50 protein-coding genes and 1 pseudogene are annotated in these 41,527 nt (G+C 56.5%); 41 read left to right on the top strand and 10 right to left on the bottom strand.

Going from position 1 to position 41,527, the window contains the following annotated elements; genetic code table 11:
* Window positions 1-289 precede the first annotated feature (289 nt).
* Window positions 290-478, bottom strand: a complete 189-nt coding sequence (locus tag A4E19_19360) for a hypothetical protein (GenBank protein ID OQW33922.1) — start codon at window positions 476-478, stop codon at window positions 290-292.
* A gap of 139 nt (window positions 479-617) precedes the next feature.
* On the bottom strand, window positions 618-818 hold the full coding sequence (locus tag A4E19_19355; GenBank protein OQW33921.1) for a hypothetical protein: 201 nt from the start codon (window positions 816-818) through the stop codon (window positions 618-620).
* Window positions 819-855: 37 nt separating this feature from the next.
* Between A4E19_19355 and A4E19_19350 the strand changes: the two genes are divergently transcribed.
* From A4E19_19350 to A4E19_19250, 21 genes and pseudogenes are all read left to right on the top strand, one after another.
* Window positions 856-1,308, top strand: a complete 453-nt coding sequence (locus tag A4E19_19350) for a hypothetical protein (protein OQW33931.1) — start codon at window positions 856-858, stop codon at window positions 1,306-1,308.
* Window positions 1,309-1,318: 10 nt separating this feature from the next.
* The gene (locus A4E19_19345) at window positions 1,319-2,500 is read left to right on the top strand and encodes a hypothetical protein (GenBank protein OQW33920.1); all 1,182 of its coding nucleotides are present in this window, start codon (window positions 1,319-1,321) and stop codon (window positions 2,498-2,500) included.
* An 8-nt stretch (window positions 2,501-2,508) separates the two neighbouring features.
* Entirely contained in the window at window positions 2,509-2,691 is a 183-nt protein-coding gene (locus tag A4E19_19340) for a hypothetical protein (protein ID OQW33919.1), read from the top strand.
* Between the two features lie 173 nt (window positions 2,692-2,864).
* Entirely contained in the window at window positions 2,865-3,365 is a 501-nt protein-coding gene (locus tag A4E19_19335; protein ID OQW33930.1) for a hypothetical protein, read from the top strand.
* Between the two features lie 53 nt (window positions 3,366-3,418).
* Window positions 3,419-3,694, top strand: coding sequence for a hypothetical protein (locus tag A4E19_19330; GenBank protein OQW33918.1), 276 nt, complete (start codon window positions 3,419-3,421; stop codon window positions 3,692-3,694).
* Window positions 3,695-3,696: 2 nt separating this feature from the next.
* The gene (locus A4E19_19325; protein OQW33917.1) at window positions 3,697-4,329 is read left to right on the top strand and encodes a hypothetical protein; all 633 of its coding nucleotides are present in this window, start codon (window positions 3,697-3,699) and stop codon (window positions 4,327-4,329) included.
* 28 nt (window positions 4,330-4,357) lie between these two features.
* Window positions 4,358-4,675: a hypothetical protein gene (locus tag A4E19_19320; GenBank protein ID OQW33916.1), complete on the top strand. Its 318-nt coding sequence runs from the start codon at window positions 4,358-4,360 to the stop codon at window positions 4,673-4,675.
* A gap of 50 nt (window positions 4,676-4,725) precedes the next feature.
* Window positions 4,726-5,598, top strand: coding sequence for a hydrolase (locus tag A4E19_19315; GenBank protein ID OQW33915.1), 873 nt, complete (start codon window positions 4,726-4,728; stop codon window positions 5,596-5,598).
* Between the two features lie 107 nt (window positions 5,599-5,705).
* Window positions 5,706-6,071 (top strand): bleomycin resistance protein, encoded by a 366-nt coding sequence (locus tag A4E19_19310; GenBank protein OQW33929.1) that lies wholly within the window; start codon window positions 5,706-5,708, stop codon window positions 6,069-6,071.
* A 35-nt stretch (window positions 6,072-6,106) separates the two neighbouring features.
* Entirely contained in the window at window positions 6,107-6,487 is a 381-nt protein-coding gene (locus A4E19_19305) for a glyoxalase (GenBank protein ID OQW33928.1), read from the top strand.
* Window positions 6,488-6,518: 31 nt separating this feature from the next.
* The gene (locus A4E19_19300) at window positions 6,519-6,974 is read left to right on the top strand and encodes a glyoxalase (protein ID OQW33914.1); all 456 of its coding nucleotides are present in this window, start codon (window positions 6,519-6,521) and stop codon (window positions 6,972-6,974) included.
* Window positions 6,975-7,014: 40 nt separating this feature from the next.
* Window positions 7,015-8,061, top strand: a pseudogene (locus tag A4E19_19295) (alpha/beta hydrolase).
* A gap of 95 nt (window positions 8,062-8,156) precedes the next feature.
* A complete protein-coding gene (locus A4E19_19290) occupies window positions 8,157-9,071 on the top strand; it encodes a short-chain dehydrogenase (GenBank protein OQW33913.1) in 915 nt (304 codons plus the stop codon).
* Window positions 9,072-9,420: 349 nt separating this feature from the next.
* Window positions 9,421-10,050: a hypothetical protein gene (locus A4E19_19285; protein OQW33912.1), complete on the top strand. Its 630-nt coding sequence runs from the start codon at window positions 9,421-9,423 to the stop codon at window positions 10,048-10,050.
* A 17-nt stretch (window positions 10,051-10,067) separates the two neighbouring features.
* On the top strand, window positions 10,068-11,036 hold the full coding sequence (locus A4E19_19280; protein OQW33927.1) for a secretion protein HlyD: 969 nt from the start codon (window positions 10,068-10,070) through the stop codon (window positions 11,034-11,036).
* The gene (locus tag A4E19_19275; GenBank protein OQW33911.1) at window positions 11,033-11,974 is read left to right on the top strand and encodes a multidrug ABC transporter ATP-binding protein; all 942 of its coding nucleotides are present in this window, start codon (window positions 11,033-11,035) and stop codon (window positions 11,972-11,974) included. Before A4E19_19280 ends, A4E19_19275 begins: the two co-directional genes overlap by 4 nt.
* A complete protein-coding gene (locus A4E19_19270; protein ID OQW33910.1) occupies window positions 11,971-13,113 on the top strand; it encodes a mannose-1-phosphate guanyltransferase in 1,143 nt (380 codons plus the stop codon). Before A4E19_19275 ends, A4E19_19270 begins: the two co-directional genes overlap by 4 nt.
* Window positions 13,114-13,389: 276 nt before the next feature.
* A complete protein-coding gene (locus tag A4E19_19265) occupies window positions 13,390-13,899 on the top strand; it encodes a hypothetical protein (protein ID OQW33926.1) in 510 nt (169 codons plus the stop codon).
* Window positions 13,900-14,089: 190 nt separating this feature from the next.
* Window positions 14,090-15,277, top strand: a complete 1,188-nt coding sequence (locus tag A4E19_19260) for a hypothetical protein (protein OQW33909.1) — start codon at window positions 14,090-14,092, stop codon at window positions 15,275-15,277.
* An 88-nt stretch (window positions 15,278-15,365) separates the two neighbouring features.
* Window positions 15,366-15,662, top strand: a complete 297-nt coding sequence (locus A4E19_19255; GenBank protein OQW33908.1) for a hypothetical protein — start codon at window positions 15,366-15,368, stop codon at window positions 15,660-15,662.
* 326 nt (window positions 15,663-15,988) lie between these two features.
* The gene (locus A4E19_19250) at window positions 15,989-16,426 is read left to right on the top strand and encodes a hypothetical protein (GenBank protein OQW33907.1); all 438 of its coding nucleotides are present in this window, start codon (window positions 15,989-15,991) and stop codon (window positions 16,424-16,426) included.
* Between the two features lie 169 nt (window positions 16,427-16,595).
* Here the strand turns inward: A4E19_19250 and A4E19_19245 are convergent, their stop codons facing one another.
* Both A4E19_19245 and A4E19_19240 read right to left on the bottom strand, forming a co-directional pair.
* Window positions 16,596-17,138: a hypothetical protein gene (locus A4E19_19245; GenBank protein ID OQW33906.1), complete on the bottom strand. Its 543-nt coding sequence runs from the start codon at window positions 17,136-17,138 to the stop codon at window positions 16,596-16,598.
* Window positions 17,139-17,598: 460 nt separating this feature from the next.
* Complete coding sequence (locus tag A4E19_19240) at window positions 17,599-18,243, bottom strand: methyltransferase (GenBank protein ID OQW33905.1); 645 nt, start codon at window positions 18,241-18,243, stop codon at window positions 17,599-17,601.
* A 108-nt stretch (window positions 18,244-18,351) separates the two neighbouring features.
* On the opposite strand from A4E19_19240, the gene A4E19_19235 reads away from it, so the two are divergent.
* A complete protein-coding gene (locus tag A4E19_19235) occupies window positions 18,352-19,884 on the top strand; it encodes a carboxypeptidase (protein OQW33904.1) in 1,533 nt (510 codons plus the stop codon).
* On the opposite strand, the gene A4E19_19230 is transcribed toward A4E19_19235, so the two are convergent.
* Entirely contained in the window at window positions 19,872-20,468 is a 597-nt protein-coding gene (locus A4E19_19230; GenBank protein ID OQW33903.1) for a hypothetical protein, read from the bottom strand. The two genes, A4E19_19235 and A4E19_19230, sit on opposite strands and share 13 nt — an antisense overlap.
* A 146-nt stretch (window positions 20,469-20,614) precedes the next feature.
* Between A4E19_19230 and A4E19_19225 the strand changes: the two genes are divergently transcribed.
* The 7 genes from A4E19_19225 (at window position 20,615) to A4E19_19195 (ending at window position 26,734) form a co-directional block, all read left to right on the top strand.
* Window positions 20,615-21,046, top strand: a complete 432-nt coding sequence (locus A4E19_19225; protein OQW33902.1) for a transcriptional repressor — start codon at window positions 20,615-20,617, stop codon at window positions 21,044-21,046.
* 172 nt (window positions 21,047-21,218) lie between these two features.
* Entirely contained in the window at window positions 21,219-22,199 is a 981-nt protein-coding gene (locus A4E19_19220; GenBank protein ID OQW33925.1) for an iron ABC transporter substrate-binding protein, read from the top strand.
* Window positions 22,200-22,214: 15 nt separating this feature from the next.
* Window positions 22,215-23,798 carry an iron ABC transporter permease gene (locus A4E19_19215; protein OQW33901.1) on the top strand — a complete coding sequence of 528 codons (1,584 nt, stop codon included), beginning with the start codon at window positions 22,215-22,217 and terminating at the stop codon, window positions 23,796-23,798.
* Window positions 23,799-23,830: 32 nt separating this feature from the next.
* Complete coding sequence (locus tag A4E19_19210) at window positions 23,831-24,964, top strand: ABC transporter (protein OQW33924.1); 1,134 nt, start codon at window positions 23,831-23,833, stop codon at window positions 24,962-24,964.
* 90 nt (window positions 24,965-25,054) lie between these two features.
* Complete coding sequence (locus tag A4E19_19205; protein ID OQW33900.1) at window positions 25,055-25,486, top strand: TonB-system energizer ExbB; 432 nt, start codon at window positions 25,055-25,057, stop codon at window positions 25,484-25,486.
* On the top strand, window positions 25,470-25,844 hold the full coding sequence (locus A4E19_19200; protein ID OQW33899.1) for a hypothetical protein: 375 nt from the start codon (window positions 25,470-25,472) through the stop codon (window positions 25,842-25,844). The genes A4E19_19205 and A4E19_19200 overlap by 17 nt, the downstream gene beginning before the upstream one ends.
* Complete coding sequence (locus A4E19_19195) at window positions 25,841-26,734, top strand: hypothetical protein (GenBank protein ID OQW33898.1); 894 nt, start codon at window positions 25,841-25,843, stop codon at window positions 26,732-26,734. The genes A4E19_19200 and A4E19_19195 overlap by 4 nt, the downstream gene beginning before the upstream one ends.
* Here the strand turns inward: A4E19_19195 and A4E19_19190 are convergent.
* From A4E19_19190 to A4E19_19180, 3 genes are all read right to left on the bottom strand, one after another.
* Window positions 26,706-27,062 carry a hypothetical protein gene (locus A4E19_19190; protein OQW33897.1) on the bottom strand — a complete coding sequence of 119 codons (357 nt, stop codon included), beginning with the start codon at window positions 27,060-27,062 and terminating at the stop codon, window positions 26,706-26,708. The two genes, A4E19_19195 and A4E19_19190, sit on opposite strands and share 29 nt — an antisense overlap.
* Before the next feature lie 52 nt (window positions 27,063-27,114).
* A complete protein-coding gene (locus A4E19_19185; protein OQW33896.1) occupies window positions 27,115-28,014 on the bottom strand; it encodes a hypothetical protein in 900 nt (299 codons plus the stop codon).
* A gap of 139 nt (window positions 28,015-28,153) precedes the next feature.
* Window positions 28,154-28,771, bottom strand: coding sequence for a hypothetical protein (locus A4E19_19180; GenBank protein ID OQW33895.1), 618 nt, complete (start codon window positions 28,769-28,771; stop codon window positions 28,154-28,156).
* Window positions 28,772-29,202: 431 nt separating this feature from the next.
* On the opposite strand from A4E19_19180, the gene A4E19_19175 reads away from it, so the two are divergent.
* From A4E19_19175 to A4E19_19145, 7 genes are all read left to right on the top strand, one after another.
* A complete protein-coding gene (locus A4E19_19175) occupies window positions 29,203-29,430 on the top strand; it encodes a hypothetical protein (GenBank protein ID OQW33894.1) in 228 nt (75 codons plus the stop codon).
* A 19-nt stretch (window positions 29,431-29,449) separates the two neighbouring features.
* Window positions 29,450-30,613, top strand: a complete 1,164-nt coding sequence (locus tag A4E19_19170; protein ID OQW33893.1) for a hypothetical protein — start codon at window positions 29,450-29,452, stop codon at window positions 30,611-30,613.
* Window positions 30,614-30,664: 51 nt separating this feature from the next.
* Window positions 30,665-31,138, top strand: a complete 474-nt coding sequence (locus tag A4E19_19165) for a hypothetical protein (protein OQW33892.1) — start codon at window positions 30,665-30,667, stop codon at window positions 31,136-31,138.
* The gene (locus tag A4E19_19160; GenBank protein OQW33891.1) at window positions 31,123-31,809 is read left to right on the top strand and encodes a hypothetical protein; all 687 of its coding nucleotides are present in this window, start codon (window positions 31,123-31,125) and stop codon (window positions 31,807-31,809) included. Before A4E19_19165 ends, A4E19_19160 begins: the two co-directional genes overlap by 16 nt.
* Before the next feature lie 25 nt (window positions 31,810-31,834).
* A complete protein-coding gene (locus A4E19_19155) occupies window positions 31,835-32,353 on the top strand; it encodes a hypothetical protein (protein ID OQW33890.1) in 519 nt (172 codons plus the stop codon).
* A gap of 105 nt (window positions 32,354-32,458) precedes the next feature.
* Window positions 32,459-33,151, top strand: a complete 693-nt coding sequence (locus tag A4E19_19150) for a hypothetical protein (protein OQW33889.1) — start codon at window positions 32,459-32,461, stop codon at window positions 33,149-33,151.
* Window positions 33,152-33,323: 172 nt separating this feature from the next.
* The gene (locus A4E19_19145) at window positions 33,324-35,057 is read left to right on the top strand and encodes a hypothetical protein (protein OQW33888.1); all 1,734 of its coding nucleotides are present in this window, start codon (window positions 33,324-33,326) and stop codon (window positions 35,055-35,057) included.
* 460 nt (window positions 35,058-35,517) lie between these two features.
* Here A4E19_19145 and A4E19_19140 read toward each other — a convergent pair whose 3' ends face one another.
* The gene (locus tag A4E19_19140; protein OQW33887.1) at window positions 35,518-35,988 is read right to left on the bottom strand and encodes a bacterioferritin; all 471 of its coding nucleotides are present in this window, start codon (window positions 35,986-35,988) and stop codon (window positions 35,518-35,520) included.
* 8 nt (window positions 35,989-35,996) lie between these two features.
* The gene (locus A4E19_19135) at window positions 35,997-36,473 is read right to left on the bottom strand and encodes a bacterioferritin (protein ID OQW33886.1); all 477 of its coding nucleotides are present in this window, start codon (window positions 36,471-36,473) and stop codon (window positions 35,997-35,999) included.
* A gap of 274 nt (window positions 36,474-36,747) precedes the next feature.
* Between A4E19_19135 and A4E19_19130 the strand changes: the two genes are divergently transcribed.
* The 5 genes from A4E19_19130 to A4E19_19110 all read left to right on the top strand — a co-directional run bounded on the left by A4E19_19130 (window position 36,748) and on the right by A4E19_19110 (window position 41,144).
* Entirely contained in the window at window positions 36,748-37,335 is a 588-nt protein-coding gene (locus A4E19_19130) for a hypothetical protein (protein OQW33923.1), read from the top strand.
* A gap of 62 nt (window positions 37,336-37,397) precedes the next feature.
* The gene (locus tag A4E19_19125; GenBank protein OQW33885.1) at window positions 37,398-37,994 is read left to right on the top strand and encodes a hypothetical protein; all 597 of its coding nucleotides are present in this window, start codon (window positions 37,398-37,400) and stop codon (window positions 37,992-37,994) included.
* Between the two features lie 59 nt (window positions 37,995-38,053).
* Complete coding sequence (locus A4E19_19120; GenBank protein ID OQW33884.1) at window positions 38,054-38,644, top strand: hypothetical protein; 591 nt, start codon at window positions 38,054-38,056, stop codon at window positions 38,642-38,644.
* An 86-nt stretch (window positions 38,645-38,730) separates the two neighbouring features.
* Window positions 38,731-39,132 (top strand): copper-binding protein, encoded by a 402-nt coding sequence (locus tag A4E19_19115; GenBank protein ID OQW33883.1) that lies wholly within the window; start codon window positions 38,731-38,733, stop codon window positions 39,130-39,132.
* Entirely contained in the window at window positions 39,129-41,144 is a 2,016-nt protein-coding gene (locus A4E19_19110; GenBank protein OQW33882.1) for a cytochrome C, read from the top strand. The genes A4E19_19115 and A4E19_19110 overlap by 4 nt, the downstream gene beginning before the upstream one ends.
* Window positions 41,145-41,527 lie beyond the last annotated feature (383 nt).

Raw genomic sequence — 41,527 nt, 5'->3', positions numbered from 1 at the left:
GAGCACTTCCTAGACCCGCCGTAAGAGAGGCGGCCGGGTTGTCCTCACTGATGCCCTCACGAGGGCTGCGCACGAGGCAGGAGGTTTGTTGCCTCGGAGGCAAGGAGGATTCATGAGCAGGTGTTGATCCTCCGCCACGTGAACAGCCCTCCCGCAGCCATGCTTGAAGCGAGTTCATGAAACGTATGCCCTGGGTCTGAGCTGGTCCAGATTCATCAGTGTCAGAAACGGAATGATGAGATGATTCGCCGAGCGATAAGGACCATGTGCGTGATCATCCTTCTGGGGGTTACGTCATCGGTTTCGGTTGCGGCTGTTTCCGAACCGTACGGGGTGGTCGACCCATTACCGCCACAACCGATCCCTCCGGCCCCTTCGCCGCAGCCCCAGCCGCTCCCCCCGTCTCCGATTCCTGCTCCGCAACCTGAACCATTGCCTCCTTCTCCCGTTCCACCTCCAAAACCCGAACCCATTCCACCCGCTGGCCCTCCGATTGAGCGATCGCCGTCGATTCCTAAATGAGATACGCGAGTAAGAGAAACCTGTCTTCCTCATTTCGCCACGCGACAGGTTGTCCCGCCTAGTCGTTACTGCGGTCGGATGCCGATATCGATGTGTCAAGGTTTGATCGACTCGTGCGTGGAGTTGGTTGCCATCAAGGAGCCGGTCACTATGAACCATGCGAGGTATCGATAAGTCGCCATCAGGACAAGCTCCGATACGCTCAAGTTATCCAGCAGCCCTAGGGATTCTGCGCGTTGGATCGACAAAGGATCGCTGATTGATTGTGCGTATCGGAGTACTGCGGTGTTCCACATATTACAGGTTGTCACGGTCGTTCTCGTCGGCGTCGCGATGGCGTTGTCACTCGCCCACGCGCTCGAGTTTCCCGGCAAGAGACGGCTGACGAAGGAGACGTATGAAGCTGTTCAGCCTGTCTATTATCCCGGGTTTACTATCGGCTCAGCCGTGGGCGAAGTCCCCGGGGGCCTGATGGCGATCGTCGTTCTTCTGTTGTTTACCCCGAAGGGCACATTGGAGTTTTGGCTCACCCTTGTGGCCTTGATGGGCTTGATCGGCATGCATACGGTGTACTGGATATTCACACATCCCATCAACAAGGTCTGGATCAAAAATGAACGTCTCGGGAAAGTGGGTTTCGGATTTTTCTCCTTCGGCAAACAAGGCTCTGAACTTCGGGAGATGGATTGGACCGAATTGCGCGATCGCTGGGAGTATTCGCATGTGGCGCGGGCCGTCTTGGCGATGGTCAGCTTCATTGCGCTCGTGACAGCGGTCGCACTGTAGATGACAGAACATGCACAGCTTCTTCTTTCTCGTCCGCAATACGCTGTGGATGATGACTGCATTGGTCATCCTCGCCATTGCGGTCCTGCTGATTTCTCTCGCCATACCCGTCACAGCATGGCGCACGGGCGAACTGCCGACGGAGCCGATTCCACTGTATCCGGCCAACTCCTTTGCCGCTCCGCCTATCCGCGTTTGGATCGATACCGATGCAGCCTGCGGACAAGGCCGACGCACCGATCCCGACGATTGTCTTGCGATTCTGCTGCTGGCCCAACAAGACACCGTTGACATCGTCGGCGTGTCCACCGTCTTCGGCAATGCATCCCTTCGTGAAACAGACCGCACGACTCGCAATCTGATACGTCTGCTTGAGAAAGGCAGACCACGTACGATCCCGGTATACCGGGGAGCGTCCGAACCTCTGCGGCAGGGAGGATCGATTTCAACAATTCCTCACCGGGAGGCGCATGACGCATTGCGCAAGGCTTTTGAGGAAGAATCCCTCGTCATAGTCGCCCTCGGCCCCCTGACGAACGTCGCAATCGCCTTGAAGGACCGGCCTCAGCTGCAAGCCAACGTGACGCGGCTCATCGCCGTCATGGGCCGCCGCGAAGGCCATGTCTTTCATCCGGTCGAAGGAGGCACCGCGCATTCATTCCTCGGTCATGGTCCCGTGTTCCGGGATTTCAACTTTACGGGAGATGAAGCGGCCGCCACGCTTGTGGTTAGCATGGGATTGCCGATGACGTTGATCCCCTACGAGGCCGCTCGGAACGTGACGGTGGATCCTGCTATTCTCGACCACCTGGCGGATCGCGGAGGAGCAGCGGAATGGGTGGCCCGGCAAGCTCGACCGTGGCTTACCTACTGGCGAGGAGACATTGGGCGTAACGGATTCTATCCTTTTGATCTTATCGCCGCAGCCTATGTGGTGGACCCTTCATTATTGCGTTGTACCGATGCCCCTATCGTCGTCGAGGATGATGAATGGGTCTTTGGATGGCTTGGATACCAGGGTCTCTTCATCATACCTGACCAACAAATTCGAACACACACCTATGCCACAGGCGCGGCGCTGTACTGCCCGGAGGTGTCGGAACAATTCGAAGAACGAGTCCTTGCACAAGGGTCGCTGTTGTCGCCCCATGAAAAGTCCATGCACTCGGGACAACCGGTGGCAGTTCGATGAGCGAACAAATGCGGTTGACCATGCTGTGTGCTCGGGACGGTGAAGCGGCCGCTAAAGTATGGGCACGATCGACCGTCCAACTCTATCGGCAGTCGATGGAGAACCCTGCACATTTTGCTTCACAGCTGGACTGGAAAGCACGCTTTGAACACAGCATGCGTGAGCTGGCAACGTTCGCAGAGCATGGATAAGAACATCTCCCAGAGTTCGATCAAGAAGAGCGAGTTCAAAACCGTGCCGGCGGATGACTATAGAAAAATAAGTGGCGTCTCGAAACCCCATGGACGCGTAGGGCACGAAGCGGGAACGAGAGCAGGTATCCACATTCTCTGAATCCAAAGGACAATCTATGACCAAGAATACAATTGCCAAGAACACGATCTGCTTGTGGTACGACAAGGATGCGGAGGCTGCTGCGCGTTTCTACGCCTCGACCTTTCCCGACAGCGCCGTGGGCAAAATCTACCGCGCTCCGAGCGATAACCCCTCCACCAAGGCGGGCGAGGTAATAATGGTGGAGTTCACCGTCGCCGGCATTCCCTGTATCGGTCTCAATGGCGGTCCCGCCTTCCAGCATAATGAAGCCTTCTCATTTCAGATCGCGACCGACGATCAGGCGGAGACCGACCGCTACTGGAACGCCATTGTGAGTAATGGCGGTGAAGAAAGTGAGTGCGGATGGTGCAAGGACAAGTGGGGCATATCCTGGCAGATCACCCCACGCGTGCTGATGGAGGCGATGGCGGCAGGTGGCGATGAGGCCAAACGTGCGTTCGATGCGATGATGACCATGCAAAAGATCAACGTTGCCGCCATTGAAGCGGCGCGGCGCGGGAGGGGCGCAAAGAGCACAGGGTCGAGCTGACCGGATATCAATTGCGGTGAAGAAATGAAATGAAAAAAGTTATTACCGGTGCAATGGTGTCGCTGGAAGGTGTGATGCAGGCGCCGTGCGGCCGGGATGGAGACACGATCGACGGCTTTGTGGAAATGGAGTGCTATGTCGCGCACGCGAATTTCCTGATCGCGCGCAAGGCGGATCGGCGGCTGTCGAAGCGCTTGACCCGTCGAAGGTTTCCTCCTTCAACCTCAAGTTCCTGGCTTACTGATTGGATCGCTACTGATCGGAAGGCCGGAGAAAGAGTGGGTGCAAGATGGATCGTTTATGGGCTGTTACTCGATGGAGTCCTGTGATCATGGGAGTGCTCGCCCTGCTGTTCTTCAGCCGTCCCGTACAGGCAGAACTGTATATTGCAGGTCAAATTGGAGCGCACATGCCTCATGACGCCAGCAACGTGACGTGGGGTGGAGTCGGCGATCAAGTCGGCGGGAGTGACCTCGCGCTGCAAAACTCCCTGATGTATGGAGCGAAACTCGGATATTATTTTGATCAGGTGAAGTTTGGGAGGTTCAATCTGGGCCTAGAAACCGAGGTATTCAATGCCACGCCTCATCTTAAGCAGCAAGGAACAACTATAGGAGGCACCACCACTACGCTGTCAGGGCTGACCAATCGTGTCTTGACATGGGCACCGGTGGTCGTCTTAGTCCGTTATCAAGCAGGGGCGTTCGAACCCTATGCCGGAGTGGGGCTCGGTTTGTTCTTTTCCCACCTTGCAACCGGCGGCTATTCCGATACCCGCACACATGTAGGACTGAACACCCAAGCCGGGATTCGGTATCGCGTGAATCAAAACCTCTCACTGTTCACGGAGTGGAAATACAATTACGCGAATATCGAACACCTCACTATCGCGGGAAGTCCACTTTCCATGTCCTATGACTATAACGTGCACATCGTTGCCGGTGGCATCGGCTATCATTTTTGATCGATCAGCAACGGCTCTCGATTCCCATGTGGATCGGGAGCTGTCCGATGCAGTCTCTCTGTCTACTGTCGTGACGGAGGTCGGTGGCGGGCGGTTTCTGAGACTGCCCCTGTGGGAAACCGCCGAAGACATGCACGAAGCTCGTGAGGCGCTCGATCCCCTCGTCGACCGTCTCTTAAATCCGTTGATGACAGCTCCGTCCAAATTGCTCGGAACCGGACGTGTCGTTGTTAACGATCTGGTTTCAAGCCTCGGGAATCCTGAACGAAAGACAGATCATGTCTTTCCACGCGATCACATTCACCTCTCTAGGCACTTCCCGAGCTGTATTGGCGACTCTTCGTGAAGAAGATCATGCGATGAAGCAATAATATTATTCATGCGAGTAGCCATCGAATGGGGGAAACAACCCGAAACATGAAGCATCGTACGATGTTGCTTGACGGAATGAGTATCTTTTACAGGGAAGCCGGATCAGAAAATGCACCCGCGGTGTTGCTTCCGCACGGGTATCCTTGCTCCTCGTTTCAGTTCCGTAATTTCATACCCGCGCTCGCCGACCATTGGCACTTGGTAGCGCCCGACTTTCCGGGTTGCGGCTACAGTGACACGCCCAATGACTTCGCTTATGACTTCAACGGATATGCCGACTTCCTCAATCGGTTCACAACCCAATTGGGTATGCGACGCTACGTGCTCTATCTGCACGACTTCGGGTCGCAAATCGGTCTTCGTCTCTCGATCAAGGCACCAGAGCGCACGGTCGCACTGATCATTCAGAATGGTGATATCTACGAAGATGAACTCGGGCCGAAGTACAAGACGCTGAAGGAGTATTGGGCGAACCCCACATCAGAGGGCCGAGCTGAGCTCGCAGAAGCAGTCTGCGAAGCGGGATTCAGAGAAGAGTTTCTGAACGATGTCCGTGGCGAGCTGGCCGAACGCATCTCCCCGGATCTTTGGAAGCTCCATTGGTCGTTGATGACGCCGAAGCGGTGTGCGATCGCCGTCGACTTGATCGCTGGGCTGAAGGAGAACCTTGCTTGGTTTCCCAGGTATCAAGCCTATCTGCGCGAGCGTCGGCCGCCGACGCTCATCGTGTGGGGTCCACAGGACGGTTATATGCCCGAAGGCGCGGCGCGGGCGTATCTCCGGGACCTTCCGAATGCGGAACTGCATCTGCTCGACGGCGGACACTGGGCCTTGGAGACAAACTGCCACGAGATCGTGTCGCTTGTGCGAGAATTTCTTGTGCGCGTACCTGAATGAATCAGGACGATGAGTGCTTCACGATCCGCTGATGAACGGGTAGGAAGTTGCCGGTCTTCAAACCGTGGCTTGAACTTCGTGCAAAGATTTCATCGGATGAGGTAACCATGACCATCGAACTCAATCACACAATCGTGCCCGCACATGACAAGGACAAGTCGGCGCGCTTCTTTGCCGACATCTTCGGACTCAGGTACGAGGGTTCATCGGGGCACTTCGCTCCCGTGCAGGTGAACGACAGACTGATCCTCGATTTCGATGAAGACGATTCGTTTGAGCCTCATCACTACGCGTTCCACGTCAGTGATGACGAATTCGACGTCATTTTTCAACGAGTGCAGCAGGCGGGTTTGTCGTATGGCAGCCATCCATGGGATGCAGAGAACCAAAAGCTCAATGATTGGAACGGTGGCCGGGGTGTTTATTTCCGAGATCCGAATGGGCACCTCTTCGAATTGCTGACACGACGTTAGGTTCTGGCAGGCACAATTTTATTCGGAGGTCTAACCTGTCACGTCAATTCGATCATGTCGATCTGCGGGTACGCGACCTCGCGGAGGCGCGTCCGTTTTATGACCGGCAGCTGCCTGCGCTCGGTTTCACGCGCAATGTTTCGATTCCAGGCTGGCATACCTATGAAACGGAAGACTCCGACGGCGCGGCAGAATTCTTCGGAGTGACCGAATCGCCCTCCCGTGCGGCCAATGAATCCCGCGTCGCGTTTTGGGTGGACCGTAGAGAACAAGTCGATCGGTTGGCGGCGATCGTCAGACAGGCTGGAGCCAGAAATATCGAAGGGCCGCTCCATGAGGAGCCGCAGTACTATGCCGTCTTCTTTGAAGATCCGAGCGGCAATCGCCTGGAAATCTGTTATCGCAAGAGACCATGAAGCGCATGACTACACCGAAAGGAGAAACATGATGGCGACCAAAGTCAATCCAATTCCCGACGGCTATCACACTGTGACCCCCGTCCTCACTGTTCAAGGAGCGGCGAAGTTGATCGACTTTGTAAAGCAAGCGTTCGATGCGAAGGAAACATATCGCCTCGATGGGCCGAACGGCACGGTGATGCACGCCGAAGTGAAAATAGGCGACTCAATGGTGATGGTCGGCGAGGCCACAGACCAATGGAAACCGATGCCGGCGACGGTGGCGCTGTATGTTGAAGATACAGACGGGTGGTACCGGCGGGCGCTGCAAGCCGGAGCCTCTTCCGTCCGAGAACCGAGCGATCAATTCTATGGAGATCGCAGCGCGGGCGTCAAAGATTTTGCCGGCAACCATTGGTGGATTCACACGCATATCGAAGATGTGCCGCCGGAAGAGATCAAAAAACGCGCTGACGTGTGGATGAAGCAGCAGAAGGGGCGCTGAAAGAGATACGGTAATAACGTGGCCCGCATGTAACAAAACGATGGACCATCCATATTCGGCACGAACGCTCATTGCACTCGTGACTGTTCTTTCACTCTCCGGCTGCATCCATACCGCTCCCTTTCGGGACGACCGAGGACGCATCATTCCAGGAAGCATTGCTATCATGGAGACGGTTGCCATCGGCGGCATCCCGCAACAGGTCTGGTTTCGCGGCATCGATACGCATAATCCGGCATTACTGATCTTGCACGGAGGGCCAGGCGCCAGCGAGGCGGCGCTCTTTCGCGCCTTCAACTCGGAACTGGAGCGGCACTTTTTGGTGGTGAACTGGGAGCAGCGCGGCACGGGACGCTCCTTCCATCGTGATATTCCTCCGGATTCCATGACCCTCGCCCAGTTCCTCCGCGACCTGGACGAGGTGGTCGAGTTGATCAAAACACGATTCAATAAACGATGCGTCGTCCTTCTTGGCCACTCCTGGGGCAGCGCTGTCGGGACGATCTATGCGTTTCACCATCCGGAGAAGGTTGCGGCCTATGTCGGGATCGGGCAGGCCGCCAATATGCCGGAAGGTGAACGATTGTCTTATGATTATGCGTGGACACAGGCGGTGGCTCACGGCAATAGAGAAGCACTGGACGCGCTGCGAAAGATTGGGCCGCCTCCGCACAGGGTTGACGACATGTTGATTTCACGTCACTGGGTAGAACACTTCGGCGGCTCATTCCATGCCGATCTTTCCATGGGCAAGCTGATTTGGGCGGCGCTGACCACCGACGAAGCCAGTCTCGTCGATCTGATTCTGTTCGGGCGGGGTAATCGCTTCTCGCTGGAGCACCTCTGGCGGGAGTTCTCTCGGCTTGACCTCAGGATCTATAAGACCTTCAAGATGCCCTTGTTCTTTCTGCTCGGACGCTATGACCGGCAGGTGCCTGCGACGCTCGCCGCTTCCTACTTTCAGACCATCGAGGCTCCGTACAAACGATTGATCTGGTTCGAACAGTCTGCGCACAATCCGCCGTTCGAGGAAGCCGAGACATTCAACAGAGTCATGATCGACAATGTCCTTCCAATGGCATTGGGATCCAAGGCCTGCATGACCAGCTCAGAGGAGCCAGAAGCAACTATGGATGGAACAAGAGTTACAGGTATGAGAAGGATCGAGCTGGAGGTCGGTTGATGAGCCACGCCCTGAAAGGCAAAGTCGCGTTGGTGGCAGGTGCCACACGAGGAGCGGGACGCGGCATCGCCATCGAACTGGGCGCGGCCGGCGCCACGGTGTACTGCACGGGCCGAACGACTCGCACCCAATCATCCGAGATGAAACGCCCTGAAACCATCGAAGAAACTGCCGAGCTCGTGCGGCAGGTCGGTGGAACGGGCATCGCCGTCCAGGTCGATCATCTTGTCCCGGAACAGGTAAAGGGACTCATGACTCGTGTGGAGCGCGAGCAGGGCCGTCTGGATATCCTCATCAATGACGTGTGGGGATCGGATCTCTTGATCGAATGGGACAAACCGGTGTGGGAACATTCGCTGGACAAGGGCCTCCGCATGCTGCGGCTCGCCGTCGATACGCATCTCATCACCAGCCACTTCGCGCTATCACTTTTGATTAAACGTCCGGGCGGACTGGTTGTCGAAATGACGGACGGCACGGCTGACTACAACCGACCTAATTATCGTGTCTCGATGTTCTACGACCTCGCCAAGGCTTCGCTCATTCGCATGGCCTGGGCGCAGGCGCATGAGCTGAAGCCTTATCACTGTACCGCTGTGGCCATGACTCCAGGCTGGTTGCGCTCCGAGTTGATGCTGGATATCTACGGCGTGACGGAAGCCAACTGGCGCGACGCCTGCATCAACCAACCGCACTTCGTGATCAGCGAATCGCCTCGGTACGTTGGGCGGGCCGTTGCGCATCTGGCCGGCGATCCCGACATGGCGCGCTGGAGCGGCCAATCACTCTCCAGCGGCCAACTTGCCAAGCTGTATGGCTTTACCGATCTGGACGGCTCGCAACCAGACTGTTGGCGCTACTTTCATGAAGTGCATGATGTCGGCAAACCGGCCGATGCGACAGGATACCGGTAACATTATTGATGGAGGTCTTACTCTCAGTATGAAGAGAAGGACCATTCGAGCATGCCGGTCATATCGCTGCACACGCTCCAGAAAGAACTTCCCCCTCCACTTGTGCCGGTGAACGACCAAGAACTTTTCCTTGGATAGTCAATCCTCCAGTCTGAACGTCCCTCCCCGGCAACCTCGTGTGAAAATCCCTCAACCAGCATTCTGTATCCATGAGCGGTTAGGACATCACAGCGATGTGACGGACACCGACCGGTGCGCTTCACCGACGGTATGACGCGCCACTGCTTGACGGAGCATACAGGAAACTGGTAGTACGTAACTAGTTTCCTAAGTATCACCGGAGTGTCCCATGCCTTCCAAGAAGTCCGAGTCGAAGCGCGCACTCCCTGATCGCTCCCCCGCTCAGCGGGTCATTCAGGCCGCACGCCGGCAATTCTTCGCGCATGGATTTCGAACCGTCAGCATGGATGACCTCGCGGCCGAACTTGGGATGAGCAAGAAGACCTTATATGCGCACTTCCCCGGTAAACAGAAGCTCGTACAGGCGGTCCTCTTCGCGAAGGCGGAGGAAATCGAAACGGACCTATCTCAACTGAGCCGCGCCGATGTATCGACCGTCGAGTCGTCGCTGCATCGCTTGCTCGAATGCCTGCAGCGACATACGGCTGAGATTCAGCCGGCATTCGTGCGAGACATCGCCCGCGAGACACCGGAGCTGTTTCAACTGATCGAACACCGTCGCCGAGAGCTGATCAGCCGGCACTTCGGCGCCCTTTTCGAGAAGGGCCGAAAGGCCGGGATGATCCGGAGCGATATTCCCACCCATCTCATCATCGAAATCTTATTGGGCGCTGTCCAGGCGATCATGAATCCACCGAAGTTGACGGCACTGGGTCTCACCGTTGAAACCGGCTATTCGTCCATTATTCGCGTGATTTTGGAAGGGGTATTGAAGCACGGAGCGAGGGTATCGGCATGACGGTCGGCAGTCACTCCATGAGACGTCCGATGACGGGCCTTGCCGTTGCGTTCACGGCGGCACTCTTCATGGGCTGTGAACCGTCTGCCTCCGATCAGGTCCAAGGATATGTGGAAGGGGAATATGTTTACGTCGCATCCCCCTATGCCGGAGCCCTGCGCTCCTTGTCGGTACGGCGCGGCACCCAGGTGGACACCGGCGATCCGTTGTTTGCACTGGAGCAAGTCTCGGAGAAAGCCCTCAGAGATGAAGCGGAGCGGAAATTGAGCCAAGCACGGGCCAATCTTGACGATGCGAAGAAGGGCAAGCGTCCCTCTGAAATCGAATCGCTCAAGGCGCAACTGAAACAGGCGCAGACGGCGTTGCGGCTCTCGCTCCGAGAGGTGGGCCGCCAGGAGGGCCTCAGGGCGGTCCCTGGCGCAGCCGTGGAGTTGGAAGTGGATCGAGCGCGCTCCGCCCGTGACCAGAATCAGCAACGAGTCGCGCAACTGCAAGCGGAGCTCACCACGGCATTGCTCGGTTCTCGTGCCGATCAGGTGGCGGCCGCTGAAGCCGAAGTTCGAGCCAGGGAAGCGGCGTTGGCAAAAGCCGAATGGGAACTGGCGCAGAAACGGCAGGTCGCGCCGAAATCCGGATTCGTGTTCGACACGCTTTACCGAGAGGGAGAATGGGTGCCGGCGGGACGTCCCGTCGTCGTACTGCTGCCGCCGGACCATATCAAAGTCCGTACATTCGTGTCCGAGAGGAAACTCGGCACGGTGAAACTCGGAGATCCCGTGCAGGTGGAGGTGGACGGAGTCCACGGCTCTTTCCACGGAACGGTGAGTTACATCTCGCCGCGGGCGGAATATACGCCGCCGGTCATCTACAGTCGGGACAACCGAGAGAAGCTGGTCTTCATGATTGAAATCCTGTTCGAGCCGGGCATTGCATCGAATCTGCATCCGGGCCAACCGGTGGATGTGCGGTTCAACGGAGCCCCATGACACAGACGATCAAGGAGGACGATCTCGCCATCGACGTGCGCGACATGACCAAGCGTTTCGGGACACGGACCGTCGTCGATCGCATCGGACTGCAAGTGCGGCGCGGGGAGATCTACGGATTTCTCGGGCCGAACGGCAGCGGGAAGACCACCTTCATCCGCATGCTCTGCGGTCTTTTGCGGGCGGATGGAGGCAGCGGCACCTGTTTGGGGTACGACGTCATCACCGAAAGCGACGCGATCAAGGCTTCGGTCGGCTACATGACGCAACGGTTCAGTTACTACGAAGACCTGAGTATCGCCGAAAATTTGGACTTCGTCGCCCGCATGTTCAGGATCGACCATCGGCGCGAGGCCGTCGGGCAGAGTCTCGAGCGGCTCGGCTTAGCGGGTCGAAGGACCCAGCTTGCAGGGCAGCTTTCCGGAGGCTGGAAGCAACGGCTGGCACTGGCCGCCTGCCTGATCCACCAGCCGCAATTGCTGCTGCTCGACGAGCCGACGGCTGGAGTCGATCCGAAAGCCCGGCGGGAGTTTTGGGAACAGATCCATGCACTCGCGGCTGAGGGCCTGACGTTTCTGATCACCACCCATTACATGGACGAAGCGGAGCGCTGCCATCGGCTGGCCTATATCGCCTATGGCAAGCTGTTGGCAAACGGCACCGTCCCGGAAGTGATCGACCAAGCCCGGCTCACCACCTGGTCGGTCAGCGGACCGAACCTCCATCAGCTGGCGATGGAATTGCGTCGACAGCCGGGCGTGCAACAGGCGGTAGCCTTCGGCGATCGTTTGCATGTCAGTGGGGACGATCCCACGACCCTTGAGGCGACCATTGCCCCGTTTCGTCGAGCTCCCTACGAATGGCATCGCGTCGGCACCGGTCTGGAAGACGTGTTCATCCATCTGATGCATCGCTCATCGGATAATTTTGCGTCATGACTCACCGGCGAATCTTTTCACTCTCCCGCTTCTGGGCAATCGTCGTCAAAGAGTTCATCCAAATGGGGCGCGACCGCGTCACGTTCGGCATGATGATCGGGATCCCCCTGATTCAGCTCATCCTGTTCGGGCTCGCCATCAATGCCGATCCCAAACATCTCCCCACGGCGGTGCTCCTGGCCGATCATGGCCCCCAGGGACGAACCCTGCTCCAAGCCATCAAGAACAGCGCCTATTTCGAGTTCGTCCGACAGGTCACGAGCGAGCGGGAAGCCGAAGAGGTCCTGGCGCGCGGAGACGTGCAGTTCGTCCTCACCATTCCCCAAAACTTCTCACGCGATGTCCTGCGAGGCGACAGACCGGCCATCGTAGTCGAAGCCGATGCGACCGACCCGGCGTCCACCAGCAACGCCATCGGCTCGCTGCGGGTGTTGATGACCAGTGTGCTGCAACAGGATCTCAAAGGACCGCTGGCGTTTCTCGCCGGTGAGCCGCCCCCCATCGATCTGCGGATTCATGCGCGGTACAACCCTGAGGCGATCACCCAGTACAACATCGTGCCGGGTCTGATGGGCGTGGTCCTCACGATGACGATGGTCATGATCACGGGTTTGGCGATTACGCGGGAGCGTGAGCGGGGCACGATGGAAAACCTCCTCTCGATGCCGACGCGTCCGTTCGAGGTCATGATCGGCAAGGTCTTGCCCTACATCCTCGTCGGCTACATTCAAGTCTTATTGATCCTGCTGGCGGCACACTTCCTTTTCCATGTTCCGATCTACGGCAATATTCCCATGCTGATGGTGGCCGCGCTCGTCTTCATTATCGCGAATTTGGCCATGGGTATCACCTTCTCCACCCTGGCGCAGAACCAACTGCAGGCCGTGCAGCTGTCCTTCTTTTTCTTTTTGCCGTCCCTCCTGCTCTCCGGATTCATGTTCCCCTTTCGCGGCATGCCTTACTGGGCTCAAACGATCGGTGAAGTCCTGCCCTTGACGCACTTTTTACGCATCGTGCGGGGCATCATGCTGAAAGGCAACGGCCTCCACGAGGTCCTGCTGCAACTTTGGCAGATTATTCTGTTCGCCGTGGTCGCACTTGCCGTCGGCGTGAAGCGGTATCGGCAGACACTGGATTAAGGCCGACCGCTTGTGGCGACGCAGCGGCTTCATGAAATATTTCGCGGACATCGGCTGACGGAATCGGCAAGACATTGTTTCCCCAGTGACTCGTACGGATAGCTGTCGATTTTCATAATGTCGAACGACTATCCTACGACAAACAGCAACATCAACCCGAATCCCATCACTCACAAGGAGGTCACCATGCGTATCACATCGTTAGCCATCACCGTCTTAGGCATCGCGCTCACTGTCTCTCCGGGCTTCGCAAAAGAGAAGAAGCATCAAAAGGCGATGGATCCTCAAGAGATGATGGAAGTCTGGAAGAAACTGGCCCAACCAGGCGAGCCGCACAAGCTGTTCGAGAGCTTGGCCGGTAGTTGGACAACCCAAACGAAGGAATGGATGGAGCCGGGCAAACCTCCGACGGAATCGACCGGCACGGCGGAGATGAAGATGTTACTCGACGGACGGTTCCTCTATCAGGAATACAACGGGCAAATGATGGGGCAGCCGTTCAACGGCATCGGCATCGATGGCTACGATAATCTGACCAAGAAATATGTCACGGCCTGGATGGATACGATGGGGACCGGCATCTTCTTCATGGAAGGCACGGCAAGCGCGGACGGCAAAACCATCACCTTGCGAGGCTCCCATCCGGAGCCGGGCGGCGGCAAGATGACGCACCGCGCGGTCTGGAAGATCACCGACGCCGACAATCATACGTTCGAGATGTATGGATCCCACGGAAAGGAAAAAGAAGCGAAGTTCCTGGAGATCGTCTATACCAGAAAACAATAATCGGACCCCAATAACATAGCCGGCTGCGAGGAATCTAATACAAGGGTGCCGTGGTGTACCTGTCGCTTGTGGGCTGAATCCTGCGCGCCCTTCGAGCCCTTGTCGATTTCCTTCCCGTTGCACGACTAACTTACGAACCGGTTGACGGTTGACCACGAAAGTCGGCCATCACATGAAAGGAGTCATGCCGATGAGCAGCGTTCGAATATTGGTTGGAACGAGGAAGGGCGCCTTCATTCTCACATCGGACGGCAAGCGCAAACAGTGGACGGTACAAGGTCCCCACTTCGGTGGATGGGAGCTGTACCACCTCAAGGGCTCGCCGGTGGATCCGAATCGATTGTACGCCTCGCAAACCAGCAGTTGGTTTGGCCAAGTGATTCAACGATCGGATGACGGCGGGAAGACATGGAATCCGCCAGGGACGAAACCCGAGGACCTCATGGGTGAAGACGGTATGCCGAAGGGCGAGAGCAACATGTTCCTCTACGACAGCACCGCCGAAACCGGCCGGCCGCTCACCACACACCAGCATTACGACGGGTCGCAACGGCCGTGGGAATTCAAGCGGGTGTGGCACCTCGAACCGTCATTGAACGACCCGAACACGGTATACGCGGGCGTCGAAGATGCGGCAATCTTCAAATCGATCGACGGCGGCAAGACGTGGAAAGAGCTGGCAGGACTGCGGGGTGCCAAAGGCCAACTTTGGCAACCGGGCGCCGGCGGCATGTGTCTCCACACGATCGTGCTAAACAAGGAGAATCCGGATCGGATCTTCGTGGCCATCTCAGCCGCCGGCACGTTTCGCAGCGACGATGCAGGCCGGACATGGCGCCCTGTGAACAAAGGCTTGAAATCCCAGTATGAGCTCCCCGATCCGGATGCCGAAGTCGGACACTGTGTCCACTGCATCACGATGCATCCGTCGCGTCCGAACGTGCTGTTCATGCAGAAACACTGGGACGTGTTGCGAAGCGACGATGGCGGTGAGTCCTGGCACGAGATCAGCGGAAACTTGCCGAGCGATTTCGGATTTCCGGTTGCCGTCCATGCCCACGACCCGAACACGGTCTACGTGGTGCCGATCAAGAGCGACTCCGAACATTACCCCCCCGAGGGCAAATTACGCGTGTACCGCAGCAAAGTCGGCGGACACGAATGGGAGGCGCTGACGAAAGGACTCCCGCAAGAGAATTGCTATGTGAACATCTTGCGTGACGCGATGGCCGTCGATCAGCTGGATCCTTGCGGCATCTATTTTGGCACGACTGGCGGGCAAATCTATGGTTCGGCCAACGGGGGTGACAGCTGGGAGCCGATCGTGCGGGATCTACCGGCGGTGCTTTCCGTCGAAGCCCAAACACTGTCCGCTTGAAGCTCATCTTGTTGGCGTAAGAGTCCCGAGTTGCGGGTCTCGAGTTACGACGTCGAAACTCGAACCATCAAGTATCCGAAAGCGCCTTATGATACGTGTCATCCTGCCCCAACACTTGCGGACTCTGGCTCGCGTCGATGGTGAAGTGACGCTGGATATCGCTGGCCCCATAACCCAACAGTCGGTGCTCGACGCGCTCGAGATTCGCTATCCCATGCTGCGTGGAACCATCCGTGATCATACGACCCACAAACGGCGCCCCTTCATCCGGTTCTTTGCATGTGAGCAGGATCTCTCCCATGAACCAGTGGATCAGCCGTTGCCTGACGCGGTCGCCGATGGGTCGGAGCCGTTGCTGATCGTGGGCGCCATGGCTGGCGGATAGTCGGACGAAAGCTTGTGGCTGATAGCTTATAGCCAATAGCCGGCCCGCGTCACTCTGTACCACAATAGAACGCTCGGGAAATTGCGGGTAGCATCACGTGAGTTGATGTGGTAGCGTGAAAATATCCAAACAAACTTAGTCTGGAACGATCGCCTGCCTGCGCACATCTGTTCGCGACCCTTTCCAGTCTATTCACGAACCACTTCTCACAGGAGGTACCTATGAGACGACCATATGTATTTCAGTCCCTCTGCGGTTGGTGCGCAGTTCTCTTCCTTTTCGCTGCCTGTGCCTCAGCGGGAGACGCCAAGAAAGGAGCATCAGCTATGACGGTTTCGAACGGGAAACAGGTCACGTTGGAATACACCATGAAGTTGGACGATCAATCGGTCGTGGATACCAATGTAGGAGGAGAGCCGTTAAAAGTCATGCAAGGACGCCATGAGATCATCCCTGGGCTGGAGAAGGCGCTGGAGGGCATGACGGCAGGAGAGAAAAAGAATGTCACCGTGGCTCCGGCGGAAGCCTACGGCTCCGTTGATCCGAAGGCGTTTCAAGAAGTGGACAAGAACATGGTTCCGTCCAATGCTCGAAAGGTCGGAACGCAATTAGAGGGGAAAACCTCCGATGGCCGTACGGTATTTCCGCGGATTTCAGAAGTGAAGAATGAGACGGTCGTGCTCGACTTCAACCATCCGCTGGCCGGGAAAACACTTCACTTCGACGTCAAGGTCTTGGACGTCGCGCAAGCTTCGTCCAAGTGATCCTCTCTTCCCGTGCGGGGCGGGGAAACCGTCCCGCACGAGTCGCGCAATGCTCACACCGTTCGATACCTCTAAGCTCATATGTCCGTTCTTCTTCGACTACACGATCAAATCCACGGTTGACTGCAACGTTCAGCATTCGACTTGTTCAAGACGGCATAACCGTGCTTCATGACACGGCGGGAGCCTTGCCATCTGCTCCCTTCTTTTCCTTGAACACTTGAGTGATGTAAGACTCCACCTCTTCACGGCTGAGTTCCTCTACCCGAGTGGCAAAGGACGGATAGGCCTGAATATGGGTTTGATCGGCGTAGCTTCCGCTCAACTGCAGGAAATGCCAGCCTTCGCTTTTGAGCAATTCGGTCATCCGCCGGTAGTGCCGCCATCGTTCGCCGTAGCGAAAAAATTCCTCCACCGCAGCGCTCAAGGCGACTACGAGACTGACCACGAATGTAAGGAGCTTGATTACAGGCTCCGTGTCATCACTGACATTTAGGCTGACCAGCGCCGGCACGATGACGCCGCCGATGATCGTCGCCAAACGTAGTCTGCGATACCACCACACCGACTCCTTCGCCTTCCCATCCATCCACATGACCAGCTCCAACCACCGCGCCCGCATGAATTCTTTGTTCAGTTCCGGCAAGTCCAGGGACGCGATGAGTTTGTCCATCTCGGCCCGCATGTGTTTTTCATCAGTCGTCTTATCCATCGTATTCATGGGCTCCTCCGCTGAATTGTTCATGACGAGAATGAGACCTCATGGTTCTCCCAATCTTGGTTGCGACGGGCAAAGACCACATGGCATGCTGATGCAACCTGCTCGTCTGCATGAGCGAATCGCAGATTGCAGCCGGCTCCATCAACGCCTCCTTCACGCCGAGAGAAGAGGCTTGTCTCGCTCCTGGTCTTCGGCGTTACGCCAACACCTGGCTGACCCATCTCCTTATACCTCTGCGTTTCCGCAATCCCAGTTGCCCATGCGAACACGATTGCATCTCGTGTCTACAGATGGCACAAACCCATGAACGAGCGGAGGAACAGCTGCATTGCATACGCAGGGAGCGCGGCGATGAGGGTGTGTCGCCATGATGGAATATCAAACGAGATACAACTGTATCCGTACAGATACCATAAGTAGGGAGGGTCGCGGTACCGGAAGTTATAGGACCTTACTTGGCTTTCCTCACCACCAAGATCCCATCGCGGATGGTAACGAGCACGGACGTCACACGCGGATCGGCTGCGACCGTACGATTCAGTTCCTGAATCGCGGCAGTGGAGACATCGGGCGGCGGCTGTTTCAAGACGTCGCCGCTCCACAACACGTTGTCGATCAAGATCACGCCATTCGGCGACAGCAGGTCCAGTGCACACCGGTAATAGTTCAGATAATTTGTCTTGTCGGCATCGATGAAGATGAGATCGAACGGGCCGAGGAGTGTCCTTATCGTGTCGAGCGCCGGTCCCATTCGAATGCTGATTTTCTTTCCGAATCCGCCTTGCGAGATGTAGCGCCGAGCCAATACCGCGGGCTTTTCGTCGATCTCACACGTGACCACCGTTCCGTCTTCCGGTAGGGCTTCCGCGAAACAAAGAGCACTGTAGCCGGTGAACATTCCGATTTCGAGCACCCGCTTCGCCCCCACGAGCTGCGTCATCATCTTCAAGAACGCCCCTTCCAGGGGACCCACCAACATTTGCGAGTGCTCCATGGTCCGCTGGGTCTCTTCGCGCAGCGCGCGACGGACCGACGACTCCGGCATGGAGTGAATCTCCGCGTACGCTTCGATCTCGGCAGGAACCAACGGTTTCATCGGACCGCTTTCGGTGGTTTGAAAAAACCTCCGCCTCTGCGTACACTGCAGGCATGCGACTTTCGCCACGGCCGATCTTAGCACAATGCGAATGACAAGGAGGCCTGCTTGAAGACACTTGCCACGTTGGAACCTCTCACGACCAGACTGCTGGAAATTCAACGGATCAATAGCGCCGCCTCAGTCCTCTCGTGGGATCAAGAGACCTATATGCCGGCCGGAGGAGGAGAAGCGAGGGCGGAACAAATCGCGGTGCTTCAGGGCATCGCCCATCAAAAGCTGGTTTCACCGGAAGTACAGTCGCTCCTGTCTCAATGGGTCGATCCCTCGACCGGCCAGGCGGCCGATCAACCCGGCGAGACGTGGGACGAGTCGTCACGCTCCCTGTTGCGCGAGGTGTGGCGGGATTTCAGCCGCGCGAAGAAGCTGCCTTCGGAGTTCGTCGTGAAGCTCAGTCGCGAATGTTCGCTGGCCCAACAGGTGTGGGCTGAAGCGAAAGAACACGATACATTCAAGAAGTTTCTGCCGAACCTCCGGACCGTGCTGCAGCTCAAGCGAGAAGAAGCTCAGTATCTCGGGTATCAGGATTCGCCGTACAACGCACTGTTGGACGTCTATGAACCGGGCTCGACCATTGCGAATCTTCAACCGGTGTTTGCCGCGCTCAAGACACGTCTCGTGCCGGTGCTGAAACGTATCACTGAAAGCCGCGTTCAAATCGACGACGGCATTCTGCACCACTCGTACGAGCAGGCTCGGCAACTCGAGTTCGGCCGAATGGTCTTGGTCGCAATGGGGTATGATTTCGAGCGCGGTCGGCTGGATCTCTCAGCCCATCCCTTCACCACGTCGTTTCACCCGACCGATGTGCGTGTGACGACCCGCGTCCATGAACACGAATTACAATCCTGTCTCTTCAGCTGCATTCACGAAGGCGGGCATGGCCTGTATGACCAGGGGTTGGATCAACGGTATTTCGGTACCCCATTGGGCGACTCGGTCTCGTTGGGCATCCAGGAAAGCCAATCACGGCTCTGGGAAAATTGTGTCGGCCGCTCGCGATCGTTTTGGCGGTTTTTCTACCCGATCTTACAACAGACCTTTCACCACCAGCTGCGCGGCGTGACGGTCGATCAATTCTATGCCGCGATCAACCGCGTGAAACCGTCGTTGATCCGAGTGGAAGCCGACGAACTGACCTACAACCTCCATATCATGCTCCGGTTCGAGATCGAGCAAGCGCTCATGGAAAACAGGATCCAGCCCGAGGATCTGCCGGTGATCTGGAATCAAAAGATGAAGGACTACTTGGGAATCGTTCCGACCTCCGATGCGGAAGGAGTTCTGCAGGATGTCCACTGGTCATTCGGCGCATTCGGTTATTTCCCCACCTATACGTTGGGCAACCTCTACTCCGTGCAATTCTTCGAGCAGGCCAAGCTGGAAATTCCGCAGTTGGAAGATGAGATTGCAGCCGGTCGATTGATGGCCTTGCGCCGGTGGCTGGAGCAGAAAATTCACCGGTGGGGCCGCATGTTCACGCCGGACCATCTGGCGCAACGCGTGACGGGCTCGACCGTCAGTCCCGAGCCCTTTCTCAACTACGTGGAAAAGAAGTACGGCGAGCTCTACCAGCTCTGAGCATCGATGACCGGACGATTGTCATACCCCATCACGCTGTTGAGTTGTTTCACGACGGCCGGAGCCAGCGTAAATTCCGCCTGTGTCTCGATCCGATGCGGCACGAGCAGCGTGGTATGGAACACAATGTCGCGGATGGGGATCTTGAGCTCGGGGTCTTGCGGCGTGCTCAACCGAACCGATTCAACGGAGTTCGTGATGGTACCGCTGTCCTGCGCTCCGTAGACGGAGAGGACAGCGTCTAGGATGTCCTTCACCCTCTCGTTGACTTCCACCCCTTCGATCGCGTTCAGCAGCAAGGGGATCGCTTCGTCCTTTGCCTGATCCGATACCGCGAAGTTTTCGACCCGCCCTTTTCGACGGAGAGAGGTCAAATCGTTGTCCAAATCCTTGCTGAAGGCTCCATACGCGAATCGAAAGAATTCGAAATGAAACGCCTTCAGACCCTTGGCAAAGACTTGGAGTTCGCAGAGGAAACAGAGTTGCTGCAGCTTGACGTCGCTCAACGGACCATGGGGTTCAGCTTGCTGCAGCACATACAAGAGCAGAGCACGATCAATGGTAATCTGGCCGGGCGTTCTCAATGGCTCCTCATGTATAATGAAGCCTCCACTATAGAGAGTCAGGAAAGCAGCCGTCAAAGGCGACCTGACAAATAGTGGCATCGACACTCTTGACCAGCCGCTCAATTTCGTTTTTAATCCCGGCCAGGAAGGCTTGTCCGACCACCATGTCCAAACATGCCAAAGAAATGGGACTCTTGAAGGAGCACCTGGGGAAACACCAGCTGAAATTTACACGTCAGCGCGAATTGATCCTCGACGCATTTCTCAAGCAGGAACACATCACGGCCGAAGAGATGTACCACCAGTTGGCCCGTAAAGATCCGCACTTGGGGTTGGCAACCATTTACCGCACGCTCAATCTTTTTTGTGAAGCCGGTCTCGCGCAGGCCCGACACTTCGGCACGCAAACCCAGTACGACAACGTCTCGCACAAGGGCCATCACGATCATCTCATCTGCACCGGCTGCGGAAAGATCGTGGAGTTCGAAAACTGTGACATCGAGCGACTCCAAGAGGAGGTCGCCTCACGGAACGGCTTTATCATCCAAACCCATCGCCTCGAACTGTACGGACTCTGCTCCCGCTGTCGTCATTGACCCCTGCCGAGTTTTTTGGTATCCTTTTTGATACGGTTTATCAATTTCAACTCTCCCACCACGGTACATAACTAGAAGGGCAACTATGTCTATGTTCTCCCGAGGCTCCTTTCGCGCTACAAATGTGGTCTTTCGCCATACGCCGCTGAGTATTTCGGTCGTGTCCCTCCTGATGCTCTGCTGGTTGGCTCTACCGACTGTCGTGTCAGCAGCGGACAAATTGACCGTCTATTCCGGCCGAGCCGAGCGGCTGATCAAGCCGGTCCTTGATGCCTTCACGGCCAAGACCGGTATTCAAATTGAATTGCTCTCGTCCGGCACCACAGAATTGGTAAACCGGATAAAAGCCGAAGGAGACCGCAGTCCGGCCGATGTTTTCATTACCAACGACGCCGGCAGCTTGGAAATGGTCCGCGCCGCGGGACTCTTTCGTCCATTGAACATGCGGGAAGTCGAACGCGCGATTCCCGCCCAATTTCGCGCCGCGGACAACAGTTGGATCGGTCTTTCCGGACGGTTTTGGGTCATCGTATACAACACGACGATGGTCAAACCCGACCAGGTCAAATCGCTGCTGGACTTGGCGGATCCGACGTGGAAAGACAAGATCGCCATTCCCAATGCCGGCAGCGAATATTTGCAGGCAGGCGTCTCGGTGATCCGGGCGAGCCTCGGCGACGATCACACCAAGAAATTCCTGGAGGGCCTTCGAGACAATGCCGGCACGCAGGTCTACCAAAAAAGCTCGCAGATCGTCGACGCCGTCGCCAAGGGGCAGGTCGCCATGGGGATCGTGAATCACTATTACGTCTACCGGCACCTCGCCGCACAGCCGGCCGCCCCGCTGGCGGTGTTGATGCCCGATCAACAGGAAGGAGGCATGGGCTCCATCATGAACGTCGCCGGCATCGGCATCCTGAAACACACCCCCCGCGTGGAAAACGCCAAATTACTCGTGGAATTTCTCGTGGCGCAGGCCGGCCAGAAGATGTTCGCCGATCTCGACAAGGAGTACCCGCTCCACCCCGAAGTGAAGGCCGACCCGGCACTGGTCGAACGAAAGAGCTTCCGCGCGGCGTTAGTCCCGTTGACCAAGCTCGCCGAGCTCAGAGAACCCACACTGCTGCTCATCGAGCAAGTGGGGATGCGGTAACGCCGTGAGCCCCCTGTGATTGCCGTCCGTCGACCAACCGTTTCTCCACTCCAGCTTGCCGCCCTGGCCAGCGCGTCGCTGATCCTGCTGCCCCTGGGTTACGTCACCGTCCTCGCGTTGTCGGCGGATCTCTCGGTGTGGCATCGTCTCTGGACCACTCGAATCCCGGAATTGCTGTGGAATACGGTGTCCTTGGCCGGTGCCGTGGCACTGCTGACACTTATGCTCGGTGTAACGACCGCCTGGATGGTCACACGGTTTGAGTTCCCCGGCCGCCGACTGTGGGAAGTGGGGCTTGTCCTGCCCTTGGCCATGCCGACGTATGTCTTGGCCTATGTCTACAACTATCTCCTGGGGTTCGGCGGCCCGATGGAACAGCTGTGGCAGATGATCGCCGGACCTCAAGCCAGGATTCTCTCACCTCAAAGTTTCTGGGGCGTTACCATGGTGATGGCGCTCGACACGTTCCCCTTCGTCTATTTGCTCACACGCAGCGCGCTCCTGACGTTCAACGTGTCGTTCGAGGAAGTGGCCCGCACGTGCGGGGCGTCATCCCTTCGGAGAATGTTGTTCGTCACCCTTCCGTTGCTACGCCCGTCCATCGTCGCAGGCCTCGCCCTGGTCATTCTGTACGTCGTTTCCGATTTCGGAGCCGTGTCGCTGTTGCGCTACCAAACGCTGACCTATGCCGTGTTTCAGCAAATGACCGGACGGTCCGACAACCAGGCCGCGAGTATCCTGAGTATTCTGTTGGTGCTCCTGGCGCTCCTGTTTTTGTTGACCGAACGATGGTTTCGTCGACAAAGCCGGTTCTACCAGACCACCGGGCGTTTTCGAGCACCGCAACGAATCCAGTGCAGTTGGGCGCAGACTTCCGCTCTGACCATCTGCTTGACCATCGTGGTCGGCCTGGCCTTCGGAATCCCAACCTATCTGTTGATGACATGGAGCCTGTCCGCGGAGGCCCAGGCCATCCTCGACGCCCGCTTCTTTGGCTTCGTTTGGAACAGTGTCTTGTTGTCGACTCTGGCCGCCACGGCCGGCGTGTTCATCGGACTGCCCCTCGCCTACCTCGCCAGTCGAAAACCGACCTGGCTCAATATCGGTTGTCTGCAAGCCGCCTATGCAGGCTATGTGTTGCCGGGACCGGTCGCAGCGCTCGCGGTCTTGGTCCTCTTCCTCAACGCCCTGCCGTTCCTGTACGGTACGGTGATCGTCTTGATCGTGGCCTATGTCCTGCATTTTCTTCCCGCCGGTCTCCAATCGCTCGAACCGTCGATTCAACAAATCACCCCCAATCTCGAAGAGGTGGCCCGCACGCTGGGGCTCACCGTTCGGGAAACCTGGCGTCGCGTGACGCTGCCGCTCATTCGCAACGGGGTCATCGTGGCGTGGGTGCTGATGTTTTTGCAGACCATGAAAGAGCTTCCGGCCACGTTGCTGTTGCGGCCGGTGGGATTTGACACCTTGGCGATTCGTGTCTGGCTGGAAGCGAGCGAAGAGTATTACCGACTGGCCGCTCCGTCCGCGTTATTGATCGTGCTCGTCGGCTTACCGGCGCTGGTCTTGTTGCTGTCCCGGGATTGGAGGGCGGCGTAAAGATCATGAACGCACCGTCACGCATCACGTCGGTGTATTCCGAACGGCTCGGCGACCGGGTCCGCCTCTCTCCACCGGCATCTTCCATCTTGGAACTTCGTTCCGTATCCTGTGCCTATGATCCAAGCAGACCGGCGATTCGCGATATTTCATTCACGGCACGAGAAGGCGAAATCCTCTGCTTGCTCGGCCCCTCGGGCTGCGGCAAGACGACCGTCCTCCGGGCCATCGCCGGCTTTGAACCGGTCCGGTCCGGGCAATTATTTCTGTCGGGTCGGTTGGTCTCCTCCTCCTCGGAGACGATCCCGACGGAGGAACGCCGCGTCGGCATGGTGTTTCAAGAGTACGCCCTTTTCCCGCACCTGCGCGTCGCCGATAACATCGCCTTCGGGCTCCACCACCTGTCACGGGCGGAACGGTCTTGTCGGGTCCAAGAAATGCTGCGACTGACCGGTCTCGAAGGCTTCGACCGGCGCTATCCGCATGAATTGTCGGGAGGCCAGCAGCAGCGCGTGGCGCTTTCACGGGCATTGGTGCAGAATCCCGTCCTGCTTCTCCTCGACGAACCGTTCAGCAACCTGGACCCCGATATGGCGGGCCGCATGAGGCAGGAAGTGCACGCCCTGTTACGGCGGATGAAAACCACGACCATATTGGTGACGCATGATCATGAGGAAGCGTTCGCGATGGCGGACCGTATCGCCGTCTTGAATCAGGGCGTGCTCGAGCAGATGGATACCCCGGAACTGATTTATCATGTTCCCGCCACGCGGTTCGTGGCTGATTTTGTGGGGCAAGCCGACTTTATCACCGGACAGATTCGACAAGGCACGGTGCATACCGAACTAGGCGAGTTTCCCGATACGCTCAACAGTGCCGAGGGAAGCGCGGTCGTCGTGATGATCCGTCCCGACGACATCCATCTGCTGCCCAACAAGTCTGCCGGACCTCGGATCGTGGCCCGCCAGTTCCGCGGCTCGGAAAATCTCTACACGATCCGCCTGCCTTCCGGACAAATCGTGCACAGCAGTGAAGGCTCCACCAGCGTCTACCAAGAAGGGACCGCCGTCGAACTCCGTGTCTCCGCCACGCACACGGTGCTCTTCGCCCCGGAACATCCCACCACCACTGAAGATGCGGCTGAGACGAATGCTTGCGCGGATTGACAGCTCCGGTCGGATCTGGCATGGATGCACTGGAACTTCGGCTCCCACCTTTCCGGTTTGAGCCTTCCCCAGATGAGAGAAGGAGTGTCGATGGACGCGCTGAAAGACACCATTGATTACGGAGTGATCGGCTTGTTGCTGGTCTTAAGCGTGTGGTCTGTGGCGATCGCCATCGAGCGCTGGCTCTTTTACCGACGAGTTAACCTCTCACAGTTTTCCAACGCACAACTGCTTGAAATGACTCTCACCAAACGTCTGGTGATTATCGGCACGGTGGCCGCGAACGCTCCCTATATCGGTCTCCTTGGAACGGTTCTTGGTATAATGCTGACATTCCATACGATGGGAACGTCGGGAACGATGGCCGTGAACACCATTATGATCGGCTTGAGCCTGGCGTTGAAGGCGACCGCCATCGGTTTGTTGGTCGCGATCCCCTGCGTCGTGATGAATAACGTCCTGCGCCGTCGGGTCAGCGAAATCCTGACTGAATATAAGGCACAACATGGAACGGAACATTGATCAGATCAACGTGATCCCGCTCGTGGATGTGATGTTGGTCTTGTTGGTCATTGTCTTGACCACCGCCACCTTCATCAGTACCGGGCAAATTCCCGTCAACCTCGCCAAAGCCAAGGAAGTGGGTGATCGGAAGGACGTCCCCATCGTCATTTCCTTGACCGCCGATGGGAATCTCTTCCTCAATGATATCCCTGTCCACGATGGAGGTCTTCCCTCGGCTCTTAGCTCCCAACCTCGCGAGTCGGCCGTGGTCGTACGAGCCGACAAAGTGACCTTGCTCGAAAAATTCGTGGCGTTGGTCGACGAAATCCGGGGTCTCGGGTTCCAACAGGTCAGCCTGGAGGTCATTCGCCTGTGACGAATGATTTCACCTCACTTGCCGACAAGCGGACAGGCCCCATGGCGGCGAGTTGGCTCCTGTCCTGTCTTCTGCACGGAGGAGTGGCCGTTATCGCGGTCATTTTCGTACAGCGCATGCAGCTGGCTCCGCAGGGCGAACCCTTCCAATGGGATGTGGCAATGGTGGCTCCTCTTTCGTCATCGTCGACATCCACCGTATCACCTGCGTCAATCGCTCCACCTACACCGAATGTTCGCCCCCCCACACGAACGGCAACTCTTGCTCCTGCCCCACTTCGGTCGGTCCAACCGAAAATACCCTCGCAGGTCGCTTCATCTCTTCCGGAACCGATCGCTGCTTTCACTCCCGAGCATCGTCAAGTACAGCCGCTCACCGAGTCTCATTCCCCGGATTTGCTTTCTTCAGTACCGTCTGATTCGGCCCCGCTCACTTCGTCGCAACTCAACTCCGTCCTATTCACTGATCCGGCCGCACCTGACAATTCGATAAATCGACTTGAATCACCGGCCGCCACGGATATCCCGCTCAATTCGTCGCCTCCCGCGAACGCTTCGACAGGAGCTACCGACCAATCCAAGTCGTCCAAAGCCGATTACGGCTGGCTCACCGCGCTCATGACGAAATGGATCGAGGATCTGAACAAACGCTACCCGGTCACGTTACGGACCGACGGCGTGCAGGGGAAGGTCACGCTGGCCGCGATGCTCCACGCGAACGGATCACTGAGTGATGTGCATGTCGTGGGAAGTTCGGGCAATACAACGCTCGACGAGGTCGCCTTGGAAGATGTACGAAACGGCCCTTCTATCAAGTTTTCTCGTCCGCTGGGGCGCTCGGAAATGCCGGTGAAGTTCTCGATCAGTTATGATCTGAAGGCGGCACGGTAGTCGCAGACGAAGCCGTACAGTCCTGCTGCCTCCAATCGCGCAACACCTCGGTTTGATCGAACGTCAAGACATAGGCCCAGCAGCGAGATGACGGAGCATAGCCTCCATATCCGGTCGTCCCGCTTCCCCGATCAAAGTAGGTCCAGACGGAGCGACCGTCGGACAACTTGTCCACTCTATGCGGGGTGCCGTACCGGCGCGCCACTACATCCTGAGTCACTTGATCCACTTTACTTTGAAAATATCCGGTTTCGATCTGTCCACAAGCGGACAGCACGGCCAACCCAATAGCCGACACGGATCGCGAGCGTCGGAGGATCCTCTTCATCGTGATATACCTCCCCTCGTATTCCCTCTATCAAAAAAAGATGAACGCCTATTTATGGTAGGCGCAACCGATCGCGCAGTCCGGATGATACGGTCATCTTTCCTCCATTATCGATGATGATCGCCTCAACATGCGGCAGACGCTCGACCAACGCCATTCCCTGTTCCGGCCCCAGCACGAAAATTCCGGTATCCAATCCATCGGCTAACGTGCCCTCCTTGGCAAGGACCGTGACGCTCTGGCACGCACGCGCCGGCTGCAACGTGTGTGGGTCCAAGATATGATGATACCGGACTCCATCCCGTTCAAAGAACCGTTCGTAGTCGCCGGCCGTTGAAATTGCTTCATCTCTCACATCGATCACGGCGATCAACGTTCCCTCCTGGCGTGGGTGCCTGATGCCCACGGGAAACCCTCTTCGTTCCGGGAGGGCACCGAAGGTCTTGATATCCCCCGATAAAGCGACGATCCCGCCTGTCGCGCCTGCTCGCTTCATCTCCTCTACCGCCCGATCGGCCGCATACCCCTTTCCTATTCCACCAATATCGATGCGCATTCCCTTGTACGGCAGATAAATCGTGCGGTCCTCTGTATTAACTTGAATACGAGTCCAATCGACGAGCGGCCTTAGCCTTTGCAATTCCTTTTTGTCGGGAATGTGCTGCCCTTCAGTCACGCTCCAAGCGTCAACGGCAGGACCTAAGGCGATATTCAACCCGCCATGAGTGAGCTGTGCTATTTCCAATGACCGAGTCACCAGCGCAAATGTTTCCGAACTCACCTGCACCGGTTGACGACCCGCTTCGGCGTTCACTCGTGACAGCTCGCTGTCGGCGCGCCAAGTGCTCAGTAATTGTTCGAGCCGCTTGATTTCGTCGAACGCGGCCTGTACGGCCCGCTCGCTCGCGCTTTTGTCGTGAGCCACGGCCGTCACCGTCACGAGAGTCCCCATGTGGAGTTGGGCTCGCTTCGAGACAACGGGTGTCGGCACATGTTGCGGTGTCACACAACCAGCCATCATGGCGATGAAGAGACAGAGTACGTTTATAGAAGTGACAGGGAACGGGGGCGTCTCCATGTCTGCAGTGTCCTTACCACCAGTGCCGCCGAAAATACCTCGGATACCGAGGATACGGCATGACTTCGTAGAGCCTCGCTTCCACTTGTGCCGGCTGCGGAAGTGCCTCGACCATGGAGCGCCCATCGAAGGTCGGATACTGGTGACTGAGAAAGTCACGCACCCCTGACTCTTCTGCTTGGCCAGCGACGACAGAAGCCACCATCATCCGCCCATAGCGCGGCGAATCGATTCCGAACCTCCAGGTCCCCACATGGGTAATGGCCTTGGCATTTACGGAAAAGGTCATGTCCAAGTTCGCCATGGACATGAACGGGCCTTCGCTGATCTGTACACGAGTGAGCCGATACTGTCCGTCCGACAAATCAATCACAAAGTATTCGTCATGTGATTTGATTTCCACCTGAAATCGCTTGCCAGACACTCGGTCTTCAAGCTCTAAAAACCGCACTTCAGGTGGATACCGCCGAGAGGTCTCACCGGTCAAGACGGTTACGACTCGCCCGACCACCACGCTCGTCGCGATCTCGGTCGGATCCACTAGAGACGGCAACTCTGTCACACAGCCTCCCACGCTCAGGCTCACGGACCACAACAACGCTCCGTGGAGAATCCCGCGCTTTCCCTTCATCGAGAAATGATGCCGACTCCTACACAACACCGGGAAGGCTCCTCACTGAAATAATTCCTTGACACCCAGCTATTGGCTAAGATATTAATAATCGTTCTCAATTTCATTATAACCGTTCGTGAAGCGTCATGGCTATCGCAAAAGCTCCTTCGTTGGAACATTGCCAAGCTCTTGAAACCCGTTGTGAATGCGGGCAGTTGATCGCCAAAGTGTGCGGGCAAGGGTTGGAACTGAAGTGCAAGCGATGTAAGCGCATGGTCATCATCCCCTTCTCTTCAATCGAAGGCTGGGGAACGACTTCTACCTAACATCCTATCAGCAAAGGAGGCACATTTTTATCCATCGCATTACGTACGTTTCATTGATCTGAAGACCAGAGACCGTCGAGTCCCGAGTCAGACCACAACATTATTCTTAGATGGAGGATACCGATGAAGATGCGGTCAATCCTCGGGGCTCTGGTCATCATCAGCTTACCGGCCATGCCGGTTTGGGCGGAAAACTTGACCCCGGAGGAAATCAAGAAACTAGTGGATGAAGCGGTTGAAAAACGTTTGCAAGAACGCGACCGGCACCAGGCGGAACGGCAAGGCCCAACCGAAGCAGGTACGGGGTTGCCTTCCTCTCCTCCTGGGCCCAGGGAATATCCGGGGATTTAGTTCAACCGGTTCAGGAAAATTGATTTATGCCAAGCCGTTCTTGAGCGCGCCGAAAGCCACCCTCGGCGGTTATGCAGACGTGATGTACAACATTCTCTCTCGCCAAAATTTGGACAATCCCAGCCGTAACAGCTTCGGCCAACAGCGGTTGGTGCCCTTTATTTTTGCGGACATCACCGATCGGATCAAATTCGCGACGGAAATCGAGATCGAACGCGGGGGGACCAATTCACCGCAAGGGGATGGCTCGATTCAGGTCGAATTTGCCCAATTGGACTATCTGGTGGATGAAAGAATCAATCTCCGAGGCGGCATTCTGCTCATGCCGGTCGGGAAGTTCAATTTGCTCCATGATTCGCCGTTGAACGATCTTGTCGATCGGCCGATGGTGTCGCGAATCATCATTCCGAGCACCTGGTTCGAAGCGGGTGCGGGGATCTATGGAACGTTCTACCCGACGACTCTCTCGAAGGTCGACTACGAACTCTATGCGGTCAACGGCATGACCCAAACCGCCGGTGCGCTGACGGATTTGGGAGTCCGAAATGCGCGCGGAAGCGTCTCCCGAGACCGCGATGACAGCAAGGCCATCGTCGGTCGTCTTGCCTTTAGTCCGATGTTGGGTATTGAAATCGCCGGGTCAGGGTACCACGGGCAATATAAGCCCTCGACCGCCACGGTCGGCTCGGGCAACATCGATATCTTCGCGGTGGATTGGACATTGCAGCGTGGACCGTGGGAACTCATCGGTGAAGCGGCCTGGGTCAGAATCAGCAACAACAACGCGACCGGGGTGGCCGGCAATCCGATCGGACCTGCCGGTATGTTCGGCTATTATATCCAAGGAAACTATCACTTCATGCCTGAGTTCCTGAAGCGGCTGGCGCCCAGCCATTTCTCGGAGGCGTCGACCTTTACGGCGACGATTCGCTGGGAACAAGTCGATACCGATACGGACAATCGCACCATCAATCCCGCAAACACGTTGGGAAATCGGCGGGAGTTGGATCGGTTGACCGTGGGTCTGAACTTCAGACCGATCGAAGATACGGTCTTCAAAATCAACTGGCAGCATAACACTCAGAACGGCGCGGTGGGACTGACCCCCGCAGGAGATTTAGGCACCGCCAGTAGTCCGATGGACGGAGACGGGTTTCTGTTTCAAGCAGCCACATACTTCTAAATTGTACGGCAAGGAGGAGGCTCCCCGCCTGACCGGCGGGGAGCGCATGACATGACAAGGTTCCCACGAATAGGCTTGCAGATTCTTCCGCTCCTTCTGCTTGGAAGTTTCGGAGGCTGTGCGTTGATGACCAGCGGCATGCATCAACGGCTTGCCGTCTGTAGCTACGATCATGCGTGGGACGCAGCCATCGATGCCGTGAAGGATCGCTCGACCGATACGAAAGACAAAGACACGGGGCTGATCGTAACCGAATGGCTTGAAGTTCCGATGCCGGGACGGACCTATGGTGCTTTTCGCCGAGATATCCCGGACAGCAGAGACCGTTCACGCCTCACGTTAAAAGTGAAGCGCCTGGAGGATATGACCAAGATCTCGTTCATCGAAGAGCGACAACGCTGGGCGTTCCGTGGGGGTTCGCGTCTCTTCGGCTGGGCTCCCACGGATCCTTCTGAGCAAGTCATGCGCGACGTGCAAAATCGTCTTGATACCAAACTGCAGGAGCACGGATGTTCAGTCACCTAACAATCGTATCAGGCCTCGCAATTGGAGCGACACTCTGGCTAACCAACCCCACACCCGCCGGAGCCGAAAAGGTATGGGACAACGATCTTCGCCGATACCTGACCGAAGACGAGCTCAACCATGCCGAGGTCTTCTTGTCCGAAGAAGAGGCCGTGAAGATCGTCTTGCCGAAATCCCAGCGCATTCGCAAGGAAGTGATCCAGCTCACGCCAGACAAGAAAGATCTCATCGAGCAACGCATCGGGTGGAAATTTCCTGAGCAAGCCTTCGAAGTCTACATCGGCGAAACGGGTGATAAGATCGACGGCTATGCCGTGGTTCATAACACGATCGGAAAACACAAACACATGACCTACATGGTCGGTGTGGATGCGAAAGGGTCCTGCTCAGACGTCGAACTGCTGGTATTCCGCGAGGCCAGGGGGAGCGAAGTCGGCCGGAAACGATTCAACGTGCAATTTGAAGGCAAGACCGTGTTGGATCCTATCCGCATCAACAAAGACATCATCAACATCACCGGCGCCACCATGTCTGTTCGTTCCATGAGTGCCGGGATTAAACGCGTCCTCGTGCTGATCGACGAGTTCTATCTGAAGCCCGCCGGGATCGGCAGCGATACGTTGGCCGCGAAAAAGGACAAGGGGTTTCTGCCATCGATATTCGGAAACTAGCAGAAGCGGACCCAGCGTCCCAGGCATGCGAAACTTCAACCAAAAATTCAGGCTGCGCGATTCCGATCGCCACATTCGGTTGCTCTACACATTGTTTTTGTTCTTGATGTTCGCCGGATTTTGCTTTTCGTTTTTTTGGGCGCATAGCATGACGGGACTGTCGCCGCAAGGCATCGCCGAGCATTATCGAGGTTCCGACGTCACCTTCGGTGAACCAATGTCGTTTCGAGAACTTGCAGAAATCACGCACTTTCACCTGTTTACCATGCCGGTCGTATTCATGATCTTGATCCACGTCATGTACCTGACCGGCGCCAGCCACACGCTCAAGGCCATCGTCACCTGGGCCGGCTTCGGGGGCGTGATGCTCGATCTTGCGTCGCCCTGGCTGATCAGCTACGTCTCGCCTACGTTTGTCCTGTCGATGTTGACGGGAGACATGCTGATGACCGTGAGTTTTCTGATCATGATGATCGTTCCTTTATATGAAATGTGGATACTGGAGCAGCCCTTGATGGGGGGGAAGCGACCACAAGAGTCGTAGGGGAAAACAACAGCCACGGACCCCGTTAGCGGCCAGCGGTTATTCGCCCAGAGCCCGGAATCACGCGAGTGGTTCCGGGCTTTTCGTTTTGGAGGAGGCAGCGCCATGCATGTCGACATTACGGATCGCATCGAACCCGCCATTGTGACCATCCAAAACATGCTCGGAAAGATCGATCGGCTCCATTTGCCATCCGCCTCGCGGCGCGATCTCGAAAGCATTCTGGTTCGGCAGGTCACGAAAGAACTGGACCGACTTCTTCCTTGGCAAGCAGGGCATGCGCAAGACACGACAGTGGTGGCGCTTCGAATCGGACAGGCAGCACACCTCGATGACGAGGCATTACACCAACTGAAACTCGGCGCGCTGCTCCACGATCTCGGGCTCCTCATGCTCCCACCTCGTCTTCAAACCGGGCAAGGCTCGTTCGAGCCGGATTCCTACGTGGCGATTCAGAACCACCCCCGGTTAGGGGCGACCTTACTCCAACCCTTTTCATTTCTTCGTGAAGCAACCGTCATGATCGCCCATCACCACGAACGGTGGGATGGTTCAGGGTATCCCTATGGGCTGAGGGGAGAATTCATTCCCTTCGGAGCACGGATCCTTGCCGTCGCTGATGCATTCGCCGCTATTCACGTCCCCGCAGTGTGCGTTCGATCCCTGCGGGATCACATCGCGCTTCGAATTCTCCAGGTGGCTTCGGGAACTCAATTTGATCCCTCTGTCGTCGATCTCTTGGCCGAACTCTTGAGAGAGCCGGAAGCCCTGTACGAAAGGGACACGACTCACCGGTAGCGCAGTCGGCGTACGACCTACGCCGGCATCGAAGTGGGAGCCCCACCTCTCCCACTTGACGGGCAAGGGTTCTCACCTCCCGAGGGCCCTTGCCTTCCTCCGGTGCAAAGCACGCATTTCGACTCGGGTCCGTGAGACTTGAGTTTGGTAACGATAAGGAGTTGATATCCACATGCCGAGCCCAATTAATTCCTATGCCACTCACATCACCAGGCTCCTCTTCTTTTTTCTTCTCAGCTTGGCCGCCTGTTCCGGCTCAAGCTCTGAAAACTCACCTCCTCCGATTGTCAACACGGGCACTCCGGGCGCCGAAGAGGCCGTCGGTGAGCGCTTGTTTCTCGAAACACGATTCGCCCAGGCGTTCAAAGTTTTTCTGGATAAGGGAGGCGACCTCAACGATCCGAACGTCGGCGACGGCATCGTCGATACGGTCGTCACCTTGGACGCACCGATCGATCCCGGTCCGTTCAAAGGCTTGTCGATGAATTGCCGGACTTGTCACTTCGTGGACGACGTTCTGGATGCGCCGGGAGGCGGCATGCGAGCCTATGCGGATTTCGCGCGCCGCAGCCCCCTTCCGGCCCGAGCGGACGGCAAAACTGTTGCCGCCCGCAATTCCCCTCCCCTCGTCAACGCAGCGCTCGATCGACCAGGCGGCGTCTTGTTCCATTTCGATGCCGAATTCAATTCAATGGAAGCGCTGGTGGCGGACACGTTCACCGGCCGAAACATGGGCTGGCTGCCTGGAGAACGCGCTCAGGCCATCGCCCACATCGCCCGGGTGGTCCGGTTCGATGATGGCACTGGCGAGCTGGCCAAGGAGTTCGGCGGAGCATCCTTCCGAACCCTCTTCGCTGGAACAGATCCCTTCATACCTGAAGACTTCCGGCTCACCTCAGACTTCCGCCTGGCGATCGGTTCCGCTACAGATCAGGAGGTGTTTGATGCCGTCGTCAAAGTCGTCGCCGCCTACGTCAACGGCCTTCGCTTTTCGCAAACCGAAGACAGCGGAGCATCGATCCGTTCTCCGTTCGATGTGTTTCTGGAGATCAATGGACTTCCTCAAGCCCCGGATCCCACCGAATCTCCGATCGACTACAGCAGGCGTCTGTTGCAACTCGTAAAGACGCGTGAATCGGCGGGGGCACTTCGGTTCGTCACATCAAATCCCAACAGAACCGACGGCCGATTCCAATTCCATACCCAGCCATTCTCGTTTGGGGCTCAGGAATTAGCGGGATTGAAGACGTTTCTGGCGGAACCGGCGGCGCTGCCTGCCTCGCCGGCCGAGCAGGCAGCCGGGAAAATCGGCAACTGCATCGCGTGCCATGCGGCTCCGAACTTTACTGATCTCAAAGCTCATAATACGGGGACGACCCAGAAGGAATACGACGAGGTTCCAGGCCATGGAATCGGCGCGTTCCTGAAACTGGCTATTCCGACCCTCGACACACGAACATCCGACGATCTTCCAGCTACTGAACGACACCCCGGAGCCACGGAGCGATTTCGCGCCGTGCCTTCTGCCGGAACGACGCGAACCGACTTGGGGTTTTGGAATGTCTTTGCCAACCCGGATATGCCCGGACCTCAAGCCAAGATCCGAACCATACTCTGCGACGATGAACAGCCCTGTACGGCGTCCCAAAGCGAACTCCTCAATCGGGCGATCGCCCGATTCAAGACCCCGGGTCTGCGAGATCTGGGGCATTCCGCTCCGTTCATGCACACCGGGCAATTCGACACAATGAATGATGTAATCGATTTTTATATCGATGTCTCGAAACAAGCCCGCGCAGGCACGCTCCGCAATGGCGCGCCCCAGCTCCGAGGCGTCGCTCTTAAGCCCAGTGACGTTACCCCGCTTGCGGCATTTCTGGAATCGCTGAACGAGGACTATCAATAGGCAATGACGGCTATGGACCACGGTCCGTACACACACTTTAAACAGGTGAACTCTATGAACCCGTCTTCCCATTCATGTTCATCCATCATGACCTGTCGGCGTTGTCACGAACCGATCTACCATCGCAATCCGCAGCTCTGGTGCATTAAGTGCCGGTGCTTCCAACGCCAACAGGGACAGACCAGAGGGCAGATACGGTCCCTCAGGACGCGACGGCTGAAAGCGTGGTTGAAAACTTTCCTTACGCCTAGCGTTGAAAACCATATGGGTGCGGGATGATATGCTGTGAGCACATGTCCAAGCCGGGAGGTTCGTCTACTCGGGAAAATCTGCCTCCGCTAGGACATGGAGATACGCATGGAGCAGTGGCGGTCCGAAACCTGCTTCCACCGATTGGATCTGTTCTAAAAGTCACTCGATCGTATATACCGAACAGCCAGACTAACATCTATTATCTTATCTACTTCTTGATCTGCTCCGAAAGAAACCGATTGGGACCGAGCTGATCAATCGCACGCAGCTGCGTTTCAAACCAATCGATGTGCTCCTCGGTATCAATGATCATATGTTCCAGAAGATGTCTTGTCGTAAAATCTCCGACCTTGGCACAGTGCACGATCCCCTTCCTGAGCAGCTCCGCATCCTCCCGCTCAAAATCCAGATCGGCTTGGAACAGCGTTCCTACGTCCTGTCCCTGTGCTATCGTATCAAGCCGTCCCACCTCCGGCGTACCGTTGAGATACAAGATATGGTCTATCAACCCGGCGGAGTGCTCCACTTCCTCATTCGCCAAATGACTGTAGTGTTCATGCAGCCGCTCGTATCCCCAATTCTTACACAGAGCCGCGTGCAACAAGTACTGGTGAACGGCCGTCAATTCGGATCTCAGCACCTGATTCAGAACCTCCAGGACGCCTTCTTTGGCTTTCACGATCTTCCTCAGGATTCTTTCTTGATTTGTTCGGCCAGGTAATTTTCTAGGCCGACTTGTTTGATGGTTTCCAATTGAGTTTCGATCCAGTCAATATGCCCGTCGACATCCTTGGCCATATCTTCAAGCATATGCCGAGTCGTAAAATCTGTGACCTTCGTGCAGTGCACGACTCCCTCGTTCAACAAGGCCAGCATCTCCTGCTCCGCCTTCAAGTCCAATTTAAATTGCTCGGGCACCGTCTCGCCCACCTGGACGGTGTTCATTCGTTGCACATTCGGGACGCCTTCCAGATAGAGAATATGGCCGATGAGTTCATCGGCATCTTTCATCTCATCGATGCTCCGTTCTCTTACCTTATGATGAAGCCGTTCGTACCCCCAATTTTCACACATCTTGGCGTGGACAAAATACTGGTTGATGGCGGTCAAGTCCGCCGTCAGGATTTTATTGAGAATATTGACGACGCCTTCTTTGGCTTTCATGATATCCCCCCTCCTTTTACATCGGACCAGCTCGTGTTCGTTATTATCATCACGTCTCCTCCTTGGCGTCAACCCAAGAAATGTATACATTTCGAGTTTACTTCTCAATTTCGATGAAATGAATTCTCAGTACCAGACGAACGCGTCGCCGCCACGGCAGTCGGCGTCCGAACCGGCTTGCTATGCGCAGCTCGACTACTTGAAAGAACAGTCCGCGGGGTGGTACATTTCCACGATCTCAACCATCCAGGACATTGATACTGCAGATGAAGTCATGAACAAGCTGGCCACCCGTTTCTGCTCACTCCTTTTTCTATTTGCCCTCATGGCAGTGTTCATTCCCGACCTTGCTGCCGCGCATGGGAACGTGTCGATTGAAGAAGACATCTGCGTGCGAAGAATCGGCGGGAACATGGTGCATTTCAGCGCTTACCAGCCGCAAATCGAGCCCAAAGCTCAGTACTGCACGGATATCCCGGATGTAGGTGATACCTTTCTCGTCGTGGACCTGGTCGATCCGAGCTTGCGTAACCTCCCGGTAGGCGTGAAGATCATCAGAGGGGTCAATGAGAACGAGCAAGACGAGGCCAAGACGGTGGCGTACTGGAAGCCGGTCTCTCATCCTGATGGCGTGGTGAGAGGAGAAGCCAGGTTGGACAAGGGCCTCTATAAGTTGATCATCACGGCAGAAGGGCTGAGCCCTTCCACCTATTTGCTACGAGTGCAGCAGGTCGACTATTCAAAACTTGGGCGCGCGGCACTCGGACCATTGGCGTTACTGCTGGTACTCGGGATCGTAGGGTACGAGCTTTCAAAATCGAGCCGTGTGCGGGGTTGGTTTGCGTCTCGCCGTCGTTCGTGAACAGCCGACGCCGCGTGTGACTATCTGAGCATTCATTTCACCATTCCAGAGAGGGATCTTTCATGAAGTCATTCGCATACCTGAAACTGACGGTTGGATGTGTCGTATTAGCCATGGGCGCCTTGGTGTCCTCACAGGTGCACGCTCATGGCGGGCTCTCCATGGCTGAAGACATGTGCAAGCTCACGGTCGGCCCGTACATGATGCATTTCAGCGGCTACCAACCTGAAAATACGCAACAAAAGCAGTTCTGTGAGGACATCCCGGCGACCGGGCAAACCATCGTGGTGCTGGATTACATCGAGCAGGAACTTCGTACGCTCCCTGCCGAAGTCCGCATCATCAAAGACACCGGTTCAACGGGTCCGGAGGACAATCTTGAAGCCATTACCGTCTTCCACCTTCCGGCGAAGGTCTATCCGAATGGCTCCATCGACTTTGCTTACACCTTCGACAAGCCCGGCAAGTTTGTTGGCATAGTCACCGTGGGCGACAAAAAAGAACATATCTCCAAGTTTCCATTCTCAGTAGGCGAACCGAAGGTCTTTTCCAAATTTCTAAATATCTATATGGTTCCAGTCGCTGCGGTCGTCATCGTCGTCGGGATTGTCTTTTTCATGCGCGACCGCCGCAAGCCGTCGCAAGTCGCGGCTTCCTAGAGGACGACGAAGACAGGACGGCTACGGATGATCAGAGTCCGGGGAAAAGAGGTTTAAAAATGTCTGGTCACTTTTTGATTCGTGCGTTGGGATGTTATTTGTTCCTGTGGGTCTTCGCTCCGTTTACGGCGTGGGCCCAACATGGACATGAATTGGCAGCCGATACGTGCGTGCTCCACATTGGACCCTACAAGATGTATTTCGCCAGTTACCAACCTGACACGTACTACGATCGGAAATTTTGCCAAGAACTACCGGGAACGGGGAATTCCGTTTTGGTGCTGGATTTCGTGGAGCAAGAACTTCGCTCAATCCCTGTAGAAGTGCGTATCATTCGGGATACCGGCTCGGAAGATAATCTCGAAGCAGTGACCGTCACCCATTTTCCGGCCAAAGTCTACCCGGCCGGATCCATCGACGTAAAATACAACTTTGACAAGCCCGGTAAGTTCGTCGGCATGGTCTCAATCGGCGAAAAACGCGAACATGTCTCACGCTTTCCTTTTTCAGTCGGAGAAACGGGAACCCTGTCACACCTGACGCACTACATCATGGTCATCGTGCCCGTTCTGGTCGGCATCGCCGTCGCCGTGTTTTTCTCCTTTCGGGATCGTCGCAAACCTTCGGGAGTTCCTGTGTCGTCACAATAGAGAACGGCGGAGCAGGGGGATGCTCGCAGAAATACCGAGCTAGACGGCCAGATGCGTCACGCTATCCGCGCTCTCATGGAGGACCAATGATCGGCTCGCCAGGCAAGCACACGTTGATCCGTTTCATCTTGGTCGTGGCATTTGTCCTGGGGGTCCCTGTCACATCGGCCTTCGCGCACTCCATGTTGGTTAAGGCGGAACCACCACGACGGGCCGTCCTCACCAAGGCGCCAAGTCAGGTGCGCCTGTGGTTCAACGAGAAAATCGAGGGGGACTACGCTTCCCTCACGGTCCTCGATGACAAGAAACAGCCGATCACCGATGTGAAACCCTCCCTGGTTCCTGATGACCACAAATCGATCGTCCTACCGCTGCCCGAACTGGCCCCAGGCAAATACTCCGTCAAGTTTCGCGTCCTCTCGGTGGACGGACATGTCGTCGAGTCGACGTTCGACTTCACCGTGAAGGGTGAAACACACAAGAAATGATCGAGGTCGCTAGCGCGCTGTTTCGCTGTCTGCAGCTGGCTTCCTCTATGCTGCTGATCGGTGGTTGCATTTTTTTAGCAATCGCCGAAGAGAAAGGTTCCGCATCCGGGCACACGTGGCCCGCTCGTCTGAAACAGACCTTTCCATGGCTCGCCGTAACCTTGTTGCTGGGATTGTTCGGTCTCCTCGCCGCGACAACGGCCCAAGCGACCGGAGTTCCTGAAAACGCCTGGAGTCCTCAAGCTTGGTTGGATTTCATACAAAAGACCCGCATCGGGTTGATTTGGACCCTGCGCGCTGCAAGCGCCCTCGCTGTCCTTGCGATCGTCCTGTACCTTCGGACTTCAGCCTCCGGACGATGGCGCTATGTTCTCTGTGCCACGGCGGCGGCGCTGCCCCTGACTCTCGGTGCTCTCGCGAGCCATTCAGCGGCCGAAGAGGAAGCGGTCTTGGCCACCGTAACCTATGCGTTGCACCTCATCGTCGCCAGCGTTTGGTTTGGCGGTCTCCCCGGCGTGATCCTCGTCGCCTCCACCGCCGCGACCGGATCAGCCGACGACCGATCCCGTGCCGGAGAAGTGCTGAGCCGTTTTTCAGCAATTGCATTCCCCACGATGATCGCCGTGATCCTGTCGGGCCTCGTCGTGGCCAATCGTATGATCGATACGAATTATGCCGGACTCGTCGCCACACCCTACGGCTGGTTCCTCATCACCAAACTCACGCTGCTGGCTATCATTCTTTTTATCGCCTCACGCGCGAAATCGGTCTGGGTACCGTCGCTGAAGCAGAGTCCGTACACGGCCGCAGTCGGAGGGAAAAAGCTCCGGACGGGAGTGCGAATCGAGTTCATCCTCGCCGTCCTGCTGGTCATCGTCGCCACATTGTTGGCCAACGCGGTGCCTGCCAAGCATGAGGTCATCGACAATTGGCCTTACCCGTTCCGGTTCTCCATCGACGCGACATGGGGCGACTGGCTCGTGCGGACGATCGTGTTGACCGGCCTCGTCTTACTGATCCTGGCCGGAACGGCAATCGTGCTCGGCCGCAAAAAGCATTGGGCCATCTCCTGGAGAATCGCCGTCCCGACAGTGCTGGGACTTCTAGGACTGGGGGCAACACTGTATCCCATTTCCGTGCAATCGTATCCGGAGACCTATCGGAAAACTCCGGTCCCGTTCGACGCCATCTCCATTGCCAACGGCGTCGATTTATTTGCCGCCAATTGCGTTCCCTGTCATGGCCCCCAAGCAAAGGGGAACGGCGTGCTGGCCAAGACCTTGCCGAAACAACCGGTAGACCTGCTGACCGAACCCCATACCGCCATGCATACGGCGGGCGACTTCTTTCATTGGCTGACGTACGGTCGATTCAACGGTATCATGCCGGCCTTCGGCGAGAAATTTTCGGAAGAAGAACGGTGGGACTTGCTCAATTTTCTCCATGCCAATTCCAGAGGGTATCAATCCAGGATCATTACCCCCCGTATTCTGCCGGAACAACCGTTCATGGCCACTCCGAACTTCTCGTATGCGGCGCACGACGGCTCAAGCGGCACGTTGAAGGATTTCCGTGGAAAGCAGAGTGTGCTGCTGGTCCTCTTTTCCTGGCCGGAATCACGCGCTCGGATCGAACAACTCCGTGCGGTTGCCACCGGGATCACCCGAACGAACACGGCCATCTTGGCAGTTCCCATGACCGATCTGCCTTCCGATGAACTGGTAGCAATCGTACGCGATCTGCCCTTTCCGGTCGTTACACAGGGCGCACGGGAAATCGCCAGCAGCTATACCCTGTTCCGAAGAACCCTTTCTATCCCGGACTTGTTCGGGGAAGGAACGCGACCCAAGCACATGGAATTTCTCATCGACCGATTCGGGTATTTGCGAGCACGGTGGATTCCTAATGGAGATGGACAAGGATGGGCGGATACGACCCTCCTGACACAACAAATCACTCAGCTCAACCAAGAGGGTGAAATCTTACCTCCCCCTGGCGATCACGTTCACTGAAAACCCTCCCTGGTTACCTCGTTACCCATCTACTTCCAGTCGCCCTGACACCACTAAGCATCCCTGCTGATATTGACTTCCAAGACCCGCAGGAGTATACCTTCGACCTCCCAAGCCGAACCACTCCTTGTGCGCTGTACGCAAGGGGTTAGGTGGCCTGTCGCATGATATTTTGCTTGACTCGTCTCGAAGCTTTGTCGGATACTTGCTCACCTTTTTTTGCGGGTCCTTCCACCAGGGGAAATACACCATCGTGGTGGGACCTTTTCTTGAACGTGGCTTTCGGTAGCTGGACACTTTCATTTAACACAAGGAGGTAGGGGACATGGCAGCTGACAGTTCGGGGCGAGGGTATGACATTTCGGAGTGGTATGACTCGAAGC

The organism is Nitrospira sp. SG-bin1 (genome assembly GCA_002083365.1).
GTDB lineage: Bacteria > Nitrospirota > Nitrospiria > Nitrospirales > Nitrospiraceae > Nitrospira_D.
This window is presented reverse-complemented; position numbering and strand designations above follow the sequence as displayed.

Bases quoted from the DNA above. Each gene is read 5' to 3' on its own strand.
- A4E19_19355 (OQW33921.1), bottom strand. From the start codon at position 818: ATGTGGAACACCGCAGTACTCCGATACGCACAATCAATCAGCGATCCT.
- A4E19_19350 (OQW33931.1), top strand. From the start codon at position 856: ATGGCGTTGTCACTCGCCCACGCGCTCGAGTTTCCCGGCAAGAGACGG.
- A4E19_19345 (OQW33920.1), top strand. From the start codon at position 1,319: ATGCACAGCTTCTTCTTTCTCGTCCGCAATACGCTGTGGATGATGACT.
- A4E19_19340 (OQW33919.1), top strand. From the start codon at position 2,509: ATGCGGTTGACCATGCTGTGTGCTCGGGACGGTGAAGCGGCCGCTAAA.
- A4E19_19330 (OQW33918.1), top strand. From the start codon at position 3,419: ATGGTGTCGCTGGAAGGTGTGATGCAGGCGCCGTGCGGCCGGGATGGA.
- A4E19_19325 (OQW33917.1), top strand. From the start codon at position 3,697: ATGGGAGTGCTCGCCCTGCTGTTCTTCAGCCGTCCCGTACAGGCAGAA.
- A4E19_19315 (OQW33915.1), top strand. From the start codon at position 4,726: ATGGGGGAAACAACCCGAAACATGAAGCATCGTACGATGTTGCTTGAC.
- A4E19_19310 (OQW33929.1), top strand. From the start codon at position 5,706: ATGACCATCGAACTCAATCACACAATCGTGCCCGCACATGACAAGGAC.
- A4E19_19300 (OQW33914.1), top strand. From the start codon at position 6,519: ATGGCGACCAAAGTCAATCCAATTCCCGACGGCTATCACACTGTGACC.
- A4E19_19290 (OQW33913.1), top strand. From the start codon at position 8,157: ATGAGCCACGCCCTGAAAGGCAAAGTCGCGTTGGTGGCAGGTGCCACA.
- A4E19_19285 (OQW33912.1), top strand. From the start codon at position 9,421: ATGCCTTCCAAGAAGTCCGAGTCGAAGCGCGCACTCCCTGATCGCTCC.
- A4E19_19280 (OQW33927.1), top strand. From the start codon at position 10,068: ATGAGACGTCCGATGACGGGCCTTGCCGTTGCGTTCACGGCGGCACTC.
- A4E19_19275 (OQW33911.1), top strand. From the start codon at position 11,033: ATGACACAGACGATCAAGGAGGACGATCTCGCCATCGACGTGCGCGAC.
- A4E19_19270 (OQW33910.1), top strand. From the start codon at position 11,971: ATGACTCACCGGCGAATCTTTTCACTCTCCCGCTTCTGGGCAATCGTC.
- A4E19_19265 (OQW33926.1), top strand. From the start codon at position 13,390: ATGGATCCTCAAGAGATGATGGAAGTCTGGAAGAAACTGGCCCAACCA.
- A4E19_19260 (OQW33909.1), top strand. From the start codon at position 14,090: ATGAGCAGCGTTCGAATATTGGTTGGAACGAGGAAGGGCGCCTTCATT.
- A4E19_19255 (OQW33908.1), top strand. From the start codon at position 15,366: ATGATACGTGTCATCCTGCCCCAACACTTGCGGACTCTGGCTCGCGTC.
- A4E19_19250 (OQW33907.1), top strand. From the start codon at position 15,989: ATGACGGTTTCGAACGGGAAACAGGTCACGTTGGAATACACCATGAAG.
- A4E19_19245 (OQW33906.1), bottom strand. From the start codon at position 17,138: ATGGATAAGACGACTGATGAAAAACACATGCGGGCCGAGATGGACAAA.
- A4E19_19240 (OQW33905.1), bottom strand. From the start codon at position 18,243: ATGAAACCGTTGGTTCCTGCCGAGATCGAAGCGTACGCGGAGATTCAC.
- A4E19_19225 (OQW33902.1), top strand. From the start codon at position 20,615: ATGTCCAAACATGCCAAAGAAATGGGACTCTTGAAGGAGCACCTGGGG.
- A4E19_19220 (OQW33925.1), top strand. From the start codon at position 21,219: ATGCTCTGCTGGTTGGCTCTACCGACTGTCGTGTCAGCAGCGGACAAA.
- A4E19_19205 (OQW33900.1), top strand. From the start codon at position 25,055: ATGGACGCGCTGAAAGACACCATTGATTACGGAGTGATCGGCTTGTTG.
- A4E19_19200 (OQW33899.1), top strand. From the start codon at position 25,470: ATGGAACGGAACATTGATCAGATCAACGTGATCCCGCTCGTGGATGTG.
- A4E19_19190 (OQW33897.1), bottom strand. From the start codon at position 27,062: ATGAAGAGGATCCTCCGACGCTCGCGATCCGTGTCGGCTATTGGGTTG.
- A4E19_19185 (OQW33896.1), bottom strand. From the start codon at position 28,014: ATGGGGACTCTCGTGACGGTGACGGCCGTGGCTCACGACAAAAGCGCG.
- A4E19_19180 (OQW33895.1), bottom strand. From the start codon at position 28,771: ATGAAGGGAAAGCGCGGGATTCTCCACGGAGCGTTGTTGTGGTCCGTG.
- A4E19_19175 (OQW33894.1), top strand. From the start codon at position 29,203: ATGAAGATGCGGTCAATCCTCGGGGCTCTGGTCATCATCAGCTTACCG.
- A4E19_19165 (OQW33892.1), top strand. From the start codon at position 30,665: ATGACAAGGTTCCCACGAATAGGCTTGCAGATTCTTCCGCTCCTTCTG.
- A4E19_19160 (OQW33891.1), top strand. From the start codon at position 31,123: ATGTTCAGTCACCTAACAATCGTATCAGGCCTCGCAATTGGAGCGACA.
- A4E19_19155 (OQW33890.1), top strand. From the start codon at position 31,835: ATGCGAAACTTCAACCAAAAATTCAGGCTGCGCGATTCCGATCGCCAC.
- A4E19_19150 (OQW33889.1), top strand. From the start codon at position 32,459: ATGCATGTCGACATTACGGATCGCATCGAACCCGCCATTGTGACCATC.
- A4E19_19145 (OQW33888.1), top strand. From the start codon at position 33,324: ATGCCGAGCCCAATTAATTCCTATGCCACTCACATCACCAGGCTCCTC.
- A4E19_19135 (OQW33886.1), bottom strand. From the start codon at position 36,473: ATGAAAGCCAAAGAAGGCGTCGTCAATATTCTCAATAAAATCCTGACG.
- A4E19_19130 (OQW33923.1), top strand. From the start codon at position 36,748: ATGAACAAGCTGGCCACCCGTTTCTGCTCACTCCTTTTTCTATTTGCC.
- A4E19_19125 (OQW33885.1), top strand. From the start codon at position 37,398: ATGAAGTCATTCGCATACCTGAAACTGACGGTTGGATGTGTCGTATTA.
- A4E19_19120 (OQW33884.1), top strand. From the start codon at position 38,054: ATGTCTGGTCACTTTTTGATTCGTGCGTTGGGATGTTATTTGTTCCTG.
- A4E19_19115 (OQW33883.1), top strand. From the start codon at position 38,731: ATGATCGGCTCGCCAGGCAAGCACACGTTGATCCGTTTCATCTTGGTC.
- A4E19_19110 (OQW33882.1), top strand. From the start codon at position 39,129: ATGATCGAGGTCGCTAGCGCGCTGTTTCGCTGTCTGCAGCTGGCTTCC.